The organism is Mucilaginibacter sp. L196 (assembly GCF_009765905.1).
Taxonomy (GTDB): domain Bacteria; phylum Bacteroidota; class Bacteroidia; order Sphingobacteriales; family Sphingobacteriaceae; genus Mucilaginibacter.
This window is the reverse complement of sequence record NZ_LMUO01000019.1, coordinates 781,432-837,886: the sequence shown is the minus strand read 5'-3', so window position 1 is coordinate 837,886 and position 56,455 is coordinate 781,432. Positions and strand designations below refer to the sequence as shown.

Sequence of the window (56,455 nt, the reverse complement as noted above, 5' to 3'; positions counted from 1 at the left end):
GGTTGCTTTTTCAATAGTTTCAATTTTGTTTTTCGGATTTTTTTCATTGCGACTATCTTTCTCGCTTTTGGAAGAAGAGTTGATACAAGCCGGAAATAACGATAATAAAACATGTATGAGAATTAATCTACCAGTAATTTTAGTTTGTATTTTGATCTGACGGGTCATGCGTTAAAATTAGCGAATATTATTTAATCTCGTTATCCATGGGCTTGTACTGATAGACATATATACTGCATCAAATGGTATTGCATATAAATTCTGTTTGTAAACAAAAATAGACGGCACGAAACTGATCGCCGGATTGATGTTAAAGCTTTGGCCGTGTGCCGGACTGTGCGGCTTTAACATCAATCTGGCGACTGGCCGGGCGCACCGGCTAATGTTAATTACCGGAATTGGGTTGTCCCGGCCTGGCTTGCACAGGCCCCAATAGAAACGGTCCTTTAAATGCTTACTGCTATTGTTTTTTGCGTTTCTGTTTACCTGTTGTTTCGGCTTTTCCTTTTAATTTTTTAAGCTTATCATTCGCCAACTTGCTTTCTTCGGCGGCCTGTTTTGCTTCGAACGCGGCTTCTGACATGGTTTGTTGTTCATCAATATTAGCCTTTGCCTTTTTAATCAGGAAGTCTGCATTAGTTACATAGGCGGTATCAATGGCTTTTGCCACATCGGGATAAAAGCCCCTTACAATAAGGAACTTGTTCGTTTCATCAGCCCTGCGGCTGTTCTCAATCCATAAACTTATCGAGATGGCAAGCATAATGGCAGTGGCAAGCCCTAAACCTAAAATCGTCCTGATAACAAATTTTGCTTTAGTATCAAACTGAACATTATACTTAACGGGTATCTCTTTAGGTATAGCATTTATCTTTTCATCAAACCCATTCAGTTGTTTGTCAAAACGTTCTAATTGTTGGGTATTTTCCAACGTTTTCATTTCGGCTGTTTCCGTTACCTTAGTTTCCAGTTCCTTAACTTTTGATGGTAAGGCATTTAGACCAAGCTCTTCAATTTTAGACTGTCTTTTTTCAAGGTCTGTAACCTTTTTAGCCATACTATCTATGATCTCCTGTTGCATGTTATTTTCTTCGTGTGTTTCCATGTCTTTACTACTTTTTGTTGTTCATTAATATTATTACTTACTACCTGCTAATGCCCTGGCTTTGGTCTTGATCATTACTCTGACCCTTTCTTTTTCGTCTGCGGTATGGGTCGGGTTCCGGTTCCGGTGTAATGATCGGGATGCGGCCAAACAAATCAATTGCAGAATGGTGGCCGGATTGCTCTTTAACCGGCTCTTTGTTTATTACTTCCCTTAACTGCTGCGCTAATGATGGGCGGTTTTCCTCTGCCTGTTTCTGTTGCGCTTGCTGCTCGATCTGCTTGCTTAACCTGCCATAGCTTAAACTGCGGTCAATCTCTGACCCTTTGAATTTATAGTCACCTTTACTGAAGCTGATACCCTGTTTCTCCAATGTGCCGCTTTTGTATTTGAACTGCATACCGATACCCTGCTTTAACAATTCCTGTTTAAGCTCTGCCATACTGGTAACCTTTCGGCTTATCGCTTTAATGGTGTCGTATAATTCATACTTCAACTTGGCAATACCTTTTAGCTGCTGACGGTTAACCTTTTCCTTGCCCTGCCCTATGTGCATTCCGTGATTTAAAGTAAGCTCTTTGCTTACCTTAATATTTTTCAGGTGCTGGAAATTATCAGGAATGGTTTTGCCTACATTATCGACCCGGTTATAAACGATATGGATATGGGGGTGCGCCCGGTCTTTATGCTTAACGATCAGTAACTGTGTGTCCTGTATTTTCATTCTTTGCAGATACTCTTTGGCAATGCTGACCATTTTTTCATCGTTTAATCTTTCCTTATCCTCGGGGCTCCAGCTTAACGAAATATGGCCTACTGCCTGACCTAAGCCGGGGTTCATCTTGCGCTGCATATTAAAGTCGGCAATGGTGTGTGCTACCTTATCGATGCGTACGCCATCCGCATAAAGTATGGCCGCCTCTTTTTTCAGTACGTTATACTCGATGCAGCCGCCGAAACTTTTGCCGGGTTTAGGTATCTTGCCGATCATCGCTGTTAAAATATTTTAATGCCTGGTCTATTTCAATCAGAAGATTACCGCATTTATTGGCAATCGTTAAGATGCCATCCCGGTGAGCGAGCTTCGTTAACTGGTTCAGATTGTTGGCTAAACCTGCGAGCATTCGCATGATCTGTAAATCTTCCGGCTTTAAACGTGCCATTACTTTTGCGGCTTTTGCCGCCGCCCTTATCCAGTCGCTAAGACGCATACCTGCGTCTTTGGCTTTCGTTTCAATCATAAAACGTTCCGTAGCGGTTAGCCTGATTTTAACATGCGTTTCGCGCCTCACTTTTACTTTTGGCCTGCCGCCTTTGTGCTTCGGCCTATCCGTTCTCACCGATAATTTTTCGGTCTTTTCCATACGTTTCAATCTATCTTATCCCATCACTTTTTTAGTTTCCCTTTTTGCGACCATCGGGAGCAAAAAGCAAGTTTGCCGTTCAGCCGTAGGCTGCAACGGAGTTTTTGGGTACCAAAAACACAAACTTGCTTCTTCTTAGCAGATGGATAGGTAAACGGCCTTTGGCCGTATATACCGATATACATCTATACCGCTTTGCGGTATGGTTTTCGCCCCGCTCAACCCAAAGCTCCGCTTCGGATTTGTGCCGCTAATCTTACTTGCTGTCGCCCTCCAAAAGTTTTTCTATGTCCTCTAACTTGTAATATAGCAGGCCACCGATCTTGGTATAACGGAGTGTTCCGTTAACCCTTAAATTCTGTAGCGTTCCGGGCGAAATATTTAATAGCTTCCTGACCTCATAGCTTTTCAGCCATTGTTTACTTTGTCCCTGACCCGGTTTTAAGAGATGCTTCATCTCGGTTAGCATCTCGTTTTTAAATTGCTTTAAGTCTTCCCTTGTGATTAATTCAACGTTCATCTTTTCCTCCTTGCTCTTTAGTTTTTTGTTGCATGATTGCGAGCACCTCGCTTTTTTTGAAATACACCCGTTTGTGTAGGCGCAAAAAGGGTAACCCCTTTTTCATCCAGTCAGTAAGCGTTACTAACGACACGCCTAATTCTTCGGACAGTTCTTGTTTGGATAATAGCCGTTCATCCTGCGGCGGATGGCTGCCGACCGCTTTAAAATGTTCCTGTAATTCTGCCCTGACTGCATCCCTGATACACCGGCTTAGGGCTTCTTGGTTGATTAAATCCATGCCGCAAATGAAAATAAAAAACCAGCGCACGCATGACCACGCAGATTTGCGTGGTTAAATTGAGGGTGTTTATAGCAAGCTAAGGCAAGCTTGTATGTGATTGTAATTTAAGCTGTTATGAAGCTAAGGATGGTATGATTAGTTAGGTTAAGTTGTGCGAGTTTTAACTCCGCTTTTTGGCAGGTGTGAGTTTAAATAGCTTTAATTCCGGTGGAACTTTGGCGTATTTGATGCCTGGGTCTTTCTTATTTCCCGGAAAATAGCGGCGTAAAGTTTCCAAACTGATCTCATTGTTACCTTCTTTGAAGTACTTGGCAATCATCTTACTCCATACGATCTGCGTTTGCGAGAAAACGAGTTCTTTGCCAGTGTCCGGCAATAGGGCTTCTTGTGCTTGCAGACAAATATCTATGAAGCTTAACAGGTAACCGTCCGCTATATTGATAAACTCCTGTGTTTCCAGTTTCCTTGCGGCCTTTAAATCTTCTTTTAATTCGGCAATTTGTACTTGTTGTTTTCTGATTTCTTCCTGTTGGTCGGCAATAATTTCGGGTAATGTTTTTTGGGTATTCCACTGGTCGATAGAACGGAGATACTTTTGAAAGGTCGTTAGTTTAGCCAATAACTCCATGTCGGTAGCATGGCTTGAATTAAACGGATCTTTGGTTTCAATGTATCGAATGCGTATTAAAACGATCTGCCAAACGAATGTAAAAAACTCCTGTTCACCCTGCGGCTCCTTGCCTAAGAAATAGGATAAGTGGTATTGGTAATAATCGGGGTATTCCTGTTCAATCAGGGTAAATAATTTTTTGATGAAAAGATTATCTTCATAGCCTTTTTTTAACCCGGTAAATATGCCAATATCATACTTATGTGGGTTACGATCAAAGCGTTCGTGTGGTTTGAAATACTTATTGGGCATAATTATATGTTTAGATTGTGAAAACATATAATGTAACCTATAATCTTTAAAAGTGTTTAAACTACCTTATATGGAGCAGCTTACAATTTAATAGACAGTTCAAGATGTCCACCTAATCCTACTTCAATGATCTTTCTTAAAGTAGCCACCCGTACATCCTGTACATCATTTTCCACTTTGGATATATAGGCTTTGGTTGTCCCGCATTTATCAGCCAATTCGGTTTGTGTTAACCCTTTAGCCTTGCGGGCTTCGTGAATTAATACACCTAATTTAAATTCTTCATAGCCTTGTTCAAATTCTTCCCGCTTAGGTGTTCCTTTATGGCCGTACTCTTTAACTATAAAGTCGTCCAGTGTAATTAGATTATCGTTTTTCTTCATGATATAACTCTTTTATTTTTAATGCCTTTTCTATTTCCTGTTTGGGTGTCTTTTGTGTCTTTTTTTGAAACCCGTTAGCCAATACAATTAATTTTCCCTCGTCAAAAAAGCAAAATATCCTAAAAATATCATTGCCCGATTGCACCCTTATTTCAAACAATCCTGCTGTACCCTCCAAATGCTTTAAATAGGTTTCAGGTACATGCTGTACTTCCTCGATCAGTTTAAACGTCCAGATGATCTTATCTTTAACTTTCTGTCGTTGTTTAGATAAGAACTCCGGAAAATATTGCTTATAGATCGTTATGGTTCTAAATTTGATACTTGCGCTCATAACTTATACAAATATAAATAAAGTTGCCATTTTCGGCAACTTTTGATTTAATAATATATTCTCTCTCTTATTTAATTGAAATTACTGGTTAGCCATTCGCTTTTTCAGGTTCTGCATATCCTCGCTAAGTTTTTGCTCCACTACCTTAGCATATACTTGCGTGGAGCGTATCGTAGTATGTCCAAGCATTTTACTTACTGATTCAATCGGCACACCATTGCTTAAGGTTACGGTAGTAGCAAATGTATGCCTTGCTATGTGAAAGGTGATCGCTTTGTTAATATTACATAGGTCGGCTATCTCTTTGAGATAAGCGTTAGTCTTTTGATTGGAGATTACCGGGAATAAGGTACCGTGATTAACAGCTTTCGGATGGTCTTGATACTTCTTTATCAATTCCTCTGCTTGTGGTAGTAACGGGATACGTACATCGGTATCGGTTTTCTGTCTGCTGGTGATTAGCCAATCGTTGCCATCTATGCCTTTAACGATGTTTCCGGCGGTCAGGTTCATCGTATCGATGTAAGCCAAGCCAGTGTAACAGCTAAAAAGAAAAAGGTCTTTGACCACCTGTAAACGCTCTATAGTGAACTTTTTCTTTTCAATGGCTGATAGTTCTTCCTTAGTCAAATAAAAACGCTCTACCTTATCAAAATGCTGTTTGTATTTAGCAAAGGGGTCTTTTGTAAGCCAATCCATAGTAACAGCCATATTGACCATTTTACAAAGCCTTTCGATGTGCTTCATGATACCATTGTTATGCAATGGTTTTTGATGGTCTTTCGGTTGATGCTTGCTTAAGAATGTTTCAAAGTCCAGGATAAATTTGTAGTTCAGTTCGGCCAGGCTTATGTCGTTTCTGTGATATTTATCCTTTAAAAACTTAGCGATATACTTTTGCGTGGTATAATAGTTTTTCATTGTACCATCAGCCAGTTTATCTTTCATTTCCGTGTTATGGTACTCACCAAGCTTAATCAAAGTGATTTCGTTATCATCTGCACCAATGAACAGGGACTTAACGGCATCAACAGTAACAACTTTTTTCTGTTGCACTAATTCATGATAACCATCGGCAATTAAGGTACGCACCCGTTCTATATGCTCATTGAGTTTGCGGATTTCGTCTTTTGTCCCCCTTGCTTTTCCTTTTGCCTCATCCCAATTTTGCGGGTTGACTTTTTTCTTTAGCGAGATTTCGCATCTTCTGCCATTTACCGAAATACGCGCAAATACGGTGGCCTGATCGTTTTTTTGTTGTTTGGGTAGTCTGATTACAAACTGAATACCAAATGTGTTACTGCTCCTCATATCAATTCATTTTAATTTTACTTGATAATCCTTGACGCAGGTGATGAATTTTACTCACAATAACAGCGGGTAAAACCCATCAAAAGCAATCAAAATAAATGATATAATAAATTGATAATCAATTACTTATACCCTTATCTGTGAGCGAATTTAAAAAACTAAAATCACTCACGCAATTGCTCACATCTTCCTTGATATTGATTGGTGTTTTTTGGTGGGAATTAAAACAAAAAACCCGCAAATCAGTGTGATTTGCGGGTTTTCGACTTCGATTGGTATCGCTTTAGTCGGGATGGCAGGATTCGAACCTGCGGCCTCCACATCCCAAATGTGGCGCGATACCGGGCTACGCTACATCCCGAAAGGGAATGCAAAGGTAGAATTTAAAATTATTGATGCAAATCTTTTTTTCAAAGAATTTTAAAATTGATCCGATCGTTAGAAACAGGCAAAAAAAACCATTCAAGTAAATCCCTCTGTCACAACAAAATGGAATAAAATACTTCCTCAATGTGGTTGTAAAAAAATTAAAATATTTTTTCTGGAGGCACTTATAAAAGCGATTATCAACAGAAATTACACTCGATTTTGTTTTTTTTAATTAAAAAATGGGGAATTACTTATTTATTCCCACTCTACGTTAATCAAAAACTCTAATCAGTATTAACTATCTTTGTGTTCAAAGTTTAACTGATGTCTAAAAAGAAAAACAACTCTTCAATCAAGCTGGTACTAACTCAAATGGTACTGGATGTGTTTGAACAGAATGGAAATACACCACTCAACTATAAACAAGTATCTGCAAAATTAAACGTTCGCGATCCTGAATCGCGCGAAATCATATTTGAAATATTAAAAGATGAAGCATTTAGCGGCGTATTAAAAGAACTTTCTCCAGGTAAATTTCAGCTACTAGAGTTAAAAACTTTTATAGAAGGAAAAGTAGACCTAACCAATGATGGTTCCGCATTTATAGTAACCGACGACGAGTTTGAGAGCGATATTTTTGTTGCTCCCCGTAAATTACGCAACGCGTTAAACGGCGATCGGGTTAAGGTATATGTTTACGCTAAAAGTAAAGGCAAGCACAAAGAAGGTGAAGTAATCGAGATCATCCAACGGGCTAAAACTGAATTTACTGGTATTTTGAAACTAAGTGAGCGTTTTGCTTTCTTCGTGCCGGATGACCGCAAAATGATGCATGACATTTTCATCCCGATGAATCAGTTAAACGGGGCTAAAAATGGTATTAAAGCAGTAGCAGAGATTACAGATTGGCCAAGTGACGCTAAAAACCCTATAGGCCGGATAAAACACATCTTAGGGGCACAGGGCGAGAATGACACCGAGATGAATGCTATCTTAGCTGAGTACGGGTTCCCGCTATCCTTCCCTGCCGAGGTTGAACATGAAGCCGAAGAAATTCCTGAAGTTATTACCGAACAAGAAATAGCTAAAAGACGAGATTTTCGCGATATTTTAACTTTTACCATTGACCCCTTTGATGCGAAGGATTTTGATGATGCCATATCCTTTAAAAGGTTGGAAAATGGCAATTATGAGATTGGTGTTCACATTGCAGACGTATCACATTATATCATCCCCGATTCTGCTTTAGATAAAGAAGCACTGGATAGAGCCACGTCGGTCTATTTGGTAGACAGAGTGATTCCCATGCTTCCTGAGCGACTTTCAAACGGATTGTGTTCATTGAGGCCTAAAGAAGATAAACTTTGTTTCTCGGCCGTTTTTGAGATGAATGAAGAAGCGCATATTATTACAGAATGGTACGGCAAAACTATTATTCACTCCGACAGGCGCTTTACTTACGAGGAAGTACAGGAAATCATCGAAGCTAAAGCAGGCGATCATGTTGATGAAATATTAAAGCTGAATGAATTGGCTTACATTTTAAGGGCACGTAAGTTTAAAAATGGTGCTATCAGTTTTGAAACCACCGAGGTTAAGTTTATGCTGGATGCAACTGGCAAACCTACCGGTGTATATGTAAAAGAACGTAAAGACGCGCATAAATTGATTGAGGACTTTATGCTATTGGCTAATCGCAAAGTTGCCGAATATGTAAGCAAATTAGGTAAAGGAAAACATAAATACACCTTTGTTTACCGTGCGCACGACTCTCCTAAACCGGAATCCTTAGCGAACTTTGCAAAGTTTGCTGAACGTTTTGGTTACAAGATCAACACCAAATCGGATAAAGAGACCGCCAAGTCGCTTAACTTTTTGATGGAGGATGTGGAGGGCAAAAAGGAGCAGAATGTGCTTACGCAATTAGCTATACGCTCTATGGCTAAAGCTATATATACCACCAAAACATCAAGCCATTACGGTTTGGCGTTTGATCATTATACACACTTCACCTCTCCTATTCGCCGTTATCCCGATGTAATGGTGCACAGGCTTTTATTTCACTATTTGAATGGAGGCCAGTCTGCCAATGCTGAACATTACGAGGAGCTGTGCAAGCATAGCTCGCAAATGGAAAAGAAAGCCGCAGATGCAGAACGTGCATCCGTTAAATACAAACAGGCTGAGTATTTACGCGATCAGGTTGGTAATGTGTTTAGCGGCGTTATCTCCGGTGTTACCGAATGGGGCATGTATGTAGAGATCATCGAAAATAAATGCGAAGGCATGATACGCTTACGCGATATCTCGGATGACTTTTATACCTTAGATGAGAAAAACTATGCCATTATTGGTCAGCGTAAAAAGAAGGTTTACCAACTTGGCGACGAGGTGACAATACGGGTTAAAAATGTTGATCTTACCAAAAAACAAATAGATTTCTCATTAGTTCAAGACTAATTTATATCATATTACATGACTGAATTAAGCGATCTGCAGGCGATTATAAGTAACGCTGTTGATAAAATATCGTATCCTAAATATCCTGAACAATTATACGAGCCACTATCCTATATTCTATCGATAGGCGGAAAACGAATGCGCCCTGCCCTATTACTAATGGCCTGCGAGTTGTTTGGCGGCGATATTAATAAAGCTATTCCGCCTGCATTGGCCATCGAGGTATTTCATAATTTCACCTTAATGCATGATGACATTATGGATAATGCCCCTTTGCGCCGTGGTAAAACTACCGTACACGAACGCTGGAACAGGAATGTAGCGATTCTATCAGGAGATGTAATGCTGATAGAGGGTTATAAGCTGATGATGCAGGTAGATGATCATTTGTTGCGCCAGGTGCTTGATATTTTTAACAATACTGCCGTTGGCGTTTGTGAAGGCCAGCAGATTGATATGGAGTTTGAAACACGCAGCGTGGTTAACATTGAGGAATACATCAATATGATTCGCCTAAAAACCGCTGTAGTGCTTGGTGGCGCACTGAAAATTGGCGCATTAATTGGTGGCGCGTCACAAGTTGATGCTGATTTACTGAGTGAATTTGGTGTGCAGTTAGGCATAGCATTCCAATTACAGGATGATATATTGGATGTATACGGCGACCCGGAAAAATTTGGCAAACAGGTTGGTGGCGATATTATATCAAACAAAAAAACCTATCTCCTGATCAAAGCACTTGAATTAGCTGAGGGTGAACTGGCCGTGGAACTGAACGCTTTATTAAATGCTACCCATTTAGCCAACAATGAAAAGGTAGCCGGTGTAACCAATGTTTACAATGAGCTTGACATAAGGCAGCATGCTGATACAGCCATGCAAACTTATGCGGATAAAGCTTTTGAAGCACTTGAGAAAATAAATCTACCTAAAGAACATAAACAATATTTGCAGGATTTTGCAGATGGGTTGTTGGTGAGAGAAAATTAACTGGTATAACTTCCACTAGCTTCAGTTTATAGCCATGTCATTGCTGTAAGGTACGAAGCAATCGCAAGTAGAAAGGCAGCCTTGCATAATTCGCGATTGCTTCGTTCCTCGCAATGACGTAGTTTTACATTTACAACTTCTCCAACAAAAAAGCCCCAATCTTTTCAGATCAGGGCTTTAATATTTTATGCTTGTTGCTAATTACTCAGCAGCAGGAGCTTCTGTTTCTTCAGCGGCATCAGCTTTTTTAGCTTTTGGTGCTGCTTTCTTTTTTGGAGCCGCTTCTTCAGCTACAGGAGCTTCAGCAACTGGTGCTGCTACTACTTTAGGCTCAACTTTCGCTTTTGGAGCAGGTGCTGCTACTTCAGCAACCGGTTCAACTGCAAAAGGTAATACTGATACGTATGAACGATTATCAGCTTTCTTTTTGAAAGTTACAACACCTTCGGTTAAAGCGAATAATGTATGGTCACGACCGATACCTACGTTTAATCCTGGGTTGTGTTTGGTACCACGCTGACGAACGATGATGTTACCTGCGATTGCTGGCTGACCACCGAAAATTTTGATACCTAAGCGTTTGCTATGCGACTCACGGCCGTTTCTTGAACTACCAGCCCCTTTTTTGTGTGCCATTTTTAATATCTTTTATGGAGTTGCAAGCAACCCCCGTTAATTATAATGTTATACCTGTGATCTCTATCTTGGTGAATTGTTGGCGGTGACCGTTTTTCTTTTTGTAACCCTTTCTTCTTTTCTTTTTGAAGATAATTACTTTATCACCTTTTAAATGAGACACGATCTTAGCTGAAACTTTAGCGCTTTTCAAATCAGAACCTAATTTGAATTTACCTTCATTTTCTGCTAACAACACATTGTCAAATTCAATACTAGCGCCTTCATCACCTTGTAATCTGTGTACAAAGATCTGCTGGTCTTTTGCAACTTTAAATTGCTGTCCGGCTATACTTACTATTGCGTACATTGTTTGTTAATTATTGTTTTAAAATTCGAGGTGCAAATATAGGAGTTTATATTTAAAAATAAAACCTATTTTAAACTTATTTCCCTATTCTCTTCATCAGCCAAAACCTTTTCAATTACTTTGATCATTTGCTCGTTGGCATCTTTCAGTTTAGGGTCGCCGTCAAAACCATCATCAAACATCACCGTTTTACTCTTACGAGCATAATTAAACTGGATGTAATAGTGTGTAGACTTTATCCCTTTTGCCTTTAAGGAATCATTAATTTCTCTATTTGGGAAGTTCCAGAAACCTAATTCAGCTGCTTTACGGTGCAGGTATAATAAATCATCGTTACGAATATGCAAATGCTTTTTAACCAATGAATCATGACTGTTCAGGTATTGGTATTCGCCGGTTCTGGAATCCCATTTGTTAACCAGACTATCATCTGTTCCGTACTGAAATACGATGGATTTAAACTCGCTGAATTTATATGGTGCATTGCCTATCATCATGGAATAATAATATACACAGTATATTAAAAAGGGCAGCGCAATACTCAATATCAGGAATGCTGTTTTTACTTTCTTATTCATTTATAGTATTCTATTATTTGCAATTAATTTATGCTGCTTCATTATTCAATTCCAGATCACTTGTGGTTAGCTCTCCCTCCCACTTGCTTACCACGGCGGTTGCCATGGCATTCCCCAATACATTTGTTGCTGAGCGCCCCATATCTAACAACGGATCAATACCTAGTAATAGTGCCAGGCCAGCTTCTGGAATATTAAACATGGAGATAGTACCGGCAATTACCACCAGTGATGCCCGCGGAATACCAGCCATACCCTTACTCGTAAGCATCAATATCAGCAACATGGTAATTTCATGAATAAACGACAGATGAATACCATACGCCTGGGCTAAAAACACCGATGCAAAGGTCATATACATCATGGAGCCATCCAAATTAAAAGAATAGCCTAATGGTAATACAAAGCTCACAATTTTGCTGTTACAGCCAAACTGTTCAAGCTCCAATAGTAATTTAGGATACGCGGCTTCGCTGGTTGAGGTACCGAAGGCCACCAACATGGCATCCTTAATACGGTTAACCAAATTAAACACGCGGGTTCGCAGCACAAAGAATCCTGCTAAAATTATAATCAACCATAATATAAATAGCGAAAAATAAAACTCGCCAATAAATATTGCATAGGTTGACAGTACACCTAGGCCCTGTTTGGCAACCACAGCGGTTATGGCACCAAAAACAGCTAACGGCGCTAATAGCATTATATACCCTGTTATCTTAAAAATAACATGCGCTATAGCATCCATTGCTTTTATAACGATGTGCCCCGTATCGCCTATTGCTGCTGTCGCGATACCAAAAAATAAAGAGAACACTACAATTTGCAGTACCTCGTTATTAGCCATCGCCTCAAAGAAACTCCGGGGCACTACATGACTTATAAAATCTTTCAGCGTGACTCCGGTCGCTTTTATATCAGTACCCAAATGGCTATCAGGTAGTACGAGGTGCATTTCTGTACCCGGTTCAAAAAAGTTAACTAATAACATTCCCAGCAATAATGATACTAAGGTCGCGCTTAAAAACCATAGTAATGTTTTGCCACCTATTCTGCCGACTGCGTTAATATCCCCCAATTTAGCAACGCCAACTACCAGGGTGGTAAAGATCAGCGGGCCGACGATCATTTTGATCAACCTTAAAAAAATGTCGCTCAAAATGGTAAAACCCTCCAGTTTATCGTCCCGTAAGGAATCATTGGTACTACGGATTGTTACTTGTGTAGTTTTTGCAAGCTTAAGCAATTTATATTCTGCGGTTGTGGTATCCTTTACCGTAAGTAAACGTGTGCTAATACTTTTTATCGCAGCATCTGCGGTACTAATTTTGCTATTGATATTGCCGATAACATTTACGTTATATATATAGCCGGCTATCACCCCTAAAATTAGAGCAATAAATATATATAGCGTCAGTTTGCTTTTTTGCATTTACCTTAATGAGGGCGCAAAACTACAAAATTTAGTTACTTTGCTGAAATATATAACATGAGCATAACAGTCTACGGATTACAGGACATCAAAAAGGAAATTCAGCATTTGCCACCTGAGCAAATTACTGAGTTATGCCTGCGGCTGGCTCGTTATAAAAAAGAGAATAAGGAACTAATGGCCTATTTATTATTTGAGGCCGATAATGAAACCGCATTCCTGGAAAAAGTAAAAGCCGAAGCGGGTTTTATGTTTAGTCAGTTGCCGGTGCATAGCTATAATGCTGCTAAAAGTATGCGTAAGATATTGCGCTTGCTGAGTAAATATACCAAATTCACCGGATCAAAAGAGGCGGAGATAGACTTGTTGATGAACTTTTGCAATAACTATATCAACTATACGGATAGAAAGGTATTGTACAAACCGTTGCGTTTAATTTTAATTAGACAGGTTATTAAAATCAGGGCGCTTATTGCTAAGTTGCACGAAGATTTGCAATTTGAACACAATCAGGAATTTAACACGATGCTTGAAGAAGCGGAGAAGAAATTCGCTTGGTTTGATAAACATAATTATGTTTTGTAACATATACCAGGTTGCTACATCTAAACATAAAAACTATTAATAATAAGTGGATACTAAAGAACTAGCGTTTAAGAAGATTTTTGAAGCTAATTCAAAAAAAATATTCCACTTATGCTATGGATACACGGGGGATGATGATGCTGCGAATGACCTTTTACAGGAGACCTTTTTAAAAGTTTGGCAAAATTTAGATAAGTTCCGTAATCAGGCACTGATATCGACATGGATATACAGGATTGCTGTGAACACCTGTTTAACTTACCTTCGAACGGAGAAGCGCCAGGGTAAGGAAGAACTTACACCACAACTGGCAGAAACACGAAGGGAGGAATTCTCGGAGAAGAATGAGCAGGTTGCTTTGCTATACAAGTGTATATCTAAACTGGAAGAATCGGAAAGAATTATTATAACATTGGTGCTTGATGAAGTGCCTTACCCTGAAATAGCAGACGTATCGGGAATATCGGAAGGAAATCTCAGGGTAAAAATTCATCGTATTAAACAAAAGTTGACAGAATTATATAATCAATATGAAAGACTTTGATCACTTAATGTCGGTTTGGCAAGCGCAGCCAAAGCAGGATCAGCTTTCGGTTGACGAGGTGCTGAGGCAAGTAAAAAAAGGAATAAGAAGTATCACCAGCCAACTATACTGGGGTATTGTGGCGATGGGGGCTGTGCTGGCTTTAACATTTTTAATATTATTCTTTTTTGTATTCCAATCGTGGTTAACTTATGTGGGTATTACTATTATGCTCATAACCATGTTATTGTATTCTATCCTGATTATTCGCAATTACCGGATATTGAATAAGCGGGATTCTACGGTTAACCCAACTGATTATTTACAAGACTTAAAAGAATATCAAAAAAACAGGGCAAAAGTTGCCGGTTGGTTCTATTACCTGTATGTATTGTTAATTAGCCTGGGACTGTCTCTTTATTTTGTGGAAGTGCTGCGTAATTCTACTATTTTGTACAAGGTTCTGGTATACGGCTTAACTTTTGTATGGATCATGTTTTTAACCTTCTACTACAAAAAACGGATTTTTAAAAACGAGGAAGAAAAACTCAACCTAATTATTGAAAAACTGGAAAGATTGCAAGGGCAATTTGAATAGGCAGTCTTTTGAAATTTCTCGTATTGCTGTCGCGAGTTTAGCGCAGCGTAACTCGTGACATTGCATGAAGTAAGCTTCCAGCTTACTCATATATTTATTCTATATTATAATATCAATTAACCCCTTATCACCGGCATAATCCCTTGCACTGCTATATAAATAGTGAGCGGGTTCATCAACCCAACCAGCCTTAACCGGGTTGTTGTGGATGTAATCCATCTTTTGGTCGATAACGTTATTACTCCACAATTCAATTGGATGATTACCTTGTTGCCAAAACTGATATTGTTCGTTATTGGGATTAGCTTTGCCTTCCCGTTCAAAAAACCACAACAACCAATCTCTCCTGCTTTCTTGTATATTTTCAGCAATGGCTTTAACAAGCGTTTTTGAGGTGTGCCTTTTCATATCTCTTAAAATGTCAGGCATCGGTTTGTTTAATCATATGAACATGATTACTCATAATAACCCAGGCATATAATTCAAGCCCCTTATTAGCTATGCAATAATTGATACTATCAACTAAAATATCTTTGTATTGCCTTCTAGTAAAAACGTCTATCCATCTTATAACTTAACTGAAAAGGTTACAAAATATAGTCCTTCTTTGTTGTGAAACTTATAATTACTACTCATTTTAATTAATATTTTCAGTTTAAGCTGAAAGCTTTAGCAATACTTGTCACGAGTTACGCTGCGCTAAACTCGCGACAGCTCCTTAATCCTTTAAAAACGGGTTGAAATTCCGCGTTCCGATTTCCATTCCGACGGCCCGGCACACGGTTTTGTCGCCAAATTTAAAGTTGATCTTGTCCATAGCCTGATAAAGCCTGATGCGCTGCTCATTATCTTCAAACAAATTTATTTGGTAGCTTCCCGTGCAAAGCTGACTTAGCCTAACTCCTATTAACCTTATTTCCCGGTGTTGGTTCCATGCATTTTTAAACAGATTTTTTATCCCTGGTATTAAAATATGCTCTGCCGCTGTTAGTGGTATTTTTTGCTGCTGGGTATGCGTTTCAAAATTGCCATAACGGATCTTTATAGCAAGGCAGGATGCTAATTTATTTTCCCTGCGCAGTTTGCCTGCCAATTCTTCCGTCATAGAGGTGATGATGGTTTCCAGTGTACGTACATCTGATACGTTGGTATTAAAAGTGTGTTCTGTAGATATGGATTTTCTATCTGAGTGAGGCACGATCTCGCTGTAATCAATGCCCCTAGCCTTCTCCCAAATCCATCTGCCTGCCTTACCGAAAACTGTTTCCAAAAAGCGCAACTCTACCCGCTGCAGGTCACCAATCTTTTCAATTCCATATTGATAAAGCTTAGCTGCGGTGCTTTCGCCAAGGCCGGGGATTTTTGATATGGATAAAGGCGCTAGAAACTCCATTTCTTTGCCATGCGGCACAAAAAGCTGTCCGTTTGGCTTGGCGTAATTGGTAGCCATTTTAGCGATTGTTTTGCCTGATGCCATACCGAATGAAATGGGCAATTGAGTTTCCTTAATTATACGCTGGCGCAGCTGCGATGCCAGTTTGTAAGGATCATAGAAACGATCAGTCCCGGTTAGATCGATGTAGAACTCATCTACCGATGATTTTTGATAAAGTGGCACCGTTTCATCAATAATCTTTGTGACTTGTGCCGAAGCCTCGGAGTAGCGTACGTGATTGCCATGTATCACGATTGCATCGGGGCATAATTTTAAAGCTTGTCGGGTGGGCATCGCCGAGTGCACCCCAAACTTTCGTGTTTCATAACTGCATGACGCCACCACCCCACGATCTGACGAACCTCCAATTATTACCGGCTTACCGATTAGCGATGGATCAAACAATCGCTCCACTGAAACAAAGAACGAATCAAGGTCAATGTGTACTATATATCGCTTGCTACCCACCTAACAAAGATAAATAAATATTTACAATATTACTAATATTTTTAGCAATTTTGATTTAAATTATTCATCATGAGTGACTACAAAGATTATATGATATTACTCTCGCCTCCGGAGAACATCAATGCGCAAGTGAAGAAATTTAAACAGGCAAGTGTGCGGTTGATCGGCGAGTTTGAAAGCATGCACAGCAAGGCTCACCTCACCTTAAAAAATTTGCACCGCCAGAAAGCTCATTGGGCAGAGCCATTATTTGACCAGCTGGAAAAAGAACTATCATTAATAGAACCCATGACTTTACAAATTAATGGCTTCGCGACATTTTTACCAACTGATTTCACTACCATTTATGCAGTTATCAAGTCAACACCCGAAATGGAAGACTGGTTTAAGCGAATAAGAAAGAGCCTTAACGAGAACAAAGCTGTGCCGCATATTACCATCGCCCGGCAAATACCCAATGTGCTTGCCAAAAAGCTTTGGCCTAAATTTAAAGACAGACAATGGGATGATGATTTTGAAATTGATCGCCTCACCATTTTGCAGCGAGAAACATTTGGTGGAGATAAGCACTGGAAACCCTTTAAGGAAATCCGTTTTAGAGGAATTGCTGATTATAATTACCTGATGCGGGTTAAAAAAACGAAAGAAAGCAAGGCGATTAAAGATATTGACGACCAGCAGATCAGTCTATTTTAAGATTGTTTTTGATTTTACTAAAATGTAAATCAATGGCTTATCCCTATTTTAACAATTTATTAACTGCAAACAAACGCTTTTTCTATATTTGCGGCGGGATAAGTCTTTTACGGCCAGCTCCTCTTGAACTCCCCCAGGGTGGGAACGCAGCAAGGGTAGAGAGTTGAGCGGCGCGATAAAAGTAGCTTATCCCATTTTTGTTTCCCCTGATATTTCGCTATAACTCTACCGAATAAATATCTATAGCCTCCTCTCCCTTTCTTAACAAAACCTTTATATTCGCTGTGCAATCATTAAACTGAATCATTATGCACATCATTAAGAAAATCAGCACTTTATTGTTGTTGTTTCCCTGTACTGTCATCGCGCAAAGCGCAATGCAAACTAATCCATTGCTAATTCACTCAAACAGCCCCATCGCTTTTAACAAGGTAGATGCAGCTTCTATTAAAGAAGCAACGGAAACTATCATCAAGATTTCTGATTATCGCATCCATAAATTGGTGGCTATCCCGGCAGGTAAAAAAACTGTCGCCAATACTTTAATGGGATTTGACGAATTGAGTTATGACTTGACAGACCTGGGTGCCAAGCTAAGCGTTATCGCATCCACTTATCAGGATGATGCTACCCGTAACGAGGCTAACAATCAATTGGAAAAACTGTCATCCTATGGCAGCGATCTGTATTTAAATGAGCCGTTATATAAAGCGTTAAAATCTTTTGCATCATCGGCAGTAGGGAAACAGCTATCAGCAACGCAAAAGAAATTTATACACGAAAACCTTATTGATTTCGAGATAAACGGCATGAAGCTGGATGCCGATGGTCGCAAAAGGTTAAAGGTTATAAACGATAAAATAATAGACTTTGGCAATCAGTTTGATAAAAATCTGGCTGAGTTTAAAGACAGTGTAGCATTTTCACATGCAGAGCTTGATGGCCTGCCGGAGCAAATAACAGCCCCATGGAAAAGAGCGAATGATAAATATATGGTTAGGGTTAATGGCCCTAATTATATAAACATTATGCAATCGGCAAATTTGGGCAGCACACGCCACACCATGTATTTAAAATATCAAAACCGTGCATATCCTGCAAATATGACAGCGTTGGACAGCTTATTTCATTATCGCCAGAAGCTAGCTGATGAACTGGGGTATAAAACTTATGCTGAGTATGCTTTGGTTACAAAAATGGCTGGCAAACCAAGTACTGTATGGGCATTTCTTGATGATTTGCAAGCGAAGCTGACTCCGCATGTAGGCCCTGAACTTGCCGAATTAAAAGAGATTAAACAAGCACAAAATCCGAATGAAACTGCGACCATACAACCCTGGGATATTGCTTTCTACAGCAAAAAATTATTAGATAACAAATACAAGCTAAACACCGACGAGGTAAAACAGTACTTCGAAATGAATAATACCATACAGGGTATGTTCACTGTATATCAAAAACTGTTCAACATCAGCATACATGAAACTCACGGCATACCGGTTTGGAACGACAAAGTAAGATCATATGAACTATACATGGATGGCAAAAAGATGGGGACATTCTTTCTTGATCTTTATCCTCGCCCTAATAAATACACTCACTTTGAAACCTCACCTATCGCGCAATATCGCATAGCTAATGGCAAGGAGGTTTTACCTGTTGGTACGCTAATATGTAATTTCCCGGAAGGCACGGCAACAGAACCATCGTTATTAGAACATGAAGATGTGATCACTATGTTCCATGAGTTTGGGCACCTGATACATTTCCTGCTTTGCCACCCGGCAATAAGCTCACAATATGCATTTGCAGTAAAGGGTGATTTTGTTGAAGCACCATCTCAATTTTTAGAGAACTTTTGCTGGAACTATGATTGCCTGAAGCTTTTTGCTAAAAACTATAAAACTGGTGCAGTTATGCCGAAATCGTTATTCGATAAGATGAAGGCTGCACAAAATGCCGGCGTTGCCATTCAATACATCAGGCAGGTATCATTAGCGAAATTAGATTTTACCTATGAAGATCGTTACAATAATATAAAAGACAAAGGAATTGACCAGGTAGAAAAAGACCTGTGGACTTTAAACCAAACCCCTTATCCGGAAGGAAGTCATTTCATCTGCGGATTTACGCATTTGAATAGTTATGGTGCAAATTATTATGGCTATTTATGGTCTAAGGTTTATGCGCAGGATATTTTCTCGATATTTGAAAAACATGGTGTACTTGATCAGGCAACAGGTGTGAGATACCGTAAAGAAATATTGCAGGAAGGTGCCCAGGAAGATGAAATGGCTATGTTAAGGCACTTTTTAGAAAGAGAGCCAAATTCGGCAGCATTCTTGAAATCATTGGGTATAAAATAAATAATAACCCCTTGTCATTCTGAGCGTAGCGAAGAATCTGTACTGCGTAAACCAACTTACAGATTCTTCGCTACGCTCAGAATGACAGGATGGTAAATAAAGATATAATACATGCTTGATATACTTATAATAGGTGGCGGCCCAATTGGATTAGCTTGCGGATTGGCGGCACAGCGGGCCGGTTTAAGCTTTCTGATTATTGAAAAAGGCTGCCTGGTTAATTCGTTATACAATTATCCGTCTACCATGACTTTTTTCTCTACATCGGAGAAACTGGAAATTGGCGGGATACCTTTTGTCACCATCAATAACAAACCGGTACGGGCTGAGGCCTTGGAATATTATCGCCGTGTAGCGGTATCAAGACATTTGCCTATTAATTTATTTGAGGAGGTTACCGGGCTTACTAAAGATGACAATGGATATATCATCACTTCAAGAAAAGGAACGTATCAAGCTAAAAATGTAATACTATCTACCGGTTTTTATGATATATCGGTTAATTTGAATATCCCCGGTGAAGATCTGCCCAAAGTAAAACACTATTACCTTGATCCGCATTATTACGCCATGCAAAGGGTGGTTGTAGTTGGTTCAAGCAATTCGGCTATAGATGTCGCATTAGAAACTTATCGCAAGGGTGCTGATGTTACCTTAGTTGTTCGAGGTGATGAAATCAGTAGTCGTGTTAAATATTGGGTAAGGCCGGATATTATCAACCGTATTAAAGAAGGCAGCATTAAGGCCTATTTTAATTCAAATCTGAAAGCTATACGGGAGTATGAAGTTGATATTGAGACACCCGAGGGTATCATTACCATTCCCAATGATTTTGTGATGGCGATGACGGGATATAAACCCAATTTTAGTTTTCTGAAAAAACTGGGTATTCATTTATCCGAGGATAAGTATATCCCACAATACAACCCTGATACCATGGAAACCAATATGCCTGGGATGTACCTGGCCGGTGTGGTTGTAGGTGGTTTGGATACCCATTTGTGGTTTATTGAAAACTCCCGTATTCATGCGGATATGATTATTGATGATATTGTGCGTAAAAGGCTGGGATAGACCTATATTTTAGTGTATTCATTACACAAAATATCATTTTGAACACTCCCTTGTAATAAAATAGGGTTTAAATGATTTAAAAGCATTTTTTACTTGCATAAATAAAAATTAATGTAAACTTTTGCAGTAAATTAAAAAAGCATAAAAAATGATCCACCAAAGCATAAATAAGTTAGTAACCAAAGCAAAATTTGCTCCGGTTGCCGCTGCTTTGTGTACCACTTTCGTTTCTCCATCACGACGAAGGCTATTTATGCCCAGGGTTTAATTTACATTTCTAAACAACCCAAATGAAGTTTAAATTAAACTTCTTCCTCCAAAAACCATTTAATAATTACGGCTTCATGGCCAATAATTTTACGGTAATCTTTTTACTATAATGACTATACAAGATTTTGACATACTGGTTGCTACTGCACAACACGTTGATTACGCCCAGCAAATTTGCGATGAAATGGCTGAATCGGCAAAAGCGCGCGGGACAGGTATTGCACAACGCTCGCCGGAATATGTCGCGGATAAAATGCTGGAAGGCAAAGCAGTAATTGCACTGCACAAGGAGGGTACCTGGGCAGGTTTTTGTTATATTGAGACCTGGAGTCACGGCGATTTCGTGGCAAACTCGGGATTAATTGTTAATCCGCAGTTTAGGAAAGTTGGTCTGGCTAAGGCCATCAAACATAAAATATTCGAGCTATCACGCACAAAATACCCCGAAGCAAAGCTGTTTGGCTTAACAACCGGGTTGGCAGTAATGAAAATCAATAACGAACTTGGCTACGGCCCTGTTACCTATTCAGAGCTTACGCAGGATGAAGATTTTTGGAAAGGCTGCAAAAGCTGTGTTAACTATGATATTTTAACCAGCAAAGAGCGCAAAAACTGCATGTGCACCGCCATGCTTTTTGATCCTGCCGAAAAACAAAAAGAGATTGAGGACAAGATTAAGAAGCTAACGCATAAGGCTACCTTGCTTGAGCGGATTGAAAATGCTATTAAGAAAACCATTCACCACGAATAATATTAAGTTTCACAACATATACACCCAATGAAGAAAAAAGTAGTATTAGCTTACAGCGGCGGTTTAGATACCTCATTTTGCTGCATATATTTAACTCAGGATTTAGGTTATGAGGTACACTCGGTTATTGTAAATACCGGTGGCTTTAGCGAAGAGGAACTAAAAGGTGTTGAAGAACGCGCCTATAAAATGGGTGTAACATCGCACCATGTAGTTGATGAAACTAAAAACTTTTACGATACCTGTGTTAAATACCTGATATACGGTAACGTATTAAAAAACAACACCTACCCGCTTTCGGTAAGTGCTGAGCGTGTGAGCCAGGCAACAGCGATTGCCAACTATGCTAAAGAAATCGGCGCAGAGGCTGTTGTCCATGGTAGTACTGGTGCCGGTAATGATCAAGTACGTTTTGACATGATATTTAATATCCTGATACCGGACGTTCAGATCATCACCCCTATTCGTGATTTAAAATTGAGCCGTGAGGCGGAAATTCAATACCTGAAAGATCATGGTGTTGAGATGAATTTCGAAAAAAATAAATATTCAATTAACAAGGGCATTTGGGGAACTTCAGTCGGTGGTAAGGAAACTTTAACCTCAAATTTAGGTTTGCCTGAGGATGCATGGCCAACCCAGGTAAGCGAAACCGAACCACGTGATATAGAATTGGAGTTTGAGCAAGGCGAATTAATTGCTATTGATGGCAAGAAATATGATCACCCAACAAAAGCTATTCAGGCTTTACAGGCTATCGCGCAGCCATATGGCATCGGTCGTGATATACATGTGGGTGATACTATTATTGGTATTAAAGGCCGTGTAGGCTTTGAAGCCGCTGCACCAATGGTGATTATCAAAGCACATCATACTTTAGAGAAACATGTATTAACCAAATGGCAGTTATCGTGGAAAGATCAGTTATCGTCATTCTATGGCAACTGGTTACATGAGGGACAATTTCACGATCCAATTATGCGTAACATAGAGGCCTTTTTAAACGATACACAGCAATATGTTAGCGGTAAAGTATTTGTTAAATTATACCCGTACAGGTTCCAGGTTGTTGGTATTGAATCGGCACATGATTTAATGTCGAACAAATTTGGCAGCTATGGCGAGATGAACAACGCCTGGAGTGGCGAAGATGTGAAAGGGTTCTCAAAAATATTTGGCAACCAGGTAATGATCTACCATAAAGTAAATACCCCCCAGCCCCCTGAAGGGGGAGCAATTAATGCTTCAAAAAATTAATATGAGCACCATTAACAATACATCCGGCGAAGTTCCCCCTTCAGGGGGCGGAGGGGGTGCTTTTTCGAAAAGTGAATGCTTGAGCCACTATAAATGGGGTGATGATTGTTATGGATGGAATTTTATTGACACAGACGTTCTATCGGTAAAACAAGAGTTGATGCCACCTGATACTGCTGAACAACTGCATTATCATGAAAAATCTTCCCAGGTATTTTTTATCCTGAAAGGAAAAGCAACTTTTACCATTGATGGCGTTGAAAGCGTTTTAAAACCGGAACAAGGAATTGCAATAAAACCGGGACAAAAGCATTTCATCAGTAATAAAGAAAACAGCGATTTAGAGTTCATTTTATATTCAACACCATCTACAAAAAATGACAGGATCAACATTGAATAAAATTAAAGCCGGAATAATTGGGGGTGCTGGATATACAGGCGGTGAAATGCTGAGGATATTAGTGAACCACCCGAACGTTGATATTGCTTTTGTAAACAGCAAGAGCAATAGCGGCAACTATATTTACGAAGTGCATACCGACTTGTTTGGCGATACTGATTTAAAATTCAGCGGTGATTTGTCGCATGATATTGATGTGCTGTTTTTGTGTGTAGGCCATGGTGATGCGAAAAAGTTTTTGGCAGAAAATGATATTCCGGATAACATTAAAATTATTGACTTAAGTCAGGATTTTAGGTTAAGTCAAAATGCGCAAATCAATAATAAGAGTTTTGTTTATGGTTTACCTGAGTTACAGCGTGACGCGATAAAATCAGCTCAAAATATAGCTAACCCTGGTTGCTTTGCTACTTGCCTGCAATTGGGATTATTGCCACTGGCTGCAAGTAATAACTTGAACAGCGAAGTCCACATCACAGCTACTACAGGTTCAACCGGTGCGGGACAAAGCCCATCGGCTACTACACATTTTACGTGGAGAAACGATAATTTGTCAATTTATAAAGCATTTGATCATCAGCATTTGGGTGAGATTGGCCAATCCTTAAACCAATTACAACCCGATTTTGGTCAAACGTTAAACTTCGTCCCTTATCGTGGCGATTATACCCGTGGTATTATCGCTTCTATCTATTTAGACAGTGATTTAACTGGAGATGAAGCATTTAAACTTTACGAAGATTATTATGCATGGCATCCGTTTACGCATGTAACCAAGCGCAATATCGATCTTAAACAAATAGTAAACACCAACAAGTGCTTTATACAAATACAAAAGCATGGTAAAAAACTATTGATCACAAGTATAATTGATAATTTAACCAAAGGCGCATCAGGTCAGGCAGTTCAAAACATGAATTTAATGTTTGGCTTTGATGAAACTGCAGGACTAAAACTAAAAGCAACCGGATTTTAAGGTAGTTAAAGGTTGAAAGTGTAAAGTTGAAAGTAAGAAATGCAAGATTATAAAGAATTAATTGTTTGGAAAAGATCACATGATCTTGCATTAAGCATTTACAAATCAATGTCGGAATTTCCTAAGGAAGAGACATATAATTTAGTAAGTCAACTTAAGAGAGCGTCTACTTCAATTCCTGCAAACATTGCAGAAGGAGCTGGCAGATTTACGCAAAAAGACTTTGCAAGTTATTTACAAAACGCTTTAGGCTCCTCGCACGAAGTTGAATATCTTGTTTTACTATCAAAAGATTTGGGGTTTCTTAATCTTGAACTATATAATACGCATACACAAAACATTAATGAGATCAAAGCAATGCTAATCTCTTTAATTAAAAAAGTGAGAAATTAAAAAATTATGAGCAGTACTTTTCACTTTAAACTTTTAACTTTCAACTAACATGAAGCTATTCGACGTTTATCCAATCAATCCGATCAACATTGTAAAAGGTGTTGGCAGCCTTGTTTATGACGACAAGGGCACTGAGTATCTTGATCTTTATGGCGGTCACGCTGTAATTTCTATCGGGCATACTAACCCACGATATGTTAAGCGATTGGAGGATCAGTTACATCAAATAGGTTTCTATTCAAACTCTATCGAGATCCCTTTGCAAAAAGAACTGGCTGAAAAATTGGGTAAGGTTTCAGGTAAGGAAGATTATCAATTATTTCTTTGCAATTCAGGTGCTGAGGCAAATGAGAATGCTTTGAAGCTGGCATCTTTTTACAATGGCAAAAAGAAGGTTATCGCTTTTAAAAATGCATTTCATGGTCGTACTTCATTAGCTGTCGCGGTTACTGATAATCCTAAAATTGTAGCACCTGTTAATGAAACTGACAATGTAATTTTTGTACTATGGCAGGATGAAGCGGCCCTAGAGCAGGCATTTGCTACCAATGAGATTTCATCAGTAATTATTGAAGGTATACAAGGGGTTGGTGGCATACAGGTAGCAAGCGAAAGTTTTTTAAGAAAGATACGCACGCTATGCGATCAGCACAACGCGGTATTTATAGCAGATTCTGTACAATGCGGATACGGCCGTACCGGTAAATTCTTCTCGCATGATTTTGCCGGTATTAATGCTGATATATACAGTATGGCAAAGGGAATGGGCAATGGTTTCCCGGTTGGTGGCATCATCATATCACCAAAAATACAACCCGCCTATGGCATGTTGGGTACTACATTTGGGGGTAACCACTTAGCTTGTGCTGCAGGATTGGCTGTATTAGAAGAAATAGAGCAAAATAATCTAATGCAAAATGCCGCTGAAGTTGGCGGTTACTTAATAAGCGAGTTGAAGAAATTTAAACAGGTTAAGGAAATACGTGGCCGTGGTTTGATGATTGGCATTGAATTACCTGCTGAATTAGCCAACGTTAAAAAGGACTTGCTTTTCAAGCATCATATATTTACAGGCGAAGCCAAACCTAACGTGATCAGGCTTTTACCGGCGCTTAATTTAACTAAAGCGCATGCGGATAGATTTTTAGAAGCATTTACAACAGTATTAAATCAACAATTAGTCCCTTCTTCGTAAATGAAGAAGGCCATTAGCCTATGAAACTTTTCACTTCTGTACACGACGTAACTGATATTAATGCCCTTGCAGCCGAGGCTTTGCAATTAAAGCAAAACCCATACGCGCAGCAGCATTTAGGTAAAAACAAAACCTTAGGACTTGTTTTTTTAAACCCAAGTCTGCGTACACGTATGAGCACCCAAAAAGCTGCCTTAAATTTAGGCATGAATGTAATGGTACTTAATATGGATAAAGAAGGCTGGGCTTTAGAGCTACAGGATGGCGTAGTGATGAACGGTTCTACCGTAGAGCATATCCGCGAAGCGGCAGCTGTATTAGGCCAATATGTTGATATTATTGGGGTTCGCTCCTTCCCGGGTTTAAAGAATCGTGAGGAGGATTATAACGAGGAGATATTTAACAAGTTTGTTAAATACTGTGGCGTTCCAGTGGTAAGTTTGGAATCTGCTACACGTCATCCATTGCAAAGTTTGGCTGATTTGGTTACTATCACTGAATTAAAAACAAAACCTCGTCCAAAGGTCGTATTAACATGGGCACCACATATAAAACCATTGCCACAAGCGGTACCAAACTCTTTTGCGGAATGGATGTGTAAGGCTGATGTGGATTTTACGATCGCGCATCCTAAAGGTTATGAATTAAGTACCGATTTTACTGATGGCGCAACAATCACCCATAATCAGGACGAAGCTTTGGCTGATGCGGATTTTATCTACGTAAAAAACTGGTCGGCTTTTGAACCTTATGGCAAGATATTGCCGGGTAACGATGATTGGATGTTAACCAACGAGAAGTTGAAGGTTACCAATGATGCTAAAGTAATGCATTGCTTACCCGTACGACGCAATTTGGAGCTATCAGATGAGATTTTGGATGGGCCTTCATCTATTGTAGTGCATGAAGCCGGAAACCGTGTATGGGCTGCTCAGGCTGTACTAAAACAGATGCTTGAGAATTTATAACAATGTATATACCAAACTTCAATACTTTCCCGGATAAGCAAGAAGTGCTTACCTATATGCGGAAGTATAGCTTTGGTACCATTATAACATCTGCAAACAACTTACCCGTAGCAACACATTTACCTTTTTTAATAGATGAAAAGGATGGTCAGATAATTATCTCGTCGCATTTTGCCAAGGCGAATCCGCAGGCATTGGATGTGTATGGGAATACTAATCTCATCATTTTCACCGAGCCGCACGCTTACATTTCCCCCAAAAATTATCCAAAGGAAGCCGAAGTACCTACGTGGAATTACATAGCGGTACACGCTTATGGAAAAGCTCGTTTATTGAATGGCGAGCAAGAGCATCTTGACCTGTTGGAACGTACCATCAAGAATTATGAAGCTGGATATTTTAGGCAATGGCAAAATCTGCCTGATGACTACAAGTCAAAAATGATAAAAGGCATTGTTGGATTTGAGATAATTGTAACCGACCTACAGGCCAAAAGTAAACTTAGCCAAAACCGTAGTGAAGTTGAAAAGGACAATATTATTCATTCCTTAAGCGAAAGTCCATCTGAAAGTGAGCGGGAGATAGCACAATACATGTCTTCGTTAAAAAAGCATTAAGCTGGTTTATTTCTAAAGGAGAAATTGATAACCCTATTAAGGGTGAGCCCTTGTATCACTATAGAAAATATCACTACAAAATAGCTGCCTGCTAAAATAATTTCCCTATAAATAGAATGCGGCAGCGAAAGCGCCAATGCTATGGATATACCGCCACGTAAACCTGCCCAGGTTAATATATTTACGTTTGCATAATTAATTTTCAGTGAATGCCTTAGGAAAGTAACCGGTAAAGCGATGCTGACCCACCGGGCTATCAGCATTAATACAATCACTATACCGCCTGTAATAAAGTAGTTGGTAATAAACGAAAGGTTTATCATTTGTAAACCCAGCATAACAAACAATATGGTGTTTAACATTTCGTCAACCAGTTTCCAGAATTTCCCCAGTGCTTCATTGGAATGTTCTTTATCATCAGAGTTGATGGAGCGGTTGCCCATAAACAAACCCGCGGCTACTACAGCCAGGGGAATTGATAAACCCGCGTAAATACATATTAAGGAAATACTCATTACCAAAGCCAGGGAAACCAATACAATGGTTTGAAAATCGCTAATGGAACGCATTAACCGGTATGCAAAAAATCCCATAAATATCCCTAAGGCTATACCACCAAAAACTTCCCTTACAAACAAGATAGCCGTTTTCGCAAAATCTATATTATCGGTGCCGGTTCTGGTAATTTCAAGAATAGTGATAAACAGCACCAACCCTACTCCATCATTAAATAAAGACTCGCCGGTAATAATCATCTCTAAATGTGTTGGAAGCTTCGAGCCTTTGATAACAGCCCCTACGGCAACCGGATCTGTGGGTGATATTAATGCGCCAAATAGAAAGCAATAAACAAGGTCGACATGAATATTAAATAACAAACCTATATAGTGAAATAATAAACCGAAAACGGCTGTGGATATAATAACGCCAACGGTACTTAATATCATAACAGGAGCCATTTCCCGTCGCAGCTTCTTCGTGTCTACATTAAGTGCACCCGCAAATAACAGGAACCCCAGCATAATATCGAGCACAACCTTAGAGAAATCGATATTTTTTGCCAGCAATGTTAAGTACCGGGCAAAATAAGGGTCGGATTTATCTACGATCAGTGTTATAACCGATGCAATTACCGCTATGGTAATGATACCTATGGTACCCGGCAATTTAACAAAGCGAGCATTTACATAAGAGTAAACAGCACTAACTATTACAAGAAGGGCGATAATTATAAACAGATCCATACCAGTTGAATTAAGAGCCGCTCCGGCAAAAATATATTGTTATTTAGCTACAGGCTCCGTCATCATGGTTTCAGTATTAAAATATCTTACTACCAGCCTATTGTCACTGTTTCTATTAAAATAATTAAGGAACCATGTTAAAAATACGCTTAGCTTGTTACTAAAACCTGCAAGCGTTAGTATATGCACAAAGCCCCACAATAACCAGGCAAAAAATCCCTGAAAATGAAATATACCCAAATCTGCCACTGCTTTATTGCGGCCAATAGTAGCTAACGATCCTTTATCAAGATATTTAAAGGGGACGGTAGGTTCGCCTTTAATCATACGGACAATATTTTTTGCCAAATGTTGGCCCTGTTGCATTGCCGCCGGTGCCACGCCGGGAAGCCCGTTAGGCATATCGCTGGTAATCATTGCTGCCACATCCCCTATTGCGAAAATATTTTCATAGCCATTAACCCGGCTAATTTCGTCGGTTAGTATGCGGCTTCCCCTAGTAATAGTATCCTCCGGGATTCCATCAATTAACTCGCCTTTTACGCCTGCTGCCCAAAATACATTTCGAGTGTGAATTACTTTGCCATCATCAATTTTAAGTTCATAACCATCATAACTTTGTACATGCACGCCATTGTAAATAGTTACTTCGCCTTCCTCTAAAAACTCTTTTGCTTTTTGAGATGCCTTTGGCGTCATGGCAGCCAGCAGCCTGTCCTTACCCTCTACCAAATACACTTTCATGTGCTGCTTTTTTAGGCCATGGTAATCTTTCACTAAGATCAATTGCCTCATTTCGGCTAACGCTCCTGATAGTTCCACTCCGGTAGGTCCGCCGCCAACCACCACAAAGGTCATTAGGGCTTCTCTCTCATTATATGTCTTGGTTACTAGTGCTTTTTCCAGATTTTGCAGGATCAGGCTCCTGAGATTTAACGCTTCCGGGATATTCTTCATCGGCATAGCAAAATGCTCAATCTCCTTATTACCGAAAAAATTGGTGTTTGATCCGGTGGCAATTACTAAGTAATCGTAGGTTATATCACCAATATCGGTACTTACTGTATTACTCTCCGGGTTAATTCTTTTAACATCAGTCAGGAAAAATCTGAAGTTATCTTGTTTAGTGAATATCCTGCGAATAGGAAAGCCTATTGAGTCAGCAGGAATGGCTCCCATTGCTACCTGGTAAAGTAAAGGTTGAAAGGTATGATAATTATGTCTGTCAAGCATCATCACCTTTACAGGTGCGTTCTTAAGATGCTTAGCTAATTGTATTCCTCCAAATCCCCCGCCGATTATAACAACGCGAGGTACGCTTTTATTTGGTGTATCCATATTGTAGTATAAGCAATAAAACTACCATTTGTGTTTTGAAATAATGTAATACGGATGTTATTTATACTATAGCGATTCTTAAAATCTAAAAATTACTAAATTTCCAGCCACTTCGGTAGCCAAATGAGTTTGACGAAGTGATAATATTAATTTACACTAATCGCTGTATTACCGTATCATTTTACGTTAAAATAATACGAAGCTTAGGGGTATAGATTCTATTTATCACCGTTTTTATTAGTTTTAAATGACAAATATTAAAACGTTTACCATTTTGGGGTGGTATTTTATCAAAAAAAGATATTAAATGATTATTATTTATTAATAAACAACCAAAAATTACTATTTTTAACCCACAAGTGTTAAAAAATGAAAAAAATAACCCTTTTTATTTGCTTCGTGTTATTTATATTTGTTTCACAGGCTCAAGTAAAAAAGGTTGACAGCTGGACCGACGGTAAATACGTAACCGTAAATGGTGCTAAGCTTTGGGTGGTGATTGTTGGTGAAGGTGACCCGATCATTTTTATTCCCGGCGGACCGGGCGGAAACCATTTAGGATATAGAGACTTTGATCCGCTTGCTGAAAATCATCATCAGTTAATTTATTTTGATGCTTTTGGCAGAGGAAAATCCGACACCGCGAAAAAGATTAGTGAATACACACTTGCCCGTGACATTGAGGACATTGAAAGTTTACGAATTGCCTTAAAGCTGGATAAAATAACGGTATTGGGTCACTCCTATGGCGGAGTGGTTGCCCAGGGTTATGCATTAAAGTACCCAGACCATCTAAGCCATTTAATTTTGGCTGATACCTTCCACAGTTTTGTAATGTGGCAGGAGAACGATGACAATAGCAACCGGGAGATCAAAACGAACTATCCGGAGATATGGGATCAGTTGATGGCCATACGTAATGCAGGCGCGGTTTCAAGTGATGCTATACATCAGGAAATTTATGGCAGAGTGCCATATGGATTTTTGTATGCTTACAACCCGTCAAATTTTGAAGGCGGAGCAAAGGGGGATTATAAACCCTATCCTAACCCGATGAATACGAAGCTTTACTACCAAATGGTAGGTAAGGATGGTGATTTTATAGTAGGAAGCGATATTGGCACATTTGATTATCGCAAGCAGCTTAAGGATTTAAAGATGCCGGTATTAATTGAAACCGGCCGCTATGATCGGGTTGCTGTACCCTGGATGGCTATTAAATTTAAGCAGTATTGCCCGCAGGCAGAGTTTGTAATGTTTGAACACTCAGGGCACAATCCGCAGGTTGAAGAACCTGAAAAGGATTTTAAAGTTATTAATGATTTTTTAGCGAAATGATAGTTAAAGTACTTCTACTTTCGTAAAGGTATTTACTAAACTTATGGATAAGAACAAAAGAAGAAACGCTCTACATATTATAAAAATTGGCGGGAACGTTATAGATAATTCAGAAAATCTGCACAATTTTTTGAAGGATTTTACTGAACTGGAAGGATATAAAATATTGGTGCATGGTGGCGGTAAAGTAGCCACTCAACTTTCCGAAACATTGGGCATCGAAGCAAAGATGGTTGATGGCAGGCGAATTACCGATATTGAAACATTGCGCATAGTTACCATGGTTTATGGTGGCCTCATTAATAAAAATATTGTTGCCCAACTGCAACGGTTTGGCAATAACGCCATTGGCCTTACAGGTGCCGACGGTAATTTTATACGTACAAAAAAACGACCGGTAAAAACTATTGATTATGGTTTCGTAGGTGATATTGACGAGAAGTCAATCGACCCCGAAAACATAAAAAAATTAATGGATGCCGGGTTCACCCCCGTTTTTTGTGCACTTACACACGATGGAGAAGGACAATTACTAAACACCAATGCCGATACCATTGCATCGGCGCTGGCGGTTTCATTAGCTGATTTATATGAAACCACGTTGATTTATTGTTTTGAGAAAAAGGGTGTATTAAAAGATATTGATGATGAAGAATCATTAATAAAAGAAATTGACCTTACACAATACGAAGAATTAAAACAACAACAAATAATACACAGCGGGATGCTGCCTAAGCTTGATAATGCTTTTACTGCTATTAATTGTGGCGTAAAATCGGTAATTATTGGCCATGCAGCTGACCTCGGCAAGTTAAAACAGAATAGCTCATTTGGAACTCGTTTAAGTAAAAACGCATGAATTCACAACAAAATATTGCCATAATTGGCAGCGGAAACATTGGCTTATCATTAGCTAAAGGATTGGTAAAAGGGGGGATATGCAAACCGCAGCAGATTATACTTACCCGTAGAAACATTACAACGTTGGACTCATTGGCAGACGAGGGTTATTACGTTACCGATAACAATATTAAAGCGGTTAAACGTGCAGACATTGTTGTGCTGGCTGTATTACCACAGCAGTTGAATAAACTACTCGACGAGATTAAACCGGCCATCAAGTCCGAAAAACAATTGTTGGTTTCTGTTATATCCGGCGTTACTTGTGCCGATATACGTAAACAATTGGATATTAATGTTCAGGTTATACGCGCCATGCCTAATACGGCTATTGCCATAGGCCATTCCATGACCTGTATTGCTACCGATACCGGTACTACCAAGAATGTCAACCTGGTAAAATCATTATTTGATACCGTTGGGGTAAGTATCCAAATAAACGAAGAATTGATGACATCGGCTACAGCACTTTGTGCCTGTGGTATCGCCTTCTTCTTAAGGTCGATCAGAGCAGCTTCACAAGGTGGCACTGAAATTGGTTTCCATTCTGCCGATGCGCTTAAAATGGCTGCACAAACTGCCAAAGGAGCCGCTGATTTAATTTTACAATTATCATCACATCCGGAGCAGGAAATTGATAAGGTAACTTCGCCAAGTGGTTGTACCATTGCAGGCTTAAATGAGATGGAACATAACGGTTTTAGTTCGGCTATGATAAAGGGGATTAAATTATCGGCAGATAAGGCTGGTGAGTTGTATCATAACGAGAGCTAACACTCAGCTAGTTAATGGATTTTGTACCTTTTGATACAGTTGGACTTACTGTAAGTCAGTTTGATGATTTTTATCAAACTTATAATGTACTTAAGGAGAAGTTTGATATTCAACCAACTGGTAATATCAATTTCAATTTAGATGATTTTGAGACGTTTAAATTTTATACTGACACTAAAATCAGAGGTTCATTTGTAATTAAGCGTGCCAAAAATGATTGTTATATATTATTTGTAGAGGTACGTTACAAAACAATGGGCGGTAAATCTGGCTACGCTTATCATCAGGATTACCAAACCTGGGCTATCTCTTATTTAAAGCAAGATTTTGGCCGGGTACTGATTCGACGAGAAACTTTAGCAGATAAAATAGTGGAGCTGGTTCATCCGGTGGAGATAGATTTTGCGGAAGATAAAGCCTTTAGCGATACCTTTTATGTGTTAGCTAATGATCATCAGAAAGCTGTTGCGGGGATAAACCGAAATTTCAGGAACGCGGTTATGGATATCAGATCAGATAATTTTGTGATCGAGATAAATGAGCACTCGTTGATTATCGGCAACCGCAATACGCTATCGCCAGAAAAATCAGTTCACTTAGCAGAATTTATTGAGCGGATCGCGAATTTATGTTGACGGTAAGCCGTTAAACTTTGATGGTACTTCTGTCAACCTTATGAATATCGGTATTTAAGTAATCTTTTTCAATTAATCCATCGCGCATGCGCACAATACGGTGGGCATGCTGGGCAATGTCTTCTTCGTGCGTTACCAAAATAATGGTGTTGCCTTTATCATGAATATCTTCAATCAAGCCCATTATTTCAATAGAGGTTTTGGTATCGAGATTACCTGTAGGCTCATCGGCCAATATGATGGATGGGTTATTGATCAATGCCCTTGCTACAGCTACACGCTGCCTTTGTCCGCCTGAAAGCTCATTAGGCTTGTGCGTAACACGATTACCAAGCCCTACATTTTCAAGGGATTTTTTTGCCCGGTCGAGCCTTTCATCTCTACCTATTCCAGCATAAACCAATGGCAGGGCTACGTTTTCCAACGCACTGTTACGTGGTAATAAGTTGAACGTTTGGAATACGAAACCGATTTCTGAATTACGAACCTCAGCCAAATCATTCTCCGTCATGTGACTAACGTTGATCCCGTTAAGAATGTATTCACCTTTACTTGGGGTATCCAAACAACCCAGAATATTCATCAGGGTTGATTTACCTGAACCGGAGGGCCCCATCAATGCCACAAATTCACCTTTATTTATCGTTAACGATACCGATTTAAGCGCATGAATAATTTCAGTGCCTATCACATATTTTCGTCCGATATCTTTAATGGTAATTAATGGCTCCATGCGTTTTTGTTTGTTGGACTAAGGTTGGGATTGTTTTGTTACACAGGTTTGTTTTTATTCCTTTTATTGTCATTCTGAGCAGAGCGAAGAATCTATCTGTCATGCATGACGTTTGCAATGTTCTGAGATTCTTCGCTCCGCTCAGAATGACAAAAGGGGCAATTACTTCTCGATAACCTTCGCTACCAAAAAATATTCATCAGTATGCTTAGGCGAGTTTTTTAAACCTTCTTCAGTAGTGATTTCTTGTTTAATAACATCCTCACGCAAAACGTTAACCTCGTCGGTCATGTAAACCAGAGGTTCAACGCCTGTGGTATCAATTTCATTTAGCTTGGCCATAAAGTCCAGTATCTTGCTCATATCCTTTATCATCTCATCCTTTTCATCTTCTACAAGTTCAAGGCGAGCCAGATTGGCTACTTTTTCAACTGTTTCCTTATCAATTATCATAATGCTGATTGTAATTTTTGATCCATTATTGCATAAACCTTATCGCGCAGCGCATCCGCGTCATCAACGGTCATATCCTTTGTTTCGATGGGCTTATGCACAAATATATGACAAACGCCCGGTTTACTGCCATATTTAAGGCCATCATCCCATAAAACTTTCCAGGTATCCAGCGCGGTTATCGGGATTATTGGCACTTGCATTTCAATAGCCAAACGGAACGGGCCATTTTTAAATTCTACTAATCTGGGTGGATAATTACCGGAGATGGTTCCCTCCGGGAATACTACCATACTCATTCCACTCTCCAAACGCTCTACTGCTTTTTTGTAAGCCCGAAAGGATGCAATTGTACTTTTCCTGTTTACTGGTATATCTACAGTGCGAAAATATAATCCGGTAACAAACCCATTCAACAATTCTTCTTTTCCCATAAAAGAAAAGTTATTTTTTGTGAGGATGCTTACCGCGGTAATATCCAGATTAGAGGTATGATTTGGGCACATGATATATGTGCGCGACCAGTCAATAGGTTCTTCAAATTCGAAATGATATTTTATTCCCGCAACCCTTGAGCTTAAATACCCCCATAAACGCCTCATTTTATTCATGGATGAGTATCGCTCCGGCTTACGCGAAAAGTAATACATCAGCGGCCAAAGGATAACATAAAAAGTGCCCACACTATAACGATAAAAATAAGTGTGTACTTTTTTTAAGAATAATTTCATTACCCCCAAATGTAAATAAATAGTTAAGTGTTAGGCAAAGTTTATGCTACCAATTTTTTATTGATTATACCATAAACTTTATCACGCAGAGCATCAGCATCATCGGCGGTTAAATTGGTAGTATCTATAGGTTTATGCACATAAAAGTGACAAACTCCTGGTTTGGTGCCATATTTAGTACCATCATCCCAAAGCATTTTCCAGGTATTGGGTGATGAAACCGGGATGATGGGAACTTTTAGCTCGATAGCCAGTTTAAATGGCCCATTTTTAAATTCATGTAATTGTGGCGGATAAACATCGCTTATTTTACCTTCGGGGAAAATAATTACGCTTTTACCATGTGTTAACTTTTCACCTGCTTTTTTAAATGCCCGATAGGACGACATTTTGCTGTCTCGATTTACAGGTATATCTACCGTTTTAAAAAACAAACCGGTCACCAGTCCGTCTACTAATTCTTCTTTGCCCATAAAGCTGTAATCGCTTTTAACTAGCAAACACATGGCAGCAATATCTAAATTAGAGGTATGGTTAGGGCATATAATATAAGTTTTGCTCCAATCTATTGGCTCCTCATAATCAAACTTAAAGAAAAAGCCTACCAGTGCCGAACTGATGAAACCCCAGAAACGCCGTATTTTGTTCATGGCTTCATATCCTGTTGGTTTTAATGATAATAGCTTGAAAAACGGCCATGCCAAAAAATAAGTTAGTGCAACGCTAACCACGTACAGGTAAATGTGTACCTTTTTTAATAGTTTCATCTTTACCAAAAATATAAAAAATCCTTACTTTCGCCACATGGAAACAGTTGTAAGTGGTATCCGTTCAACGGGTAATCTGCATTTAGGTAATTATTACGGTGCTATTCAGAATTTTATAAAAATGCAGCATGAATTTAACTGCTATTTTTTTATTGCCGATCTGCATTCATTAACCACACATCCCACTCCTGCCGACCTGCATAAAAACGTTAAACAGGTTTTGGTAGAATATTTAGCAGCAGGTATTGATCCTGAGAAATCTACTATTTACGTACAATCTCACGTACCCGAAGTATCTGAGTTGTACTTGTATTTAAATATGAATGCCTATTTAGGCGAGTTGGAACGCAGCACTTCATTTAAAGATAAAGTACGTGCGCACCCTGATAATGTGAATGCAGGTTTATTGACCTACCCGGTATTAATGGCTGCTGATATTTTGATCCACAAAGCCACTAAAGTACCTGTAGGTAAAGATCAGGAGCAACATTTGGAAATGGCGCGCACCTTTGGTAATCGATTTAACCGATTATATAATAACGAATATTTCCCCGAGCCTTATGCTTTTAATTTCAGTAACAACCTGGTAAAAATACCGGGACTGGACGGAAAAGGCAAAATGGGAAAATCGGAAGGTGAAGGTAATGCGGTATTTTTATCAGATACTCCTGAAGCCATCCGTAAAAAAGTAATGCGTGCAGTTACTGATGGTGGCCCAACTACCGAAAATCAGGAAAAACCGGTTGAGATACAAAACCTGTTCGATTTAATGACGGTGGTATCAACACCAGATACTTACGAGCATTTTGATAACCTTTACAATACTTGTCAAATTCGTTACGGTGATTTGAAAAAACAATTAGCCGAAGATATGATTATAGCTACAGCGCCAATCCGCGAACGCATTAATGATATTGCTAATGATGAGGTTTATTTGCGCCAGGTTGCACGCCATGGTGCTATAAAGGCCCGTGAGAGCGCGCAAAAAACAATTCGCGAAGTAAGAGAAATTATCGGTTTCAGAAGTTTTTAATTTCAGTTGGCAGTTGATAGTTCATGGCTGATGGTGTATATTAGTCGGAGTTATTTTTGTTAATAGTGCACTGTGTAAATTATTAACTATGATCTGTGAATACTTAACAACTAAAAAATGCACATTGCTATTGTAGGCAACATTGGAGCCGGAAAAACTACCCTTGCCGAATTGCTGGCCAAAAGCTATGGATGGGACCCACTTTTTGAAGCCGTTGATAACAACCCTTATTTAGAGGATTTTTATAACGATATGAAACGCTGGAGTTTCAACCTGCAGATCTATTTCCTGAATAGCCGCTACCGTCAGTTGATGGACATACAGGAATCTGGTCGTAATGTGATACAGGACAGGACTATTTATGAAGATGCCTTTATCTTTGCGGAGAACTTGCACGACATGGGTTTAATGACCACCCGTGACTATGAGAACTACCGCGCGATATTTGATAACATGACCGCCTATATTAAACCGCCGGATTTGTTGGTTTATTTAAAAGCATCGGTACCTACCCTGGTTAATAACATACAACGCCGTGGCCGTGAATACGAGATTGGTATTCGGATTGACTATCTATCTAAACTGAACGAAAAATACCAGAAATGGATTGGTGGTTATGATTTAGGTAAGCTGTTGGTGATAGATAAAGATGTAATAGATTTCGCCAATAACACCGAAGACATGGCTACTGTTGTGCAATTGATCGAAAGAGAATTAAACGGACTTTTTTAAGTTGAAGGTTGTGTGTTAAAAGTTGAAAGCTAAAATACATACAACTTATAACTTACAACACACGACTAATGAAAATACTCGGCATCATTCCCGCACGTTACGCATCTACCCGATTCCCAGGCAAGCCATTAATTGACATTGCAGGCAAGAGTATGATTCAAAGGGTTTATGAGCAGGCCAAAAAATGTGATTCTTTAGCTGAAGTTATTGTAGCTACCGATGACGAACGTATATTTAAGCATGTTCATGACTTTGGTGGTGTTGCCTTAATAACATCACCCGACCACCAAAGCGGCACAGACCGTTGCGCGGAAGTTGCCTTAAAACATCCGCAATACGATGTAATCATCAACATACAAGGCGACGAACCTTATATAGATCCAGAGCAAATCACTAAGGTTGCAACTTGCTTTAATAATGCCGATATACAATTATCTACCCTAATAAAAAAGATAACTACGCTGGATGAGTTGAATAACCCTAACTCGCCAAAGGTTATTATTAACAAATATTCCGAAGCGATATATTTTTCGCGTACTCCGCTCCCTTATTTGCGTGGCCACGAACCCAAAGACTGGTTAAATCATTTTACTTATTTTAAACATATCGGTATTTATGGTTATCGCGCTGATATTTTGCAACAGGTAACTAAACTGGCTATATCCTCATTAGAAAAAGCTGAAAGCCTTGAACAGCTACGCTGGGTAGAAAATGGCTACCGCATTAAAGTTGCCGAAACTGAATTGGAGACCCATGCCATTGATGTACCGGAAGACCTGGATAAACTGAAGCATTATTTAGCAGATTAGTGATTGTTTTTTGAAAAAAACGCTCATTTTTCACTCAAAAACCATCAAAAAACAGACAAAAAGAAGCATTTTTTAGTCATTTTAAGTACTAAAACAGTCATTTTTTGACTAAAAATCGACCTGAAAGCAATCTAAAAACTGCCTTTTTGATACCATTTAGGGCCTTTTTGGGTACTTTTTTGTACCAACTGTACCAGGTGTTCCACTTGTACCGTGGTACAGTATAGTAGTTAAACCCCTTTTAGCGATAACTAAATCCGGGTTCACATTTTTTTTTCTTAAATTACTTTCTATATTTGCAGCAGCTTGTCATATAGTCATACTATAAAAATGGGACGTTTTAACTTACATCATCTTCATCTGCATCATCGCCACCATATAGCGATCAGATAATTGTATGTTTCAGCACGAAACTCGAACCTCCTTTTTATTTATAGTTAACACCACATCAATTGAAAACATTAAAAATAGCGATCCAAAAATCGGGTCGGCTCAACGAAAAATCCGTTGAATTACTGAAAAACTGCGGTCTGAATTTTGAAAATTACAAAAGCTCATTGATCTCACCGGTTTCCAACTTCCCCTTAGAAATTCTTTTTCTTCGTGATGACGATATTCCTGAATATGTTCAAGACGGCATTGCCGATTTGGGTATAGTTGGCGAAAACGTTATTGAAGAAACCGAGGTAAAGGTTAATTACCTGCAAAGGTTAGGATTTGGTAAATGCTCATTAAAAATAGCAGTACCTAATAACAATTCCATAACTAAGTTAGAGCAACTGAATGGCAAATCAATTGCCACTACCTACCCGGTAATTTTAGGGAAATTCCTTAAAAACCAAGGAATACAGGCTGATATCCGCACTATTTCCGGTTCGGTTGAAATATCCCCGGGCTTAGGTTTAGCCGACGCGATCTGTGATCTGGTATCAACCGGTGGTACACTTAAAAGTAATGGATTGGTACCATTCTCTGACGTTATGTCCAGTGAAGCGGTATTGATCTGTAACGAAAGCAATTGCGAATCTGATTTGATCAAGGAATTGGTTCAACGCATACAATCGGTGCTACGTGCAAAGGAAACCAAATACGTGGTACTGAATGTACACAGAGATAACTTAAACGATGTTATTGCACTGTTGCCGGGTGTAAAAAGCCCATCAGTAGTGCCATTGGCCGAGGATAACTGGGTAGCAGTACACACTGTAATCCCGGAACGTGATTTTTGGGACAGGATAAGTCAGCTTAAGCAAGCAGGCGCACAAGGTATTGTAGTAATGCCAATTGAGAAGATCATTTTATAATCACTTAGTATCCGGTAATGAAAACGTATAATTATTCAGATCTAAGTTCATCCGAAATCAACTCACTGGTGCAGCGCAATGTTGACCCGGCAAATGAAGTTCGTGATATTGTTGAAGAAATACTGTCCAATGTAAAGCTGCATGGCGATACGGCGCTATATGATTACGCGCTTAGATTTGAACACGTAGTACTGAGTAAATTATATCTGACCAAATCAGAACTTACTGAATTAGCCAACGGTATATCTGTGGAGCAGAAAGCTGCTTTAGATACTGCCTATAAAAATATATACGCTTTTCACCAAACGCAGTTAAAAACGGAAGACAAGGTAGAAACCATGCCCGGCGTAACTTGCTGGCGTGAATTAAAACCGATAGAAAAGGTTGGTTTATATATACCAGGTGGTACCGCGGTTTTACCAAGCACTTTCTTAATGCTTGGTATTCCGGCACGTATTGCAGGCTGCCACGAAATTGTGGTTTGTACCCCCCCATCAAAAGATGGCAAAGTAAACCCATTTATTGCTTATGTAGCGTTGTTATTGAACGTAGATAAAGTATACCTATCCGGTGGTGCGCAAGCTATTGGCGCGATGGCTTACGGTACAGAAACTATCCTGAAAACGGATAAAATCTTTGGCCCGGGAAACCAATTTGTAACCAAGGCAAAAACTATCATCCAATCAACAACTACAACCGCTATTGATATGCCTGCAGGGCCATCAGAAGTTTTAATAATTGCTGATGAAACTGCCAATCCTGTTTTTATTGTTGCTGATTTATTGGCACAGGCTGAGCATGGTGTTGATAGTCAAGCTATATTAGTTACTAATTCGACAAACATCGCGCAGCAAACTGTTAAAGAGTTAACGCAACAGTTGCTTGTTTTGCCACGGGCCGAGATCGCCGCTAAGGCAATTGACAATTCCTACATCGTTATAACAAACGATTTAAATGAAGCTATGCAATTCAGCAATCAATATGCTCCGGAGCATTTAATTTTAGCTACTGAAAACTGGCAGCAAATAACGCCGAAAATTATCAACGCGGGTTCTGTTTTCTTAGGAAATTTAACCCCTGAAAGCGTTGGCGACTATGCATCGGGCACAAACCATACTTTGCCTACCAGTTCCTATGCCAAAGCGTATTCGGGTGTATCGGTAGACTCATTTGTTAAAAAAATCACTTTCCAGCATATTACGCCTGATGGGATTAGGAACATCGGGCCAACAGTGGAAATTTTAGCAGAGTTAGAAGGTTTACAGGCGCATAAAAATGCGGTCACCGTTAGAATGAAATAATCATGTTCAGCATAAATAATATAATAAGAGAAAATATAAAAAACTTAACGCCCTACTCTTCCGCAAGAGATGAGTATAAAGGCGAAGCAAGTGTTTACTTAGATGCCAATGAGAATGCCTATGGCTCACCATTGGAGCAACAATACAATCGTTATCCAGACCCTTTACAATACAAAGTAAAAAAGCGTTTAAGCGATATAAAAGGAGTTCCTCCAAGAAATATCTTCTTAGGCAATGGCAGCGATGAAGCTATCGACATCCTTTTCCGCAGCTTTTGCAATCCAGGAGTTGATAATGTGATATTGGTACCACCAACCTATGGTATGTACCAGGTTTCGGCAAATATTAATGATGTACACGTTAAAAACGTATTGCTGACCGAAGATTACCAGCTAAACATGGAAGGCATTGCCGAGGCGATAGATAAGAATACCAAAATGATCTTTATTTGCTCGCCCAACAATCCCACCGGTAATTCTATCAATCGCGAGGATGTTGAAACCTTGCTTGCCAATTTTAATGGTTTGGTTGTTGTTGATGAAGCTTATATTAACTTCAGCAGGCAAAAAACCTTTATACAGGAACTTACCGAGTACGCCAACCTGGTAGTGTTGCAAACCTTATCAAAAGCATGGGGTTTAGCCGGTTTGCGCGTAGGTATGGCCTTTGCAAGCGAGGAAATCATCGAGGTAATGAATAAGGTTAAACCACCTTACAACATCAACGAGGCTTCACAGGAATTGGCTTTAAAAGCATTGCAGAACGTAGCGCAAGTTAACGACTGGATCAAAGAAACGCTTGCACAGCGCGATAAACTGGTACTTAATCTTAAAAATTTCGATTTCGTGCTGGATATCTATCCATCCGACGCTAACTTTATATTAGTTAAAACAACCGACCCGAAAGCGATTTATAACTTTTTGGTTGAAAAGGGCATCATTGTGCGCGATCGTTCTAAAGTAGACCTCTGCGAGGGGAGCTTACGTATAACGGTGGGCACACCCGCCGAGAATGATATTTTATTGAATACTTTACAGGAATATAAATAACAATGAGTAATCCGAAGAAAATACTCTTCATCGATCGCGATGGTACGCTGATAAAAGAGCCGGCTGATGAGCAGATAGATTCATTTGCCAAATTGGAGTTTTATCCCGGTGTTTTACAATATCTACCCAAAATTGCTGCAGAGCTGGATTATGAATTGGTAATGGTGAGCAATCAGGATGGTTTAGGTACAGCTTCTTTCCCGGAAGATACATTTTGGCCGGTACAAAATTTCATTTTAACCACGTTGAAAAACGAGGGTATCGAATTTTCAAATATTTGTATCGATCGCACTTTTCCTGCTGAGAATGCCCCTACCCGCAAACCGGGAACGGCGCTACTTACAGAATACTTCGATACAGAGAAATACGATCTAAAAAACTCTTTTACTATCGGTGATCGTAAAAATGATATTTTATTGGGATATAACCTTGGTGCAAAAGCCATCTGGTTAAATGACAATCCAGGTTTGGGTGACAAAGAATTCACACAAGATGAAGCAATTAAAATAAAAAGCACTGTTGCTTTAGAAACCACCCATTGGGAGAAGATATACGAATTTTTAAAGTTAGGCGAACGTGTGGTTGAGCACCGTCGCACTACTAAAGAAACCGACATCTACATAAAAATAAACCTTGATGGTACAGGTGAAGCGAAAGTGAGCACTGGCTTGCATTTCTTTGATCACATGCTTGATCAGATAGCACGCCATGGTAGTATCGACCTCGAGGTTATTGCCAAAGGCGATTTGCATATTGATGAACACCATACCATTGAAGATACAGGTATTGCTTTAGGTGAAGTTTTTGCTACAGCGTTAGGAAATAAAAGGGGTATTGAGCGTTACGGCTTTTGCTTACCGATGGATGATTGCCTGGCACAGGCAGCTATTGATTTCGGCGGGCGTAACTGGATAGTTTGGGAAGCTGAATTTAACAGGGAAAAGGTTGGCGATGTACCTACAGAAATGTTTTACCATTTCTTCAAGTCATTCTCTGATGCGGCTAAATGCAACCTGAATATAAAAGCAGAAGGACAAAACGAACATCATAAAATTGAAGCCATATTTAAAGTTTTTGCAAAGGCAATAAAAATGGCTGTAAAGCGTGATGTAAATAATATGGTTTTACCGAGTACTAAAGGCGTTTTGTAATGATTGATGTTATCACCATACAACAAAAACTATTGTTAAGTTCTGACTTGGAATGGTTTGATTATATGTGTGACTTACTCAAAAAAGAAAATGGCCTGACAGTTTCTTTTTTGGAAAGAATAATTGGAATCGAAAATCCGCAATATCCAATCGAGAACAGAGGATCGAAATTTCTTATTCCTTTCGATAAGAGATTTAAATCATCAGCTATTAATCCAGACATTGATATTAATAAAAAAGACGCAAAAATCGAATACATTTCATTTGGCGGCCCAAGTTTTAATTTAATGATTGAAGATGTAAAAAGAAGATTTGATAATCTACTTATTACATCAAACGTATATGATGGCGGCACACAATTATTTTTCTATCCAATACCTTCATGCTATGAATTTTCAGCTATTAGTTTTGATCTCAGAGAAGAAATAAAAGATATTAAAAATGTTAATGATACAACAGTCCATTCTGTCGAATTCCAGTTTGGAAAAAATTTAATAAAACTAAGGGACGGATACACACTGACAAATTAATGATAGGTATAATTAGCTATGGCGCCGGAAATATATTCTCACTTACTGCTGCTTTAGAGCGGTTGGGGATTGCCTATGGCATGATCTATAAGGAAGAGGATTTTGAACATTACGACCGTTATATTATACCGGGAGTTGGTCATGCAGGTGCGGCAATGCACAAACTGGAGCAAACCGGGCTTATCCCTAAAATAAAATCGCTTACCAAACCGGTTTTAGGTATTTGTGTGGGGATGCAGCTGCTTACTTCTTATTCCGAAGAAGGTGATTCCAAATTGCTTAATCTATTTCCGATAAGAACGCTTAGATTTAAAGATAGTCATGATTATAAAGTTCCGCATACCGGTTGGAACACTATTTTTCCGGAAAAAGAAAGCCCTTTATTTGAAAATATTCCATCCGGATCACATTTTTACTTTGTACATTCATACTTTATTGAGTATGATTCTGCATATACCTTATCTTCAACGAACTACAATTCACAATTTTCGGCATCAATTTGGCGGGATAACTTTTACGGGGTGCAGTTTCACCCTGAAAAATCCGGCAAGTACGGTGAAACTTTATTAACTAACTTTTCAAAAATATAAACGACATGTACATTATTCCTGCAATTGATATTTTAAATAAAAAAGTGGTAAGGCTGCGCGAGGGTGATTATGAGCAGGTAACTGAATACGACGTTACTTTAGAAGAAATGATAGAAAGGTACCAATCATACGGTACAAATTTCATCCACATTATCGACTTGAACGGCGCTAAAAATGATTTTAGCAACCAGCAATACCTGTTTGATGTAATTAAAAAAACATCTATGCAAGTGCAATACGGCGGTGGTATCCGCAGTATTGAAAAAGTTAAAGAATTATTGGATGCCGGTGTGCAACGTGTAATTGTTGGTACACAAGCGATCTCTAATCCAGATTTCTTAAAGGATTTGAGTAAATCACTCGGAAGTGCCAAATATCTTGACCGTGTCGTTATTGCTATCGATGTTTTAGATGAAGTGATCAAATATTCAGGCTGGATGGAAAGCTCACCAATTAAATTGATGGACTACGTTGATAAATGCCTTGCTTTAGGCTTTTTTCGTTTTTTATGTACCGATATTAACAAGGATGGCAAATTAGGCGGTGCCGGAATCGATCTGTATAAAAAGCTGCTTGATCATTCGCCATTTATTAAACTGATCGCATCTGGTGGAGTAAGTTCTATGGCTGATATTGATTCTTTAAGCAAAATCAAAGTAGAATCATGTGTGGTTGGAAAAGCTATTTACGAAGGCCGTATCAGTATAGAAGAAATAAAAAACTGGAATCTGGAATCATTGGTGACGATATAACTCCCTACCCCCCAGCCCCCTGAAGGGGGAGCTAATTGTCCTAAATCAGTTAAATGAGAAAAAAACTATTTCTTGGTGCTAATGCAGAGATATTTGAGAATGCCAAAGCATTAAGATATAATATGACAGCTGCAGAGAATGAGCTGTGGGCTTCATTAGGCTTAAAGTTTCCAAATACTAAATTTAGAAGACAACATCCGCTCGGGCAATATATTGCCGACTTTTATTGTCATCAACATAAATTGGTAATCGAGGTTGATGGTAGTATTCATAGTTTACCTAAAGTAATTCAGAATGATTTTGAAAAACAACAGTTTTTGGAAGGCCAGGGATTAAAAGTATTACGATTCACAAATAATCAAGTATTCAATAATTTAGAGCAAGTTTTGGAATCTATAAATAAAAATATTAGCTCCCCCTTCAGGGGGCGGGGGGGGTTAGCAAAGCGTATTATACCCTGCCTCGACGTTAAAGACGGTCGTACTGTAAAAGGTGTGAACTTTGTCGACTTGCGCGATGCCGGCGACCCCGTTGAACTGGCCTGGAACTATTCTCGCCAGGGAGCGGATGAATTGGTTTTCCTTGATATTACAGCAACCCACGAGCGCCGTAAAACCATGGTCGAACTGGTTAAATCTGTTGCTCGTCAAATAAATATCCCATTTACCATCGGTGGTGGTATTAATGAAATTGCTGATGCTGATGCGCTACTTAACGCAGGTGCCGATAAAATATCTATTAACTCAGCAGCGGTACGTAACCCGGCTTTTATTGACGAACTGGCAAAAGCATTTGGCGTTCAATTTGTTGTGGTTGCTGTGGATACTAAATCTATCGGCGACAAAAACATTGTACACCTTAATGGTGGCAGAATTCCAACCGAAAAAGAAACATTGGATTGGATTTTAGAAGCTGAGAGTCGTGGTGCGGGTGAGATATTATTAACATCTATGAACCATGATGGCACTAAAAATGGCTTTGATAATGGGCTGTTAAAACTGGTTAACGATGCCGTGCATATCCCGGTTATCGCTTCGGGCGGTGCAGGATCTGTACAGCATTTTGTGGATGTATTTGAGAAAACTAATGTTGATGCAGCATTGGCAGCCTCAGTATTTCACTACGGCGAAATATTGATCCCGAATTTAAAAGAGATACTAAGGCAAAACAATATAGAAGTTCGTACTATTGCTGAATAAGCAGAATATATAATAATGGAAATAGATTTTGATAAAACAGGCGGTTTAGTCCCCGTAATTATTCAGGACGAGCAAACTTTAGAGGTGCTGATGCTGGGTTACATGAACCAGGAGGCTTACGATAAAACCGCAAAGGAAAATATAGTTACTTTTTTCTCTCGTACTAAAAACCGTTTATGGACAAAAGGCGAAACCAGTAACAACTTTTTGCACGTTAAAAGTATCACCATCGACTGTGATAATGATACGCTTTTAATAAAGGTTAAACCTGATGGCCCAACCTGCCATACCGGCGATCGCAGTTGCTTTAAAACCGAATACAACCAAAACTTTATATTAGAACTGGAAGCTATTATAGCCGATCGTTACGAAAACCCGGTTGAGAGCTCATACGTTAACAAACTGCGCACACAAGGCTTAAATAAAATTGCGCAAAAGGTTGGAGAAGAAGCAGTTGAAACCGTAATAGCTGCTTTAGCTGAAACGGAGGTTGACATGATCAACGAATCATCCGACTTGGTATTTCATTTATTAGTTTTGCTTCGCGAAAAAGGATTGAGCTTAGAAACCATCGCTAAAAATCTGGAACAAAGACATAAGTAATATGAGTTGGAAGTGCAAAATTGAAAGTCAAAAATTATGGCTTTCAACTTTTAACTTTCAACCTTCAACTTAAAAAATGATCACAGTAGAAAAAACGGCCGAACTTACCGGGCATAACAACCCTATTTTCACTTTAGAACTTTCACAGAAACCAGGTATATTATTTACCGGGGGGAATGATAAAGGTGTGGTGGAATGGAGTTTAAAAACTAATAGCTTTATTAAGGTAATGTTCCCGGTTCCGGCATCTGTTTATGCGCTACATTGTCCGTCAGGTTTTGCTTTGATGTTCACTGGCTTGCGCACCGGCGATGTGCCGGTATTTGATTTTATACAGCAAAAAATTATTACCATTCTTAAGCATCATACCAAACCTATATTTGATATTAAAGCAGTAAACTCCAAAAACGAGTTGTTGGTAGCTTCGGAAGATGGAACAGTATCGGTTTGGAATCTCAACACGTTTGAATTACTGCACGTTATACAAATATCAGCTGATACAGTACGCTGTATTGCTATCAATGATGTAAATCAACAGGTTGCTTTTGGCTGTCGCGATAACAAGGTGAAAATATACGATCTGCTTGATTATTCTTACATCACCACATTAGACGGTGATGCAGGGCATAGCATGGCTGTATTTTCAGCGCAGTACTCCCCTGCCGGTGATTATTTGGTAACTGGCAGTCGCGATGCTCAGGTTAAAATATGGAATACCATCGACTATAAGCCTATACAAAATATACCTGCGCATTTGTTTGCCGTAAATTCTATCGCTTTTCATCCCACCCAGCCTTACTTTGCTACCGCCAGTATGGATAAAAGCATTAAACTTTGGGGATCAGATGATTTTAAACTGTATAAGGTAATTAGCCGCGAAAAGGGGCATCCCGGGCATGTATTATCCATTAACAAATTGGTATGGAATGGCGATGATTTACTGTCAGTAAGCGATGATAAGAAAATTATCGTTTGGAAAATACAGTTCGATTAGACAGGTAATTTATCATGCCTTTTGATAGAATGAAGCGTATGGGTATAACGTTTTAATTCTTCAGAGTAAATGCCATCTTCATTAATACTATCAATCTTAACTTTTCCGGACGCATGAATAATCTGCTTATCATTGAGCATTATCCCCACATGAACTACGCGCCCGTCCGCATTTTTAAAAAATGCCAGATCGCCTAAACGAGCTTCCTCTAAACTTGAAACAAAGGTACCTTGCTCTACCTGTTGAGAAGCATCCCTTTTTAATTTTGCACCATGCAATTTGAATACTGCTTGCACATAGCCAGAGCAATCAATACCGAAATGCGTGCGGCCACCCCATAAATAAGGCGCGTTTAAAAAAGACTTGGCCGTAGTAACAAAATTTTCAATATCGCCCTTAGGGCCTATTATCTCGAATTTTTCGTTACCTATTTTACACCTGTTGCCCTCCAAAAAAGATAATGAACTGCCTACAGGTAGATATACTATGGTATTATCTGATTTTTTCCAGGCCTGGGTTACTGTTCCGTAGGTTAAAGGGGAAGGTTTTTGGCTTAAATCCTGATAAGCCATGTGCCCCAACATAGTAAACTGTAAACGACCTATCCAACCGGTATAATTATCATAAGTTGTGGTTATTTTAGCCCATTTGTCTGTCCACTCAATAATTTCGAATATTTCGCCAAATAATACCTGCGATATCATCTCACTTACCTCACTTGGCTCAGCGCGCATGGGTATCACTGCTAAATTACAAATACCGTATTCCATAGTTAATTAAGGCAGATACTTTAACTTTTATTTGGGGCTAATAAGGTTAAGTACTAATAAAAAATAAACATATAAAAAAAGGAAGACAAATTGCCTTCCTTTTCATAATAATTAAATATTATATTTTTATTCGTTCATGTGAAGCCATTCTTTTTTAGCAAGAAGTTCTTCTTCAGTTTCACGTACATTTTCGTCATCAACACAACAGTCTACCGGGCAAACTGCAGCACATTGCGGTTCATCATGAAAACCTACACACTCGGTACATTTATCAGGTACAATGTAATAAATATCATCAGATAGGGCCGCTTGTGTTTCTTCAGCATTTAAAGTAACACCATCGCCAAAATCAATAACACCCTTTAAACCAGTACCATCAGAAAAACGCCATGCTGCTCCTGCATCATAAATTGCATTATTTGGGCACTCTGGTTCACAAGCTCCACAGTTTATGCATTCATCGGTGATTATAATCGCCATATTTTATAAAATATCTTATATTCTCAATTAACTTTGCCTTGTCCTTAAACAATTACGCAAATATAACAAAAAAACGGTTTAAGGGTTTATTTTACTTACCATTTATATGTCAAAATTCAACATACAGGAACTAATCAGGTCATTTTCTGCATTGGGCGAGCAGCTTAGCAACCCGGATGAACATTTAAGCGACGTCATTAATGACGAGTTACATTACAATGCCTGGTTCACTCCTGAGAATGTACGAAAAGCAGTTATTGCTATAGGACAAATGCTTAACAGTGCTGATCTTGAAACATGGCTAAGCAAATACAGCTTTAATTCATCCAATAAAAAAGTGGGGCTTATCCTTGCAGGTAACATCCCAATGGTTGGCTTTCACGATGTTTTATGTGTGTTAGCCAGCGGAAATCATGCATTAATCAAAGCATCATCACAAGATAATCACCTGATAAAATATGTACTTGAGAAACTGGTTGAAATCGATAACCGATTTGCAGGGCAATTTAGTTTTATAGAGCGATTGGAAAACTTTGATGCGGTGATAGCAACCGGAAGTAATAACACGTCTCGTTATTTCGATTACTATTTTGGCAAAGTGCCTAACATTATCCGCAAAAACAGAAACAGTATAGCAGTACTTACAGGTAATGAAACAGCTGAACAGTTGCATAATCTCGGCCATGATATTTTTGATTATTATGGTTTAGGCTGTCGTAACGTATCGAAATTATTAGTTCCGGAGGATTATAAGTTCAATTTCTTTTTTGAGTCGATACAGGATTATGAGGCTATCATCCATCATCATAAATACAATAACAATTACGATTATAATAAATCGATATACCTGGTAAACCGCGATGAACATTTGGATAATGGGTTTTTACTGGTAAAAAAAGATGAACGTTTAACCTCTCCCCTTGCCGTGCTTTTTTACAGCAATTATTCAGATCTGCAATCGCTTGAAAAAACAGTCAATGCTGAAAGTGAAAAAATTCAATGTGTAGTAAGTGCCGAAGATCTAAAGATAGATGATCAATTGGTTAATTTCGGCGAAAGTCAGCAACCCAAACTGTGGGATTATGCAGATGGAATCGATACGATGAAATTCTTGTCAAATCTTTAATGGTTAATAGTTGATAGATCATGGTTGATGGTAACAAAACTTTTGTCAAATCTTTATACCTTTGAAAAGATGATATTTTATAGGATTACCTTGTTTTAGGCTATGATCTATGAACCATCAACTACGAATAAAATGTATATAATTAAAGTTAAAGGCGTAGCTAAAATACCGGATTACGTGCAGTTAAGGGATGATAAGTTTACTCTTTTGGCTTACTTTAGGGTAGATAGGCCTGATAAATCGCTAGATAAGGTGGGACTTGCTGATAAGGCAGAATATATAATGAACATTGTTAAAGAATTGCCTTTCGGGCAAATATTGAAATTAGACCTTTAAGATGATTGGAAACTCAATAATAAAACTGACTAACGTTGATATTTTTCAACAAAAGCACCTGGTACTTTCAAATGTTAACCTGCATATTGATAAAGGCGATTTCGTTTGGTTGATTGGCCAAACCGGTTCAGGAAAGAGCAGTTTATTAAAGGTACTTTACGGAGATCTGAGTATTAAAAACGGTACAGGACATGCCTGTGGATATGAGTTAGATAAATTAGAGAGTAAAAACATACCGTTTTTACGCCGTAAATTGGGTATAGTTTTCCAGGATTTTCAATTGCTGACAGACCGTTCGGTAGAGCAAAACCTGCAATTTGTAATGCGTGCTACCGGCTGGACAGATAAGAAACTTATTGCCGACCGTGCACTTGATGTATTGGAGAAAGTAGGATTACGTTCAAAACTCAAAAAAATGCCGCATGAATTATCAGGCGGAGAACAACAACGTGTAGTAATTGCACGTGCTTTGTTAAATGATCCTGAAATTATACTGGCTGATGAACCAACAGGCAACCTTGATCCTGATACATCTGAAGAAATTGTATTGCTGCTTAAACAAATAGGCCAGCAAATGGGTACCGCTGTTGTGGTTGCTACCCATGATTATCATATCATCCGCACTTTTCCTTCCCGCATTATTAAGTGTGAGAATGGCAAGGTTTTGGAGGATGTGCATATAGCTTAAGGGAAATATAACATTTCACTTCCTGCCAGTTTTATTGACGGTATGCCAGTACTGCATTGTCGGCCTGTAAAATTCTGACACCATGTCGCTTTTTAACAAATGGCAGGATACTTGATTTGCACTATTTAATCATATTAACACATGCTAAAGAAGAAAAAAACAGAAGAAATGGATTCAACTGAAAATATAACAGGCGAGATGGATGAGACTACACAGAATGCTGGCAACAGTGCTGTAGAGAACGAATTATCAGCTGAGGAAAAATTAAAGAATGAGCTGGTAGCTGCCAATGATAAGTACTTGCGCCTATTTGCTGAATTTGATAATTTTAGAAGACGTACTACAAAAGAACGTGAAGAAGCGAGAAAAACCGAAGGAAAAGATGTAATTGTTGCATTAATTCCGTTGATGGATGATTTCGAACGCGCTATACGCTCTATGGATAACGCAACCGATGTTGCAGCCGTTAAAGCAGGTGTTGAATTGATATACAATAAGTTAAGCAGTACACTTGCTCAAAAAGGATTGAAGCCAATGGAAGCCTTAGGTGAAACTTTTGATGCTGATTTGCATGAAGCAATAACTAACATCCCTGCCCCTACTGATGATTTAAAAGGTAAGGTAGTAGATCAAATGGAAAAAGGTTATTACCTGGGCGATAAAGTAATAAGGTTTGCTAAAGTAATTGTTGGTGCCTAATAATTAGTGATGGATTGATTTAGTGAATGAGTGATTTGAAATTCGGATAATCCCTCATTAACTAAATCGCTAAATCACTCAATAATACAATATTTCCCTAATTACAATATTTTAAAATGGCTAAAAGAGATTATTACGATGTACTTGGTGTTGCCAAAGGTGCTGAGGCGGACGAGATAAAAAAGGCATATCGTAAAATGGCTATCAAATATCACCCGGATAAAAACGAGGGTGATAAAGCTGCCGAAGAAAAATTTAAAGAGGCTGCTGAAGCTTACGAAGTACTAAGCAACCCTGAGAAACGCCAACGTTATAACCAATTTGGACATGCGGCTAATGCTTCATCACCAAACGGTGGTGGCGGTTATGGCGGTGCGGGCATGAATATGGATGACATATTCAGCCAGTTTGGCGATATTTTTGGCGGTGGTGGCGGAAGTCCTTTTGAAGGTTTTTTTGGCGGCGGTGGCAGGCAAGGTGGAGGTGGCCGTCGTGTAGCACGCGGTAGCAACCTACGTATTAAAGTACGCCTAACTGTTGAAGAAATTGCCAACGGTGCCGAGAAGAAAATAAAAGTAAACAAGCAAATACTTTGTAAAACCTGCGATGGTACTGGCGCGAAGGATAAATCATCTTTTCAAACCTGTAAAACTTGCGGTGGACAAGGTGCTGTGCGCAGGGTAACCAACACCATTTTGGGCCAGATGCAAACTACCAGCACCTGCCCTACCTGTAACGGCGAAGGATCTGTTATTACCTCTAAATGTACTGTTTGCCACGGCGATGGTTTAGTTCGTGGTGAAGAGACTATTAGTATCAATATACCAGCCGGTGTAAGCGAAGGCATGCAATTGAGCATGAGCGGTAAAGGCAACGCTGCCCCACGCGGCGGTGTTCCGGGAGATTTGATTATTTTGATTGAAGAAATCCCTCACGAAACATTAAAACGTGATGGTAACAATATCATTTATGATTTGCACATCAACTTTGTGGATGCCGCTTTAGGTACCAGTGTTGAAGTACCAACTATTGATGGCAAAGCCAAGATAAAAATTGAACCAGGCACCCAGGGCGGTAAAATACTGCGCCTTAAAGGTAAAGGTGTACCGGAAGTAAATTCTTATCATCGTGGTGATCAATTGATTCATATCAATATCTGGACACCAAAAGCTTTGAGCAAAGAAGAACGCGAGTTATTAGAAAAACTACAAAGCTCACCTAACTTTAAACCTAACCCGGGTAAAAACGAGAAAAGCTTTTTCGAACGGATGAAGGAATATTTTGAGTAAAAGGTGAAAGGATAAAGCTGAAAGGCAAAAGGTTTAAAAAGCCCGAAACTATAATGGTTTCGGGCTTTTTTGTTTTTATGTACCAGATTCTTTTATAGCTTGATGTAACATTCTCTCAACCTTCGTATCTAAAAACGAAAAACTAAAACAAAAACCTTTACCTAATGCTAAGCATTCGAAATATTGTAAAACAGTACGCGGGGCATACCGCTTTGAGTGACGTGAGCCTGGAAGTTGAAAGCGGCCAAATATTCGGCTTGCTTGGGCCGAATGGCGCCGGGAAAACCTCGCTTATCCGTATCATTAATCAAATTACTGCTCCTGACTCCGGTGAAGTTTATTTTGATGGTGAGAAACTCAACCAATCCCATATCGACCGTATCGGTTACCTGCCTGAAGAACGCGGACTGTATAAAAAGATGGAGATCGGCGAACAGATGATCTATCTTGCCAGATTAAAGGGTTTAAGTCGTGATGAAGCCATCAAAAGGTTAAAATATTGGTTTGAAAAACTGGAGATGCAATCATGGTGGAATAAAAAGATTGAAGAACTATCCAAAGGCATGCAACAGAAGGCGCAGTTTGTAGCCACTATTCTGCATGAACCCGACTTGATTATTTTAGATGAGCCATTTAGCGGCTTCGACCCGGTAAACGCGGAGATCATTAAAGATGAAATACTGGAGCTTAACCGCAAAGGTGCCACTATCCTGTTTTCCACCCACCGCATGGAATCTGTTGAGGAGCTTTGTAATTCGATTACTTTACTCAATAAATCAAAAAAGATACTGGATGGGAAAGTAAGAGACATTAAAAACTCGTATCGTAATGCTACTTATATTGTGGAATACACTGGCGGAAAATTACTTTTTAACGGATCACAACCGTTTACTTTGGTTGAAGAAAAGCAAACAGATGATTCCAATATCATCAAAATAAAATTGACTGATGGGGCTTCTTCCAATGATGTATTACAATATCTAATACCTAAAACCAGCATCAATATGCTACAGGAAGTTATTCCTACCATGAATGAAATCTTTATAGAAAAAGTAAACCAAAAACCTGCCTTATCATGAATAAAGTGCTATTAATTATACAACGCGAATATATGGTTCGTGTAAAAAAGAAATCGTTTATATTGATGATATTCCTGGTACCGGCATTGATAGTGGCCATGTTTGGTGTCATTTATCTGATTACTACCTACAGTAACGATATGAATAAAACCAGAACCGTTTGGGTTATGGATGAGAGTGGTGTTTTTACCGGGAAATTTCAGAATAAAAGCAAACTGGCGTTTCAAACGGTAACTAAATCTTTGGTTGATGAAAAATCAGATCTTCGAAAAAATGAAGATGATTTTTTGTTAGTGATACCAACTGATTATTCAAAGACGGATGCAGTCCAGATATTCTCGAAGAAAGAGGCAAACTTTACTATAGCCGGCGAAATTGAGGATCAAATGAACACCATAGCTACCGGTAATAAAATGGTTACTGCCGGTATTGATACGTTAAAACTACATGCGATAAAAAGCAACATATCCATAGCTGCCAAACAAATAACAGACAAAGGTGAACAAGATTCAAGTATAGGCGCGGCTTACGGCGCTGGTATTGCTGGTGCTATTTTAGTTTATTTAGCGTTATTTATTTATGGGGCACAGGTTATGCGGGGTGTTCTGGAAGAGAAAACAAGCAGAATTATCGAGGTAATTGTATCATCGGTTAAGCCATTTCAGTTAATGCTTGGTAAAATAATCGGTGTTGGTTTGGTTGGCCTTACGCAATTTGTTTTATGGATAGTATTATCTAGTGGGGTTACCTATATCGCAGGCAACATGCTGATGAAGGATAAAATATTACCGGCAAAAACCGCACAAATGAAGGAGCATCAGCCTATAAAAATTCAAACATCACCAAGCAATTCCACTGTACCTCAAAGTCCGGCAATTACAGCATATAATAGTTTTAAAACTGTTAATTTCCCTTATATATTGGGTTGCTTTTTGTTTTATTTCCTGAGCGGTTTCTTTTTATACGCTGCCTTATTCGCGGCAGTAGGTTCAGCAGTTGACAGCGAAACGGAAACGCAGCAATTTATGTTTCCTATTACCCTGCCGTTGTTATTCACCTACATTATTTCTTTTTCTTTCCTGATCAACAACCCCGACAGTACATTAGCAATTTGGTTATCGGAAATACCATTTACCGCCCCGGTAGCCATGATGGTACGTATACCTTTTGGTGTTCCCGGTTGGCAACTGGCTTTATCCATGTTTATGATGGTGGTTGGGTTTTTATTTACCACATGGGTTGCCGCACGGATTTACAGAGTGGGTATTTTAATGTATGGCAAAAAAGCAAGCTATAAAGAGCTGGCGAAGTGGTTTTTTTATAAGGAGTAATTATAAATTTAAACTATTAACCTATTATTGGGTTTAGCTTTTAATTATGACTGATAAACAAACGCCGTCATCAGCCAGCCGCAGTATCG

The 56,455-nt window shown here is 39.1% G+C and carries 65 protein-coding genes, 1 tRNA gene, 1 other RNA gene and 1 pseudogene (2 of these 68 running past the window's edge); 43 read left to right on the top strand and 25 right to left on the bottom strand.

All coding sequences use genetic code 11. The features are described 5' to 3' along the window. The 11 genes from GSQ74_RS20045 to GSQ74_RS19995 form a co-directional block, all read right to left on the bottom strand. Positions 1-168, bottom strand: the 5' end (the start) of a protein-coding gene (locus tag GSQ74_RS20045) for a WG repeat-containing protein (protein WP_158995981.1). It extends 1,632 nt beyond the left edge of the window; only the first 168 of its 1,800 coding nucleotides appear in the window; the start codon lies at positions 166-168; its stop codon lies beyond the left edge, outside the window. A 292-nt stretch (positions 169-460) separates the two neighbouring features. Next, the gene (locus tag GSQ74_RS20040; protein ID WP_158995980.1) at positions 461-1,105 is read right to left on the bottom strand and encodes a hypothetical protein; all 645 of its coding nucleotides are present in this window, start codon (positions 1,103-1,105) and stop codon (positions 461-463) included. A 40-nt stretch (positions 1,106-1,145) separates the two neighbouring features. Then, complete coding sequence (locus GSQ74_RS20035; RefSeq protein WP_158995979.1) at positions 1,146-2,096, bottom strand: relaxase/mobilization nuclease domain-containing protein; 951 nt, start codon at positions 2,094-2,096, stop codon at positions 1,146-1,148. Next, positions 2,077-2,469: a hypothetical protein gene (locus GSQ74_RS20030; RefSeq protein WP_158995978.1), complete on the bottom strand. Its 393-nt coding sequence runs from the start codon at positions 2,467-2,469 to the stop codon at positions 2,077-2,079. The genes GSQ74_RS20035 and GSQ74_RS20030 overlap by 20 nt, the downstream gene beginning before the upstream one ends. A gap of 256 nt (positions 2,470-2,725) precedes the next feature. Next, entirely contained in the window at positions 2,726-2,989 is a 264-nt protein-coding gene (locus GSQ74_RS20025; protein WP_158995977.1) for a helix-turn-helix domain-containing protein, read from the bottom strand. Further along, a complete protein-coding gene (locus GSQ74_RS20020) occupies positions 2,979-3,269 on the bottom strand; it encodes an AlpA family transcriptional regulator (RefSeq protein ID WP_158995976.1) in 291 nt (96 codons plus the stop codon). Before GSQ74_RS20020 ends, GSQ74_RS20025 begins: the two co-directional genes overlap by 11 nt. 163 nt (positions 3,270-3,432) lie before the next feature. After that, positions 3,433-4,194, bottom strand: a complete 762-nt coding sequence (locus tag GSQ74_RS20015; RefSeq protein WP_158995975.1) for a hypothetical protein — start codon at positions 4,192-4,194, stop codon at positions 3,433-3,435. Between the two features lie 80 nt (positions 4,195-4,274). Continuing rightward, positions 4,275-4,577: a helix-turn-helix domain-containing protein gene (locus GSQ74_RS20010; RefSeq protein ID WP_112658519.1), complete on the bottom strand. Its 303-nt coding sequence runs from the start codon at positions 4,575-4,577 to the stop codon at positions 4,275-4,277. Further along, positions 4,561-4,911, bottom strand: a complete 351-nt coding sequence (locus GSQ74_RS20005; RefSeq protein ID WP_158995974.1) for a type II toxin-antitoxin system RelE/ParE family toxin — start codon at positions 4,909-4,911, stop codon at positions 4,561-4,563. Before GSQ74_RS20005 ends, GSQ74_RS20010 begins: the two co-directional genes overlap by 17 nt. An 81-nt stretch (positions 4,912-4,992) precedes the next feature. Beyond that, on the bottom strand, positions 4,993-6,222 hold the full coding sequence (locus GSQ74_RS20000) for a site-specific integrase (protein WP_158995973.1): 1,230 nt from the start codon (positions 6,220-6,222) through the stop codon (positions 4,993-4,995). Between the two features lie 287 nt (positions 6,223-6,509). Next, positions 6,510-6,583 (bottom strand) — tRNA-Pro (locus GSQ74_RS19995). Between the two features lie 332 nt (positions 6,584-6,915). Here GSQ74_RS19995 and rnr point away from each other — a divergent pair. Both rnr and GSQ74_RS19985 read left to right on the top strand, forming a co-directional pair. Continuing rightward, positions 6,916-9,051, top strand: a complete 2,136-nt coding sequence (gene rnr, locus GSQ74_RS19990; protein ID WP_158995972.1) for a ribonuclease R — start codon at positions 6,916-6,918, stop codon at positions 9,049-9,051. Between the two features lie 15 nt (positions 9,052-9,066). Beyond that, positions 9,067-10,041 carry a polyprenyl synthetase family protein gene (locus GSQ74_RS19985; protein WP_158995971.1) on the top strand — a complete coding sequence of 325 codons (975 nt, stop codon included), beginning with the start codon at positions 9,067-9,069 and terminating at the stop codon, positions 10,039-10,041. A 201-nt stretch (positions 10,042-10,242) separates the two neighbouring features. Here GSQ74_RS19985 and rpmA read toward each other — a convergent pair whose 3' ends face one another. From rpmA to GSQ74_RS19965, 4 genes are all read right to left on the bottom strand, one after another. Further along, the gene (gene rpmA, locus GSQ74_RS19980; RefSeq protein ID WP_158995970.1) at positions 10,243-10,677 is read right to left on the bottom strand and encodes a 50S ribosomal protein L27; all 435 of its coding nucleotides are present in this window, start codon (positions 10,675-10,677) and stop codon (positions 10,243-10,245) included. A gap of 40 nt (positions 10,678-10,717) precedes the next feature. Next, the gene (gene rplU, locus GSQ74_RS19975; RefSeq protein WP_091374057.1) at positions 10,718-11,026 is read right to left on the bottom strand and encodes a 50S ribosomal protein L21; all 309 of its coding nucleotides are present in this window, start codon (positions 11,024-11,026) and stop codon (positions 10,718-10,720) included. A gap of 65 nt (positions 11,027-11,091) precedes the next feature. Beyond that, positions 11,092-11,604, bottom strand: a complete 513-nt coding sequence (locus GSQ74_RS19970) for a hypothetical protein (protein WP_158995969.1) — start codon at positions 11,602-11,604, stop codon at positions 11,092-11,094. A 28-nt stretch (positions 11,605-11,632) separates the two neighbouring features. Further along, positions 11,633-13,036 (bottom strand): dicarboxylate/amino acid:cation symporter, encoded by a 1,404-nt coding sequence (locus tag GSQ74_RS19965; protein WP_158995968.1) that lies wholly within the window; start codon positions 13,034-13,036, stop codon positions 11,633-11,635. Positions 13,037-13,093: 57 nt separating this feature from the next. Between GSQ74_RS19965 and GSQ74_RS19960 the strand changes: the two genes are divergently transcribed. Genes GSQ74_RS19960 through GSQ74_RS19950 form a run of 3 tightly spaced genes read left to right on the top strand, consistent with a single transcriptional unit; the run spans position 13,094 to position 14,742 of the window. Beyond that, on the top strand, positions 13,094-13,621 hold the full coding sequence (locus GSQ74_RS19960; RefSeq protein ID WP_158995967.1) for a hypothetical protein: 528 nt from the start codon (positions 13,094-13,096) through the stop codon (positions 13,619-13,621). A gap of 46 nt (positions 13,622-13,667) precedes the next feature. Further along, positions 13,668-14,165, top strand: coding sequence for an RNA polymerase sigma factor (locus tag GSQ74_RS19955; RefSeq protein WP_158995966.1), 498 nt, complete (start codon positions 13,668-13,670; stop codon positions 14,163-14,165). Further along, entirely contained in the window at positions 14,152-14,742 is a 591-nt protein-coding gene (locus tag GSQ74_RS19950) for a hypothetical protein (protein WP_158995965.1), read from the top strand. The genes GSQ74_RS19955 and GSQ74_RS19950 overlap by 14 nt, the downstream gene beginning before the upstream one ends. Positions 14,743-14,841: 99 nt before the next feature. Here GSQ74_RS19950 and GSQ74_RS22805 read toward each other — a convergent pair whose 3' ends face one another. Both GSQ74_RS22805 and dinB read right to left on the bottom strand, forming a co-directional pair. Next, complete coding sequence (locus tag GSQ74_RS22805) at positions 14,842-15,150, bottom strand: hypothetical protein (RefSeq protein ID WP_254060934.1); 309 nt, start codon at positions 15,148-15,150, stop codon at positions 14,842-14,844. 310 nt (positions 15,151-15,460) lie between these two features. Continuing rightward, positions 15,461-16,645 carry a DNA polymerase IV gene (gene dinB, locus GSQ74_RS19940; protein WP_158995964.1) on the bottom strand — a complete coding sequence of 395 codons (1,185 nt, stop codon included), beginning with the start codon at positions 16,643-16,645 and terminating at the stop codon, positions 15,461-15,463. 69 nt (positions 16,646-16,714) lie between these two features. Here dinB and GSQ74_RS19935 point away from each other — a divergent pair, with 69 nt between their 5' ends. The 12 genes from GSQ74_RS19935 (at position 16,715) to GSQ74_RS19880 (ending at position 27,608) form a co-directional block, all read left to right on the top strand. After that, the gene (locus GSQ74_RS19935) at positions 16,715-17,341 is read left to right on the top strand and encodes a 2'-5' RNA ligase family protein (RefSeq protein WP_158995963.1); all 627 of its coding nucleotides are present in this window, start codon (positions 16,715-16,717) and stop codon (positions 17,339-17,341) included. Positions 17,342-17,437: 96 nt separating this feature from the next. After that, an RNA gene (ffs, locus tag GSQ74_RS19930) (signal recognition particle sRNA small type) lies at positions 17,438-17,536 on the top strand. A gap of 113 nt (positions 17,537-17,649) precedes the next feature. Continuing rightward, positions 17,650-19,707: a M3 family metallopeptidase gene (locus GSQ74_RS19925; RefSeq protein WP_158995962.1), complete on the top strand. Its 2,058-nt coding sequence runs from the start codon at positions 17,650-17,652 to the stop codon at positions 19,705-19,707. Positions 19,708-19,818: 111 nt separating this feature from the next. After that, a complete protein-coding gene (locus GSQ74_RS19920) occupies positions 19,819-20,781 on the top strand; it encodes a YpdA family putative bacillithiol disulfide reductase (RefSeq protein WP_158995961.1) in 963 nt (320 codons plus the stop codon). 379 nt (positions 20,782-21,160) lie between these two features. After that, complete coding sequence (locus GSQ74_RS19915; protein ID WP_158995960.1) at positions 21,161-21,802, top strand: GNAT family N-acetyltransferase; 642 nt, start codon at positions 21,161-21,163, stop codon at positions 21,800-21,802. Between the two features lie 27 nt (positions 21,803-21,829). Further along, entirely contained in the window at positions 21,830-23,059 is a 1,230-nt protein-coding gene (gene argG, locus GSQ74_RS19910) for an argininosuccinate synthase (protein WP_158995959.1), read from the top strand. A 1-nt stretch (position 23,060) separates the two neighbouring features. Then, the gene (locus GSQ74_RS19905) at positions 23,061-23,459 is read left to right on the top strand and encodes a cupin domain-containing protein (protein ID WP_158995958.1); all 399 of its coding nucleotides are present in this window, start codon (positions 23,061-23,063) and stop codon (positions 23,457-23,459) included. Beyond that, on the top strand, positions 23,437-24,435 hold the full coding sequence (argC, locus tag GSQ74_RS19900) for an N-acetyl-gamma-glutamyl-phosphate reductase (protein WP_174236943.1): 999 nt from the start codon (positions 23,437-23,439) through the stop codon (positions 24,433-24,435). The genes GSQ74_RS19905 and argC overlap by 23 nt, the downstream gene beginning before the upstream one ends. Before the next feature lie 39 nt (positions 24,436-24,474). Next, positions 24,475-24,828 (top strand): four helix bundle protein, encoded by a 354-nt coding sequence (locus GSQ74_RS19895; protein WP_158995957.1) that lies wholly within the window; start codon positions 24,475-24,477, stop codon positions 24,826-24,828. Between the two features lie 49 nt (positions 24,829-24,877). Continuing rightward, positions 24,878-26,023, top strand: a complete 1,146-nt coding sequence (locus GSQ74_RS19890; protein ID WP_158995956.1) for an aspartate aminotransferase family protein — start codon at positions 24,878-24,880, stop codon at positions 26,021-26,023. A 20-nt stretch (positions 26,024-26,043) separates the two neighbouring features. After that, positions 26,044-26,991: an N-acetylornithine carbamoyltransferase gene (locus GSQ74_RS19885; protein WP_158995955.1), complete on the top strand. Its 948-nt coding sequence runs from the start codon at positions 26,044-26,046 to the stop codon at positions 26,989-26,991. A 2-nt stretch (positions 26,992-26,993) separates the two neighbouring features. Further along, positions 26,994-27,608: an FMN-binding negative transcriptional regulator gene (locus GSQ74_RS19880; RefSeq protein WP_158995954.1), complete on the top strand. Its 615-nt coding sequence runs from the start codon at positions 26,994-26,996 to the stop codon at positions 27,606-27,608. Here the strand turns inward: GSQ74_RS19880 and GSQ74_RS19875 are convergent. Continuing rightward, positions 27,605-28,852, bottom strand: coding sequence for a sodium:proton antiporter (locus GSQ74_RS19875; RefSeq protein ID WP_158995953.1), 1,248 nt, complete (start codon positions 28,850-28,852; stop codon positions 27,605-27,607). The genes GSQ74_RS19880 and GSQ74_RS19875 overlap by 4 nt on opposite strands. A 39-nt stretch (positions 28,853-28,891) precedes the next feature. Continuing rightward, a complete protein-coding gene (locus GSQ74_RS19870; RefSeq protein ID WP_158995952.1) occupies positions 28,892-30,190 on the bottom strand; it encodes an NAD(P)/FAD-dependent oxidoreductase in 1,299 nt (432 codons plus the stop codon). 369 nt (positions 30,191-30,559) lie between these two features. Between GSQ74_RS19870 and GSQ74_RS19865 the strand changes: the two genes are divergently transcribed. Genes GSQ74_RS19865 through GSQ74_RS19850 form a run of 4 tightly spaced genes read left to right on the top strand, consistent with a single transcriptional unit; the run spans position 30,560 to position 33,837 of the window. Further along, complete coding sequence (locus tag GSQ74_RS19865; RefSeq protein ID WP_158995951.1) at positions 30,560-31,528, top strand: alpha/beta fold hydrolase; 969 nt, start codon at positions 30,560-30,562, stop codon at positions 31,526-31,528. 43 nt (positions 31,529-31,571) lie between these two features. Further along, entirely contained in the window at positions 31,572-32,387 is an 816-nt protein-coding gene (argB, locus tag GSQ74_RS19860) for an acetylglutamate kinase (RefSeq protein ID WP_158995950.1), read from the top strand. Next, positions 32,384-33,202, top strand: coding sequence for a pyrroline-5-carboxylate reductase (gene proC, locus GSQ74_RS19855; RefSeq protein WP_158995949.1), 819 nt, complete (start codon positions 32,384-32,386; stop codon positions 33,200-33,202). Before argB ends, proC begins: the two co-directional genes overlap by 4 nt. A gap of 14 nt (positions 33,203-33,216) precedes the next feature. Further along, a complete protein-coding gene (locus tag GSQ74_RS19850; protein WP_158995948.1) occupies positions 33,217-33,837 on the top strand; it encodes a hypothetical protein in 621 nt (206 codons plus the stop codon). Between the two features lie 10 nt (positions 33,838-33,847). Here the strand turns inward: GSQ74_RS19850 and GSQ74_RS19845 are convergent, their stop codons facing one another. From GSQ74_RS19845 to GSQ74_RS19830, 4 genes are all read right to left on the bottom strand, one after another. After that, positions 33,848-34,570 carry an ABC transporter ATP-binding protein gene (locus tag GSQ74_RS19845; RefSeq protein ID WP_158995947.1) on the bottom strand — a complete coding sequence of 241 codons (723 nt, stop codon included), beginning with the start codon at positions 34,568-34,570 and terminating at the stop codon, positions 33,848-33,850. A 162-nt stretch (positions 34,571-34,732) separates the two neighbouring features. Then, positions 34,733-35,023, bottom strand: coding sequence for an Asp-tRNA(Asn)/Glu-tRNA(Gln) amidotransferase subunit GatC (gene gatC / locus GSQ74_RS19840; RefSeq protein ID WP_158995946.1), 291 nt, complete (start codon positions 35,021-35,023; stop codon positions 34,733-34,735). After that, positions 35,020-35,754, bottom strand: a complete 735-nt coding sequence (locus GSQ74_RS19835) for a 1-acyl-sn-glycerol-3-phosphate acyltransferase (RefSeq protein ID WP_158995945.1) — start codon at positions 35,752-35,754, stop codon at positions 35,020-35,022. Before GSQ74_RS19835 ends, gatC begins: the two co-directional genes overlap by 4 nt. A 41-nt stretch (positions 35,755-35,795) precedes the next feature. Beyond that, a complete protein-coding gene (locus GSQ74_RS19830; RefSeq protein WP_158995944.1) occupies positions 35,796-36,521 on the bottom strand; it encodes a 1-acyl-sn-glycerol-3-phosphate acyltransferase in 726 nt (241 codons plus the stop codon). A gap of 37 nt (positions 36,522-36,558) precedes the next feature. Here GSQ74_RS19830 and trpS point away from each other — a divergent pair, with 37 nt between their 5' ends. The 14 genes and pseudogenes from trpS (at position 36,559) to GSQ74_RS19765 (ending at position 48,568) form a co-directional block, all read left to right on the top strand. Beyond that, positions 36,559-37,554 (top strand): tryptophan--tRNA ligase, encoded by a 996-nt coding sequence (trpS, locus tag GSQ74_RS19825; protein WP_158995943.1) that lies wholly within the window; start codon positions 36,559-36,561, stop codon positions 37,552-37,554. A gap of 117 nt (positions 37,555-37,671) precedes the next feature. Further along, positions 37,672-38,286, top strand: a complete 615-nt coding sequence (locus GSQ74_RS19820; protein ID WP_158995942.1) for a deoxynucleoside kinase — start codon at positions 37,672-37,674, stop codon at positions 38,284-38,286. A gap of 68 nt (positions 38,287-38,354) precedes the next feature. Next, the gene (kdsB, locus tag GSQ74_RS19815) at positions 38,355-39,095 is read left to right on the top strand and encodes a 3-deoxy-manno-octulosonate cytidylyltransferase (RefSeq protein ID WP_158995941.1); all 741 of its coding nucleotides are present in this window, start codon (positions 38,355-38,357) and stop codon (positions 39,093-39,095) included. Positions 39,096-39,547: 452 nt separating this feature from the next. Further along, the gene (hisG, locus tag GSQ74_RS19810; protein WP_158995940.1) at positions 39,548-40,399 is read left to right on the top strand and encodes an ATP phosphoribosyltransferase; all 852 of its coding nucleotides are present in this window, start codon (positions 39,548-39,550) and stop codon (positions 40,397-40,399) included. Positions 40,400-40,416: 17 nt separating this feature from the next. After that, positions 40,417-41,700, top strand: coding sequence for a histidinol dehydrogenase (gene hisD / locus GSQ74_RS19805; RefSeq protein ID WP_158995939.1), 1,284 nt, complete (start codon positions 40,417-40,419; stop codon positions 41,698-41,700). Positions 41,701-41,702: 2 nt separating this feature from the next. Continuing rightward, positions 41,703-42,749 (top strand): histidinol-phosphate transaminase, encoded by a 1,047-nt coding sequence (gene hisC / locus GSQ74_RS19800; RefSeq protein ID WP_158995938.1) that lies wholly within the window; start codon positions 41,703-41,705, stop codon positions 42,747-42,749. 2 nt (positions 42,750-42,751) lie between these two features. Continuing rightward, entirely contained in the window at positions 42,752-43,900 is a 1,149-nt protein-coding gene (gene hisB, locus GSQ74_RS19795; protein WP_158995937.1) for a bifunctional histidinol-phosphatase/imidazoleglycerol-phosphate dehydratase HisB, read from the top strand. Further along, positions 43,900-44,430 carry a hypothetical protein gene (locus GSQ74_RS19790; RefSeq protein WP_158995936.1) on the top strand — a complete coding sequence of 177 codons (531 nt, stop codon included), beginning with the start codon at positions 43,900-43,902 and terminating at the stop codon, positions 44,428-44,430. The genes hisB and GSQ74_RS19790 overlap by 1 nt, the downstream gene beginning before the upstream one ends. After that, on the top strand, positions 44,430-45,020 hold the full coding sequence (gene hisH / locus GSQ74_RS19785) for an imidazole glycerol phosphate synthase subunit HisH (RefSeq protein ID WP_158995935.1): 591 nt from the start codon (positions 44,430-44,432) through the stop codon (positions 45,018-45,020). Before GSQ74_RS19790 ends, hisH begins: the two co-directional genes overlap by 1 nt. A gap of 5 nt (positions 45,021-45,025) precedes the next feature. Further along, on the top strand, positions 45,026-45,772 hold the full coding sequence (locus tag GSQ74_RS19780) for a HisA/HisF-related TIM barrel protein (RefSeq protein WP_158995934.1): 747 nt from the start codon (positions 45,026-45,028) through the stop codon (positions 45,770-45,772). A gap of 53 nt (positions 45,773-45,825) precedes the next feature. Next, positions 45,826-46,170 (top strand): annotated as a pseudogene (locus tag GSQ74_RS22800) (endonuclease domain-containing protein); the annotation flags it as partial. A 9-nt stretch (positions 46,171-46,179) separates the two neighbouring features. Then, positions 46,180-46,971 (top strand): imidazole glycerol phosphate synthase subunit HisF, encoded by a 792-nt coding sequence (gene hisF, locus GSQ74_RS19775; RefSeq protein WP_254060958.1) that lies wholly within the window; start codon positions 46,180-46,182, stop codon positions 46,969-46,971. Between the two features lie 15 nt (positions 46,972-46,986). Then, entirely contained in the window at positions 46,987-47,574 is a 588-nt protein-coding gene (gene hisIE, locus GSQ74_RS19770; protein ID WP_158995932.1) for a bifunctional phosphoribosyl-AMP cyclohydrolase/phosphoribosyl-ATP diphosphatase HisIE, read from the top strand. 76 nt (positions 47,575-47,650) lie between these two features. Continuing rightward, entirely contained in the window at positions 47,651-48,568 is a 918-nt protein-coding gene (locus GSQ74_RS19765) for a WD40 repeat domain-containing protein (RefSeq protein ID WP_158995931.1), read from the top strand. Here the strand turns inward: GSQ74_RS19765 and GSQ74_RS19760 are convergent. Both GSQ74_RS19760 and GSQ74_RS19755 read right to left on the bottom strand, forming a co-directional pair. After that, positions 48,565-49,338 carry an NlpC/P60 family protein gene (locus GSQ74_RS19760; RefSeq protein ID WP_158995930.1) on the bottom strand — a complete coding sequence of 258 codons (774 nt, stop codon included), beginning with the start codon at positions 49,336-49,338 and terminating at the stop codon, positions 48,565-48,567. The two genes, GSQ74_RS19765 and GSQ74_RS19760, sit on opposite strands and share 4 nt — an antisense overlap. A 126-nt stretch (positions 49,339-49,464) precedes the next feature. Beyond that, positions 49,465-49,818, bottom strand: coding sequence for a 4Fe-4S dicluster domain-containing protein (locus tag GSQ74_RS19755; RefSeq protein WP_158995929.1), 354 nt, complete (start codon positions 49,816-49,818; stop codon positions 49,465-49,467). A gap of 106 nt (positions 49,819-49,924) precedes the next feature. On the opposite strand from GSQ74_RS19755, the gene GSQ74_RS19750 reads away from it, so the two are divergent. The 8 genes from GSQ74_RS19750 to GSQ74_RS19715 all read left to right on the top strand — a co-directional run. After that, on the top strand, positions 49,925-50,944 hold the full coding sequence (locus tag GSQ74_RS19750) for an acyl-CoA reductase (RefSeq protein ID WP_158995928.1): 1,020 nt from the start codon (positions 49,925-49,927) through the stop codon (positions 50,942-50,944). Positions 50,945-51,076: 132 nt separating this feature from the next. Then, the gene (locus GSQ74_RS19745) at positions 51,077-51,280 is read left to right on the top strand and encodes a fructose-6-phosphate aldolase (protein ID WP_158995927.1); all 204 of its coding nucleotides are present in this window, start codon (positions 51,077-51,079) and stop codon (positions 51,278-51,280) included. A 1-nt stretch (position 51,281) separates the two neighbouring features. Beyond that, positions 51,282-51,968, top strand: coding sequence for a cell division ATP-binding protein FtsE (locus GSQ74_RS19740; RefSeq protein WP_158995926.1), 687 nt, complete (start codon positions 51,282-51,284; stop codon positions 51,966-51,968). 141 nt (positions 51,969-52,109) lie between these two features. Next, a complete protein-coding gene (locus tag GSQ74_RS19735) occupies positions 52,110-52,667 on the top strand; it encodes a nucleotide exchange factor GrpE (RefSeq protein ID WP_158995925.1) in 558 nt (185 codons plus the stop codon). 116 nt (positions 52,668-52,783) lie between these two features. Continuing rightward, on the top strand, positions 52,784-53,956 hold the full coding sequence (dnaJ, locus tag GSQ74_RS19730) for a molecular chaperone DnaJ (protein WP_158995924.1): 1,173 nt from the start codon (positions 52,784-52,786) through the stop codon (positions 53,954-53,956). Between the two features lie 164 nt (positions 53,957-54,120). Continuing rightward, on the top strand, positions 54,121-55,035 hold the full coding sequence (locus tag GSQ74_RS19725) for an ABC transporter ATP-binding protein (RefSeq protein ID WP_158995923.1): 915 nt from the start codon (positions 54,121-54,123) through the stop codon (positions 55,033-55,035). Next, complete coding sequence (locus GSQ74_RS19720; protein ID WP_158995922.1) at positions 55,032-56,366, top strand: ABC transporter permease; 1,335 nt, start codon at positions 55,032-55,034, stop codon at positions 56,364-56,366. Before GSQ74_RS19725 ends, GSQ74_RS19720 begins: the two co-directional genes overlap by 4 nt. A gap of 46 nt (positions 56,367-56,412) precedes the next feature. After that, positions 56,413-56,455 carry the start of an exopolyphosphatase gene (locus GSQ74_RS19715; RefSeq protein WP_158995921.1) on the top strand. Its footprint extends 920 nt past the window's final position, so 43 of the gene's 963 nt are visible here — the first part of the coding sequence; it begins with the start codon at positions 56,413-56,415; its stop codon lies beyond the right edge, outside the window.

What these genes read in the sequence shown, in the direction of transcription:
- GSQ74_RS19765 (WP_158995931.1), top strand. Translation starts at nt 47,651, where the DNA reads ATGATCACAGTAGAAAAAACGGCCGAACTTACCGGGCATAACAACCCT.
- GSQ74_RS19965 (WP_158995968.1), bottom strand. Translation starts at nt 13,036, where the DNA reads ATGCAAAAAAGCAAACTGACGCTATATATATTTATTGCTCTAATTTTA.
- GSQ74_RS19890 (WP_158995956.1), top strand. Translation starts at nt 24,878, where the DNA reads ATGAAGCTATTCGACGTTTATCCAATCAATCCGATCAACATTGTAAAA.
- GSQ74_RS19750 (WP_158995928.1), top strand. Translation starts at nt 49,925, where the DNA reads ATGTCAAAATTCAACATACAGGAACTAATCAGGTCATTTTCTGCATTG.
- GSQ74_RS19920 (WP_158995961.1), top strand. Translation starts at nt 19,819, where the DNA reads ATGCTTGATATACTTATAATAGGTGGCGGCCCAATTGGATTAGCTTGC.
- GSQ74_RS19950 (WP_158995965.1), top strand. Translation starts at nt 14,152, where the DNA reads ATGAAAGACTTTGATCACTTAATGTCGGTTTGGCAAGCGCAGCCAAAG.
- rpmA (WP_158995970.1), bottom strand. Translation starts at nt 10,677, where the DNA reads ATGGCACACAAAAAAGGGGCTGGTAGTTCAAGAAACGGCCGTGAGTCG.
- GSQ74_RS19780 (WP_158995934.1), top strand. Translation starts at nt 45,026, where the DNA reads ATGTACATTATTCCTGCAATTGATATTTTAAATAAAAAAGTGGTAAGG.
- GSQ74_RS20010 (WP_112658519.1), bottom strand. Translation starts at nt 4,577, where the DNA reads ATGAAGAAAAACGATAATCTAATTACACTGGACGACTTTATAGTTAAA.
- GSQ74_RS19720 (WP_158995922.1), top strand. Translation starts at nt 55,032, where the DNA reads ATGAATAAAGTGCTATTAATTATACAACGCGAATATATGGTTCGTGTA.
- GSQ74_RS19865 (WP_158995951.1), top strand. Translation starts at nt 30,560, where the DNA reads ATGAAAAAAATAACCCTTTTTATTTGCTTCGTGTTATTTATATTTGTT.
- GSQ74_RS20005 (WP_158995974.1), bottom strand. Translation starts at nt 4,911, where the DNA reads ATGAGCGCAAGTATCAAATTTAGAACCATAACGATCTATAAGCAATAT.
- GSQ74_RS20035 (WP_158995979.1), bottom strand. Translation starts at nt 2,096, where the DNA reads ATGATCGGCAAGATACCTAAACCCGGCAAAAGTTTCGGCGGCTGCATC.
- GSQ74_RS19880 (WP_158995954.1), top strand. Translation starts at nt 26,994, where the DNA reads ATGTATATACCAAACTTCAATACTTTCCCGGATAAGCAAGAAGTGCTT.
- argG (WP_158995959.1), top strand. Translation starts at nt 21,830, where the DNA reads ATGAAGAAAAAAGTAGTATTAGCTTACAGCGGCGGTTTAGATACCTCA.
- hisH (WP_158995935.1), top strand. Translation starts at nt 44,430, where the DNA reads ATGATAGGTATAATTAGCTATGGCGCCGGAAATATATTCTCACTTACT.
- argB (WP_158995950.1), top strand. Translation starts at nt 31,572, where the DNA reads ATGGATAAGAACAAAAGAAGAAACGCTCTACATATTATAAAAATTGGC.
- GSQ74_RS19875 (WP_158995953.1), bottom strand. Translation starts at nt 28,852, where the DNA reads ATGGATCTGTTTATAATTATCGCCCTTCTTGTAATAGTTAGTGCTGTT.
- GSQ74_RS22805 (WP_254060934.1), bottom strand. Translation starts at nt 15,150, where the DNA reads ATGAAAAGGCACACCTCAAAAACGCTTGTTAAAGCCATTGCTGAAAAT.
- GSQ74_RS19735 (WP_158995925.1), top strand. Translation starts at nt 52,110, where the DNA reads ATGCTAAAGAAGAAAAAAACAGAAGAAATGGATTCAACTGAAAATATA.
- GSQ74_RS19835 (WP_158995945.1), bottom strand. Translation starts at nt 35,754, where the DNA reads ATGAAATTATTCTTAAAAAAAGTACACACTTATTTTTATCGTTATAGT.
- gatC (WP_158995946.1), bottom strand. Translation starts at nt 35,023, where the DNA reads ATGATAATTGATAAGGAAACAGTTGAAAAAGTAGCCAATCTGGCTCGC.
- proC (WP_158995949.1), top strand. Translation starts at nt 32,384, where the DNA reads ATGAATTCACAACAAAATATTGCCATAATTGGCAGCGGAAACATTGGC.
- hisIE (WP_158995932.1), top strand. Translation starts at nt 46,987, where the DNA reads ATGGAAATAGATTTTGATAAAACAGGCGGTTTAGTCCCCGTAATTATT.
- GSQ74_RS19790 (WP_158995936.1), top strand. Translation starts at nt 43,900, where the DNA reads ATGATTGATGTTATCACCATACAACAAAAACTATTGTTAAGTTCTGAC.
- hisB (WP_158995937.1), top strand. Translation starts at nt 42,752, where the DNA reads ATGAGTAATCCGAAGAAAATACTCTTCATCGATCGCGATGGTACGCTG.
- GSQ74_RS19905 (WP_158995958.1), top strand. Translation starts at nt 23,061, where the DNA reads ATGAGCACCATTAACAATACATCCGGCGAAGTTCCCCCTTCAGGGGGC.
- GSQ74_RS20040 (WP_158995980.1), bottom strand. Translation starts at nt 1,105, where the DNA reads ATGGAAACACACGAAGAAAATAACATGCAACAGGAGATCATAGATAGT.
- kdsB (WP_158995941.1), top strand. Translation starts at nt 38,355, where the DNA reads ATGAAAATACTCGGCATCATTCCCGCACGTTACGCATCTACCCGATTC.
- hisC (WP_158995938.1), top strand. Translation starts at nt 41,703, where the DNA reads ATGTTCAGCATAAATAATATAATAAGAGAAAATATAAAAAACTTAACG.
- GSQ74_RS19985 (WP_158995971.1), top strand. Translation starts at nt 9,067, where the DNA reads ATGACTGAATTAAGCGATCTGCAGGCGATTATAAGTAACGCTGTTGAT.
- GSQ74_RS19725 (WP_158995923.1), top strand. Translation starts at nt 54,121, where the DNA reads ATGCTAAGCATTCGAAATATTGTAAAACAGTACGCGGGGCATACCGCT.
- GSQ74_RS19755 (WP_158995929.1), bottom strand. Translation starts at nt 49,818, where the DNA reads ATGGCGATTATAATCACCGATGAATGCATAAACTGTGGAGCTTGTGAA.
- GSQ74_RS19885 (WP_158995955.1), top strand. Translation starts at nt 26,044, where the DNA reads ATGAAACTTTTCACTTCTGTACACGACGTAACTGATATTAATGCCCTT.
- argC (WP_174236943.1), top strand. Translation starts at nt 23,437, where the DNA reads ATGACAGGATCAACATTGAATAAAATTAAAGCCGGAATAATTGGGGGT.
- trpS (WP_158995943.1), top strand. Translation starts at nt 36,559, where the DNA reads ATGGAAACAGTTGTAAGTGGTATCCGTTCAACGGGTAATCTGCATTTA.
- GSQ74_RS19740 (WP_158995926.1), top strand. Translation starts at nt 51,282, where the DNA reads ATGATTGGAAACTCAATAATAAAACTGACTAACGTTGATATTTTTCAA.
- GSQ74_RS19895 (WP_158995957.1), top strand. Translation starts at nt 24,475, where the DNA reads ATGCAAGATTATAAAGAATTAATTGTTTGGAAAAGATCACATGATCTT.
- GSQ74_RS19760 (WP_158995930.1), bottom strand. Translation starts at nt 49,338, where the DNA reads ATGGAATACGGTATTTGTAATTTAGCAGTGATACCCATGCGCGCTGAG.
- dnaJ (WP_158995924.1), top strand. Translation starts at nt 52,784, where the DNA reads ATGGCTAAAAGAGATTATTACGATGTACTTGGTGTTGCCAAAGGTGCT.
- GSQ74_RS19745 (WP_158995927.1), top strand. Translation starts at nt 51,077, where the DNA reads ATGTATATAATTAAAGTTAAAGGCGTAGCTAAAATACCGGATTACGTG.
- rplU (WP_091374057.1), bottom strand. Translation starts at nt 11,026, where the DNA reads ATGTACGCAATAGTAAGTATAGCCGGACAGCAATTTAAAGTTGCAAAA.
- GSQ74_RS19970 (WP_158995969.1), bottom strand. Translation starts at nt 11,604, where the DNA reads ATGAATAAGAAAGTAAAAACAGCATTCCTGATATTGAGTATTGCGCTG.
- GSQ74_RS19915 (WP_158995960.1), top strand. Translation starts at nt 21,161, where the DNA reads ATGACTATACAAGATTTTGACATACTGGTTGCTACTGCACAACACGTT.
- GSQ74_RS20000 (WP_158995973.1), bottom strand. Translation starts at nt 6,222, where the DNA reads ATGAGGAGCAGTAACACATTTGGTATTCAGTTTGTAATCAGACTACCC.
- GSQ74_RS19960 (WP_158995967.1), top strand. Translation starts at nt 13,094, where the DNA reads ATGAGCATAACAGTCTACGGATTACAGGACATCAAAAAGGAAATTCAG.
- GSQ74_RS19820 (WP_158995942.1), top strand. Translation starts at nt 37,672, where the DNA reads ATGCACATTGCTATTGTAGGCAACATTGGAGCCGGAAAAACTACCCTT.
- GSQ74_RS19830 (WP_158995944.1), bottom strand. Translation starts at nt 36,521, where the DNA reads ATGAAACTATTAAAAAAGGTACACATTTACCTGTACGTGGTTAGCGTT.
- GSQ74_RS20020 (WP_158995976.1), bottom strand. Translation starts at nt 3,269, where the DNA reads ATGGATTTAATCAACCAAGAAGCCCTAAGCCGGTGTATCAGGGATGCA.
- GSQ74_RS19850 (WP_158995948.1), top strand. Translation starts at nt 33,217, where the DNA reads ATGGATTTTGTACCTTTTGATACAGTTGGACTTACTGTAAGTCAGTTT.
- rnr (WP_158995972.1), top strand. Translation starts at nt 6,916, where the DNA reads ATGTCTAAAAAGAAAAACAACTCTTCAATCAAGCTGGTACTAACTCAA.
- GSQ74_RS20030 (WP_158995978.1), bottom strand. Translation starts at nt 2,469, where the DNA reads ATGGAAAAGACCGAAAAATTATCGGTGAGAACGGATAGGCCGAAGCAC.
- GSQ74_RS19925 (WP_158995962.1), top strand. Translation starts at nt 17,650, where the DNA reads ATGCACATCATTAAGAAAATCAGCACTTTATTGTTGTTGTTTCCCTGT.
- GSQ74_RS19935 (WP_158995963.1), top strand. Translation starts at nt 16,715, where the DNA reads ATGAGTGACTACAAAGATTATATGATATTACTCTCGCCTCCGGAGAAC.
- GSQ74_RS20025 (WP_158995977.1), bottom strand. Translation starts at nt 2,989, where the DNA reads ATGAACGTTGAATTAATCACAAGGGAAGACTTAAAGCAATTTAAAAAC.
- hisD (WP_158995939.1), top strand. Translation starts at nt 40,417, where the DNA reads ATGAAAACGTATAATTATTCAGATCTAAGTTCATCCGAAATCAACTCA.
- GSQ74_RS19845 (WP_158995947.1), bottom strand. Translation starts at nt 34,570, where the DNA reads ATGGAGCCATTAATTACCATTAAAGATATCGGACGAAAATATGTGATA.
- GSQ74_RS19870 (WP_158995952.1), bottom strand. Translation starts at nt 30,190, where the DNA reads ATGGATACACCAAATAAAAGCGTACCTCGCGTTGTTATAATCGGCGGG.
- GSQ74_RS20015 (WP_158995975.1), bottom strand. Translation starts at nt 4,194, where the DNA reads ATGCCCAATAAGTATTTCAAACCACACGAACGCTTTGATCGTAACCCA.